This is a genomic window from Streptomyces sp. NPDC058289, assembly GCF_042880975.1.
GTDB lineage: Bacteria > Actinomycetota > Actinomycetes > Streptomycetales > Streptomycetaceae > Streptomyces > Streptomyces stoeckheimensis.
On sequence record NZ_JBHVYI010000046.1, the window covers coordinates 1 to 57,671 of the forward strand.

The 57,671-nt window shown below is 72.1% G+C and carries 41 protein-coding genes, 2 tRNA genes and 1 pseudogene (1 of these 44 running past the window's edge); 19 read left to right on the forward strand and 25 right to left on the reverse strand.

Annotation, left to right across the window (positions count from 1 at the left end):
• Positions 1 to 48: 48 nt before the first annotated feature.
• Positions 49 to 1,500 carry a catalase gene (locus ACFVX6_RS23070; RefSeq protein ID WP_389694288.1) on the reverse strand — a complete coding sequence of 484 codons (1,452 nt, stop codon included), beginning with the start codon at positions 1,498 to 1,500 and terminating at the stop codon, positions 49 to 51.
• Between the two features lie 147 nt (positions 1,501 to 1,647).
• On the opposite strand from ACFVX6_RS23070, the gene ACFVX6_RS23075 reads away from it, so the two are divergent.
• The gene (locus tag ACFVX6_RS23075) at positions 1,648 to 2,064 is read left to right on the forward strand and encodes a Fur family transcriptional regulator (RefSeq protein ID WP_243336077.1); all 417 of its coding nucleotides are present in this window, start codon (positions 1,648 to 1,650) and stop codon (positions 2,062 to 2,064) included.
• Positions 2,065 to 2,184: 120 nt separating this feature from the next.
• Here the strand turns inward: ACFVX6_RS23075 and ACFVX6_RS23080 are convergent.
• From ACFVX6_RS23080 to ACFVX6_RS23095, 4 genes are all read right to left on the reverse strand, one after another.
• Positions 2,185 to 2,258, reverse strand: a tRNA-Met gene (locus ACFVX6_RS23080).
• Between the two features lie 59 nt (positions 2,259 to 2,317).
• The gene (locus ACFVX6_RS23085) at positions 2,318 to 4,237 is read right to left on the reverse strand and encodes a tetratricopeptide repeat protein (RefSeq protein ID WP_389694291.1); all 1,920 of its coding nucleotides are present in this window, start codon (positions 4,235 to 4,237) and stop codon (positions 2,318 to 2,320) included.
• A 202-nt stretch (positions 4,238 to 4,439) separates the two neighbouring features.
• Positions 4,440 to 4,513, reverse strand: a tRNA-Met gene (locus ACFVX6_RS23090).
• Between the two features lie 44 nt (positions 4,514 to 4,557).
• Complete coding sequence (locus tag ACFVX6_RS23095) at positions 4,558 to 7,461, reverse strand: UPF0182 family protein (protein ID WP_389694293.1); 2,904 nt, start codon at positions 7,459 to 7,461, stop codon at positions 4,558 to 4,560.
• A gap of 126 nt (positions 7,462 to 7,587) precedes the next feature.
• Here ACFVX6_RS23095 and ACFVX6_RS23100 point away from each other — a divergent pair, with 126 nt between their 5' ends.
• The gene (locus tag ACFVX6_RS23100; protein ID WP_266904699.1) at positions 7,588 to 8,160 is read left to right on the forward strand and encodes a PPA1309 family protein; all 573 of its coding nucleotides are present in this window, start codon (positions 7,588 to 7,590) and stop codon (positions 8,158 to 8,160) included.
• A 52-nt stretch (positions 8,161 to 8,212) separates the two neighbouring features.
• On the opposite strand, the gene ACFVX6_RS23105 is transcribed toward ACFVX6_RS23100, so the two are convergent.
• The 4 genes from ACFVX6_RS23105 to ACFVX6_RS23120 form a co-directional block, all read right to left on the reverse strand.
• Positions 8,213 to 9,301, reverse strand: a complete 1,089-nt coding sequence (locus tag ACFVX6_RS23105; protein WP_389694295.1) for a PDZ domain-containing protein — start codon at positions 9,299 to 9,301, stop codon at positions 8,213 to 8,215.
• Positions 9,302 to 9,370: 69 nt separating this feature from the next.
• Entirely contained in the window at positions 9,371 to 9,583 is a 213-nt protein-coding gene (locus ACFVX6_RS23110) for a hypothetical protein (RefSeq protein ID WP_274549473.1), read from the reverse strand.
• Between the two features lie 128 nt (positions 9,584 to 9,711).
• Positions 9,712 to 10,173: a molybdenum cofactor biosynthesis protein MoaE gene (locus ACFVX6_RS23115; RefSeq protein ID WP_250741814.1), complete on the reverse strand. Its 462-nt coding sequence runs from the start codon at positions 10,171 to 10,173 to the stop codon at positions 9,712 to 9,714.
• 186 nt (positions 10,174 to 10,359) lie between these two features.
• A complete protein-coding gene (locus tag ACFVX6_RS23120; RefSeq protein WP_375950464.1) occupies positions 10,360 to 11,523 on the reverse strand; it encodes an SDR family oxidoreductase in 1,164 nt (387 codons plus the stop codon).
• A gap of 193 nt (positions 11,524 to 11,716) precedes the next feature.
• On the opposite strand from ACFVX6_RS23120, the gene ACFVX6_RS23125 reads away from it, so the two are divergent.
• Positions 11,717 to 13,159 carry a zinc-dependent metalloprotease gene (locus tag ACFVX6_RS23125; RefSeq protein WP_389694298.1) on the forward strand — a complete coding sequence of 481 codons (1,443 nt, stop codon included), beginning with the start codon at positions 11,717 to 11,719 and terminating at the stop codon, positions 13,157 to 13,159.
• Entirely contained in the window at positions 13,156 to 13,689 is a 534-nt protein-coding gene (locus ACFVX6_RS23130) for an NUDIX hydrolase (protein ID WP_389694300.1), read from the forward strand. The genes ACFVX6_RS23125 and ACFVX6_RS23130 overlap by 4 nt, the downstream gene beginning before the upstream one ends.
• A gap of 79 nt (positions 13,690 to 13,768) precedes the next feature.
• Here ACFVX6_RS23130 and ACFVX6_RS23135 read toward each other — a convergent pair whose 3' ends face one another.
• The 4 genes from ACFVX6_RS23135 to ACFVX6_RS23150 all read right to left on the reverse strand — a co-directional run bounded on the left by ACFVX6_RS23135 (position 13,769) and on the right by ACFVX6_RS23150 (position 17,535).
• A complete protein-coding gene (locus ACFVX6_RS23135; protein WP_250741811.1) occupies positions 13,769 to 14,524 on the reverse strand; it encodes an AIM24 family protein in 756 nt (251 codons plus the stop codon).
• A 17-nt stretch (positions 14,525 to 14,541) separates the two neighbouring features.
• Complete coding sequence (locus ACFVX6_RS23140) at positions 14,542 to 15,222, reverse strand: AIM24 family protein (protein WP_250741833.1); 681 nt, start codon at positions 15,220 to 15,222, stop codon at positions 14,542 to 14,544.
• Positions 15,223 to 15,251: 29 nt separating this feature from the next.
• Positions 15,252 to 16,856 carry a TerD family protein gene (locus tag ACFVX6_RS23145; protein ID WP_389694302.1) on the reverse strand — a complete coding sequence of 535 codons (1,605 nt, stop codon included), beginning with the start codon at positions 16,854 to 16,856 and terminating at the stop codon, positions 15,252 to 15,254.
• A gap of 139 nt (positions 16,857 to 16,995) precedes the next feature.
• The gene (locus tag ACFVX6_RS23150; RefSeq protein ID WP_389694304.1) at positions 16,996 to 17,535 is read right to left on the reverse strand and encodes a M48 family metallopeptidase; all 540 of its coding nucleotides are present in this window, start codon (positions 17,533 to 17,535) and stop codon (positions 16,996 to 16,998) included.
• Between the two features lie 265 nt (positions 17,536 to 17,800).
• On the opposite strand from ACFVX6_RS23150, the gene ACFVX6_RS23155 reads away from it, so the two are divergent.
• Entirely contained in the window at positions 17,801 to 18,907 is a 1,107-nt protein-coding gene (locus ACFVX6_RS23155) for a TOMM precursor leader peptide-binding protein (RefSeq protein WP_389694306.1), read from the forward strand.
• A 5-nt stretch (positions 18,908 to 18,912) separates the two neighbouring features.
• Here ACFVX6_RS23155 and ACFVX6_RS23160 read toward each other — a convergent pair whose 3' ends face one another.
• Positions 18,913 to 22,035 (reverse strand): tetratricopeptide repeat protein, encoded by a 3,123-nt coding sequence (locus ACFVX6_RS23160; protein ID WP_389694308.1) that lies wholly within the window; start codon positions 22,033 to 22,035, stop codon positions 18,913 to 18,915.
• 234 nt (positions 22,036 to 22,269) lie between these two features.
• Between ACFVX6_RS23160 and ACFVX6_RS23165 the strand changes: the two genes are divergently transcribed.
• Positions 22,270 to 23,601, forward strand: a complete 1,332-nt coding sequence (locus ACFVX6_RS23165) for an ABC1 kinase family protein (protein ID WP_389694310.1) — start codon at positions 22,270 to 22,272, stop codon at positions 23,599 to 23,601.
• A gap of 33 nt (positions 23,602 to 23,634) precedes the next feature.
• Here ACFVX6_RS23165 and ACFVX6_RS23170 read toward each other — a convergent pair whose 3' ends face one another.
• The 5 genes from ACFVX6_RS23170 to ACFVX6_RS23190 form a co-directional block, all read right to left on the reverse strand.
• Positions 23,635 to 23,841, reverse strand: coding sequence for a hypothetical protein (locus ACFVX6_RS23170; protein WP_389694312.1), 207 nt, complete (start codon positions 23,839 to 23,841; stop codon positions 23,635 to 23,637).
• 112 nt (positions 23,842 to 23,953) lie between these two features.
• Positions 23,954 to 24,286 (reverse strand): hypothetical protein, encoded by a 333-nt coding sequence (locus ACFVX6_RS23175; protein WP_250741804.1) that lies wholly within the window; start codon positions 24,284 to 24,286, stop codon positions 23,954 to 23,956.
• Positions 24,283 to 24,654, reverse strand: coding sequence for a WhiB family transcriptional regulator (locus ACFVX6_RS23180; protein ID WP_214949242.1), 372 nt, complete (start codon positions 24,652 to 24,654; stop codon positions 24,283 to 24,285). The genes ACFVX6_RS23175 and ACFVX6_RS23180 overlap by 4 nt, the downstream gene beginning before the upstream one ends.
• 167 nt (positions 24,655 to 24,821) lie before the next feature.
• Positions 24,822 to 25,250: a hypothetical protein gene (locus tag ACFVX6_RS23185; RefSeq protein WP_389694315.1), complete on the reverse strand. Its 429-nt coding sequence runs from the start codon at positions 25,248 to 25,250 to the stop codon at positions 24,822 to 24,824.
• Positions 25,251 to 25,364: 114 nt separating this feature from the next.
• On the reverse strand, positions 25,365 to 27,530 hold the full coding sequence (locus ACFVX6_RS23190) for an ATP-dependent DNA helicase UvrD2 (protein WP_389694317.1): 2,166 nt from the start codon (positions 27,528 to 27,530) through the stop codon (positions 25,365 to 25,367).
• Between the two features lie 215 nt (positions 27,531 to 27,745).
• Here ACFVX6_RS23190 and ACFVX6_RS23195 point away from each other — a divergent pair, with 215 nt between their 5' ends.
• Together ACFVX6_RS23195 and ACFVX6_RS23200 are read left to right on the forward strand one after the other, a co-directional pair.
• Complete coding sequence (locus ACFVX6_RS23195; protein ID WP_266904728.1) at positions 27,746 to 28,006, forward strand: mycoredoxin; 261 nt, start codon at positions 27,746 to 27,748, stop codon at positions 28,004 to 28,006.
• Between the two features lie 123 nt (positions 28,007 to 28,129).
• A pseudogene (locus ACFVX6_RS23200) lies at positions 28,130 to 28,784 on the forward strand (aldo/keto reductase).
• 127 nt (positions 28,785 to 28,911) lie between these two features.
• Here the strand turns inward: ACFVX6_RS23200 and nudC are convergent.
• The 5 genes from nudC to ACFVX6_RS23225 form a co-directional block, all read right to left on the reverse strand.
• A complete protein-coding gene (nudC, locus tag ACFVX6_RS23205; protein ID WP_389694319.1) occupies positions 28,912 to 29,865 on the reverse strand; it encodes an NAD(+) diphosphatase in 954 nt (317 codons plus the stop codon).
• 69 nt (positions 29,866 to 29,934) lie between these two features.
• Complete coding sequence (locus ACFVX6_RS23210) at positions 29,935 to 31,344, reverse strand: dipeptidase (RefSeq protein ID WP_389694321.1); 1,410 nt, start codon at positions 31,342 to 31,344, stop codon at positions 29,935 to 29,937.
• A 10-nt stretch (positions 31,345 to 31,354) separates the two neighbouring features.
• Positions 31,355 to 35,512: a UvrD-helicase domain-containing protein gene (locus ACFVX6_RS23215; protein WP_389694355.1), complete on the reverse strand. Its 4,158-nt coding sequence runs from the start codon at positions 35,510 to 35,512 to the stop codon at positions 31,355 to 31,357.
• A 176-nt stretch (positions 35,513 to 35,688) separates the two neighbouring features.
• Positions 35,689 to 39,852: a UvrD-helicase domain-containing protein gene (locus ACFVX6_RS23220; protein ID WP_389694323.1), complete on the reverse strand. Its 4,164-nt coding sequence runs from the start codon at positions 39,850 to 39,852 to the stop codon at positions 35,689 to 35,691.
• Positions 39,853 to 40,140: 288 nt separating this feature from the next.
• The gene (locus tag ACFVX6_RS23225) at positions 40,141 to 40,488 is read right to left on the reverse strand and encodes an MGMT family protein (RefSeq protein WP_250741795.1); all 348 of its coding nucleotides are present in this window, start codon (positions 40,486 to 40,488) and stop codon (positions 40,141 to 40,143) included.
• A gap of 130 nt (positions 40,489 to 40,618) precedes the next feature.
• On the opposite strand from ACFVX6_RS23225, the gene ACFVX6_RS23230 reads away from it, so the two are divergent.
• Together ACFVX6_RS23230 and ACFVX6_RS23235 are read left to right on the forward strand one after the other, a co-directional pair.
• Positions 40,619 to 43,360 (forward strand): YbhN family protein, encoded by a 2,742-nt coding sequence (locus ACFVX6_RS23230; RefSeq protein WP_389694325.1) that lies wholly within the window; start codon positions 40,619 to 40,621, stop codon positions 43,358 to 43,360.
• A gap of 41 nt (positions 43,361 to 43,401) precedes the next feature.
• The gene (locus ACFVX6_RS23235) at positions 43,402 to 44,406 is read left to right on the forward strand and encodes a GNAT family N-acetyltransferase (protein ID WP_389694327.1); all 1,005 of its coding nucleotides are present in this window, start codon (positions 43,402 to 43,404) and stop codon (positions 44,404 to 44,406) included.
• Between the two features lie 34 nt (positions 44,407 to 44,440).
• Here the strand turns inward: ACFVX6_RS23235 and ACFVX6_RS23240 are convergent, their stop codons facing one another.
• Positions 44,441 to 45,190 (reverse strand): YwiC-like family protein, encoded by a 750-nt coding sequence (locus tag ACFVX6_RS23240; protein ID WP_389694329.1) that lies wholly within the window; start codon positions 45,188 to 45,190, stop codon positions 44,441 to 44,443.
• 230 nt (positions 45,191 to 45,420) lie between these two features.
• Between ACFVX6_RS23240 and ACFVX6_RS23245 the strand changes: the two genes are divergently transcribed.
• The 9 genes from ACFVX6_RS23245 to ACFVX6_RS23285 form a co-directional block, all read left to right on the forward strand.
• Positions 45,421 to 49,143, forward strand: a complete 3,723-nt coding sequence (locus ACFVX6_RS23245; protein ID WP_389694331.1) for a nitrate reductase subunit alpha — start codon at positions 45,421 to 45,423, stop codon at positions 49,141 to 49,143.
• 3 nt (positions 49,144 to 49,146) lie between these two features.
• Positions 49,147 to 50,700 (forward strand): nitrate reductase subunit beta, encoded by a 1,554-nt coding sequence (narH, locus tag ACFVX6_RS23250; RefSeq protein WP_389694333.1) that lies wholly within the window; start codon positions 49,147 to 49,149, stop codon positions 50,698 to 50,700.
• An 11-nt stretch (positions 50,701 to 50,711) separates the two neighbouring features.
• Positions 50,712 to 51,431: a nitrate reductase molybdenum cofactor assembly chaperone gene (gene narJ / locus ACFVX6_RS23255; RefSeq protein ID WP_389694357.1), complete on the forward strand. Its 720-nt coding sequence runs from the start codon at positions 50,712 to 50,714 to the stop codon at positions 51,429 to 51,431.
• Complete coding sequence (narI, locus tag ACFVX6_RS23260; RefSeq protein WP_389694335.1) at positions 51,431 to 52,156, forward strand: respiratory nitrate reductase subunit gamma; 726 nt, start codon at positions 51,431 to 51,433, stop codon at positions 52,154 to 52,156. The genes narJ and narI overlap by 1 nt, the downstream gene beginning before the upstream one ends.
• 65 nt (positions 52,157 to 52,221) lie before the next feature.
• A complete protein-coding gene (locus ACFVX6_RS23265; RefSeq protein WP_389694337.1) occupies positions 52,222 to 53,373 on the forward strand; it encodes a TIGR04053 family radical SAM/SPASM domain-containing protein in 1,152 nt (383 codons plus the stop codon).
• Between the two features lie 67 nt (positions 53,374 to 53,440).
• Complete coding sequence (hemG, locus tag ACFVX6_RS23270) at positions 53,441 to 54,820, forward strand: protoporphyrinogen oxidase (RefSeq protein ID WP_389694339.1); 1,380 nt, start codon at positions 53,441 to 53,443, stop codon at positions 54,818 to 54,820.
• Between the two features lie 241 nt (positions 54,821 to 55,061).
• Positions 55,062 to 55,811: a two-component system response regulator CseB gene (cseB, locus tag ACFVX6_RS23275; protein WP_389694341.1), complete on the forward strand. Its 750-nt coding sequence runs from the start codon at positions 55,062 to 55,064 to the stop codon at positions 55,809 to 55,811.
• Between the two features lie 5 nt (positions 55,812 to 55,816).
• Positions 55,817 to 57,067 carry a sensor histidine kinase gene (locus ACFVX6_RS23280; protein WP_389694343.1) on the forward strand — a complete coding sequence of 417 codons (1,251 nt, stop codon included), beginning with the start codon at positions 55,817 to 55,819 and terminating at the stop codon, positions 57,065 to 57,067.
• A gap of 131 nt (positions 57,068 to 57,198) precedes the next feature.
• Positions 57,199 to 57,671, forward strand: the 5' portion of a protein-coding gene (locus tag ACFVX6_RS23285; RefSeq protein WP_389694345.1) for an ABC transporter ATP-binding protein. Its footprint extends 310 nt past the window's final position; only the first 473 of its 783 coding nucleotides appear in the window; the start codon lies at positions 57,199 to 57,201; the stop codon falls past the right edge of the window.

Consider the following 57,671-nt stretch of genomic DNA (forward strand, 5'->3'; position numbering starts at 1 on the left):
CCCTCATGGGGAGCACCGGCCCGTCGGCCTGCTACGGCAAGGCGTCGATCAGGCGCGGAGGGCCTGGACCGCGGCGTCCAGACGCTTGCCGAAGTCACCGTCCGCCTGACGGAAGTTGTTGATCGCACGCTCGACGATGTCGTCGCGGGAGACCTTGGCGATGAAGCCCGAGAGGTTCTCGATCAGACGGGTCTTCTCGTCCTCCGAGTACAGGCGGTAGAGGTTGCCCGCCTGGACGAAGTCGTTGTCCTCGCTGTGGACGGGCGCGGCGTGGTTGCCCGTGCCGCCCGTCAGCGCGACCGGCTGCCACAGCGGACGGTCCGTCTGGTGCGGGCCGCCGAAGCTGTTCGGCTCGTAGTTCTTCGCGCCCTTGTGGCGGCCGTCGTACAGGTGGCCGTCGCGGGAGTTGGTGCGCGCCTCGGTGGCGTGCGGACGGTTCACCGGCAGGTGGTCGGCGTTGATGCCGACGCGGTAGCGGTGGGCGTCGCCATAGCCGAAGAGACGGCCCTGGAGCATCTTGTCCGGGGACGGACCGATGCCGGGGACGAAATGGGCCGGACTGAATATGCTCTGCTCGACCTCGGCGAAGACGTTCTCCGGGTTGCGGTTGAGCTCCAGCTTGCCGATCTCGATCAGCGGGTAGTCCGCGTGCGGCCACACCTTGGTGAGGTCGAACGGGTTGAAGCGGTAGTCGGCCGCCTCGGCCGCCGGCATGATCTGGACCTGCACGGTCCAGGACGGGAAGTCGCCGCGCTCGATGGACTCGCGCAGGTCGCGCTGGTGCGAGTCGGGGTCCTCACCGGCGAGCTGGTTGGCCTCGGCCTGGGTGAGGTTCTTGATGCCCTGGTCGGTCTTGAAGTGGTACTTGACCCAGAAGACCTCGCCGGCCTCGTTGTTCCACTGGAACGTGTGCGAACCGAAGCCGTTCATGTGGCGGTAGGACGCCGGGATGCCGCGGTCACCGAACAGCCAGGTCACCTGGTGGGTGGACTCGGGCGACAGACCCCAGAAGTCCCAGACGTTGTCCGCCTCCTGCGAGCCCGTGTACGGGTCGCGTTTCTGGGTGTGGATGAAGTCGGGGAACTTGATGGCGTCCTTGATGAAGAACACCGGGGTGTTGTTGCCGACGAGGTCGTAGTTGCCCTCTTCGGTGTAGAACTTCAGCGCCCAGCCGCGGGGGTCGCGCACGGCGTCGGCGGAGCCGAGGTTGCCGGCGACGGTGGAGAACCGCAGGAAGGTCTCGGTCTCCTTGCCGACCTCGGACAGGAACTTCGCCCGGGTCCACTGCGAGACGTCACGAGTCAGCGTGAACGTGCCGTAGGCACCGGCGCCACGGGCGTGCACCACGCGCTCCGGGATGCGCTCGCGGTTGAAGTGCGCGAGCTTCTCCAGCAGCAGCTGGTCCTGAACCAGAACGGGGCCGCCGATGCCGGCGGTCTCGCTGTTCTGGTTGTCAGCGACCGGAGCTCCGGCCTCCGTGGTGAGCGGTCCCTGCGTCACGTGCGCCTCCTGCGTAAATTTGCTGCAAACCTGTCCTGCGCCCTAACGTAACCGATCCTACGATGGACTTTGTCTAAGTCAAGTAAGCATCCAAATCGACACACGTTCGGGAGTTACACCAAGTCCCCTCGCTGTTAGGCTGGCGGTATGAGTGACCTCCTGGAACGACTTCGCGGACGCGGATGGCGCATGACCGCACAGCGGCGCGTCGTGGCCGAGGTGCTCGACGGTGACCACGTTCACCTGACGGCCGACGAGGTACATGCGCGCGCCGTGGACAGGCTGCCGGAGATCTCCCGCGCGACCGTCTACAACACCCTGGGCGAGCTCGTCACGCTGGGCGAGGTCCTGGAGGTGTCCACGGACCGGCGCGCCAAGCGGTACGACCCGAACGCCCACCGCCCCCACCAGCACCTGGTGTGCGCCCAGTGCGGGGCGATCCGCGACGTGCACCCGGCGGGCAACCCGCTGGCCGACCTGCCGGACACCGAACGCTTCGGCTTCGTGGTGTCGGCGGTCGAGGTCACGTACCGCGGGGTGTGCCCGAACTGCGCCGGGGCCTGACGAACGAAGGCAACGAAGGAGGCCGGGAACTCGATGAGCTCCCGGCCTCCTTCGTTCCCGTTCGCCTTCAGGAACGACCGAAGGCCCGGATCCAGGGGATCCGGGCCTTCGGTTCTTCAGTAGCGGGGACAGGATTTGAACCTGCGACCTCTGGGTTATGAGCCCAGCGAGCTACCGAGCTGCTCCACCCCGCGTCGGTAAACCTGACTCTACGCGAGCGTGGCGAGCAGATGCAAATCGGTTAACCAGGGGTCTACGCGGATAGCTCCTCGGCCAGCGCTTCGCGCAGTCGGGCAGCCCGTTCGGAGACCTCCGCAGGGCCCAGTTCCATGGCGCGCACGCACCATTTCTGACCCTCCGTCAGGTCTCCCTGCCGGGCCGCGAGCAGTCCCAGCCGCAGCGCCGCCCGCCCGTGCCCGGCCACCGCCGCCCGGGTCCACCACAGCGCCGCCTCGGGCTCGTTGCCCTCGCGCGCCAGCAGCAGCCCCAGGTTGAACGCACCGTTGCGGGAGCCGGCCTCCGCCGCCTCCCGGTACCACCGCGCCGCGGCCCCCAGCTCGCCCCGCGCGGCGGCCAGCATCCCGACCCGGACCTGCGCACGCCGGTGCCCCAGCTCCGCGGCCCGCTCGTACCACTCCTCGCTCTCGGTGCGCGCGGCTCCGCCCACCGACTCGCCCAGCGCCACCGGCTCCGGCGGCGGCGCCAGCGACTCCAGCAGCGCGGCCAGCCGGAAGGCGGCCTCCGCACTGCCGCCGCCGGCCGCGCAGCGCAGGTGCCGTTCCGCCGCCCGCTCCTCGCCGTCGCGGACCAGCGCGATGCCGACCTGGAGCGCCGCGTCGGTGTGTCCCGCCGAGGCCGCCCGCTCGTACCACTTCAGGGCCGTCCGGTCCTCGTCCCGGCTGGCGAAGAGGATGCCGAGGTTGAAGGCGGCGTCCACGCTCCCCGCCTCCGCCGCCTTCGAGAACCACGGCTCCGCACCCTCCGCGTCACCGCCCTGGAGCAGCAGGATGGCCAGCGCGTTGGCCGCCTCGCGGTGTCCCGCGTACGCGGCGCGGCGGTACCACTGCTCGGCCGGTCCCGTCCGCTCCTGCGCGGCGCAGAGCAGCGCGAGGTTGTACGCCCCGTTCTGGTCGCCCGCGTCCATCGCGGCCCGGTACCACTTCTCCGCCGTCTGGGTCTCGCCGCGCGCGGCGTGCAGGGCGCCCAGCGCGTTCGCCGCGTTGCCGTCGCCGTCCTGCGCGGCCCGCAGCCACCAGGTGGCCGCGTTCTCCTCGTCACCGGCGTCGCGCAGCAGGAAGCCGAGGGCGCAGGCCGCCCGCGCCTCGCCCTGCTTGGCGGAGGTGAGGTACCAGCGCCCGGCCTCCTTCAGTTCCCCGCGCGCCTCCAGCAGCGCGCCCAGGTGCAGCCCGGCGCGCCGGTGGCCGCGCGCGGCGGCCTGCCGGTACCACTGCTCGGCCTCGGCCGGGTCGCCCTTGCGCAGGTGCCGGGCCAGCCGGTACGCGGCCTCGCGGTGCCCCTGCTCCGCGGCAGCGCGGAACCACCGCTCGACACCGTTGTCCCCGCGGTGCTCCAGCAGGTCGGCGAGGCCGTAGGCCCCCAGGGCATGGCCGGATTCCGCCGCCTGACGCATCCAGTACTCGGCGGCGGGCTCGTCGCCGCGCTCGCGGTAGTGGCGGCCCAGGGCGTGCGCGGCGGGAGCGGATCCGGCCACGGCGGCCACGCGCCACCAGCCGGCGGCCTCCTCGGGGTAGCCGCGCTGGTGCAGCAGTACGCCCAGGTTGTTCGCGGCCGCGCGGTCGCCCTCCCCGGTCGCCCCGCGCAGGTAGGGCTCGGCTCCGGCGAGGTCGCCGCGGCGCAGCAGGAGGGCACCCAGTACGCTCATCGCGCCCGGGTCCCCCTTGTCGGCGGCGACCCGGTGACGGGCCTCCAGCTCGGCGTCGCTGGCAGCGTCGGTCAGCGCGAAGACCGCGTCGTCGAACATCGCATCGACTGACACGTCCGATACGTCCGGCGTGGTCGGCGCCGCGGCCGTGGTCCGTACCGGCCGCGTGGTCATCGCGGTCCGCACGTCAACGGCCTGAGCCGCCCCATCGGCCTCCGCATCCGATTCGGAGTCCGCCCTCACAAACCGCCCTGTCTCCAGCAGAGTTGACCTGTCCCCCATAAATCCCATCGTCGCATCACCTGCTACCCGCGTACACCTGGTATGTCGCAGTGAGTGAGGTCACTACAGCGTTTTGTCGACATGCCCACAGAGAGACAAGTCAAACACGCTCACACCCCAACTCACCCATCCCAGTGACCCCGCGTCGGCGAAAAACTCGATTGGGCATGACGAAGGCCCGGATCCATCGGATCCGGGCCTTCGTCTTCAGTAGCGGGGACAGGATTTGAACCTGCGACCTCTGGGTTATGAGCCCAGCGAGCTACCGAGCTGCTCCACCCCGCGTCGGTAAACCAACAGTAGCACGACGCGGGGTGGAACCATTACCGCTATCCGCTGGGCGTCGGCGCGGGCGCCGTCACCTTCGCCTCGGCGTCGATCGCCCGCTTCAGCGCGGCCTGCAGATCGCTCTGGGCCTTGCCGTACGCCGCCCAGTCGCCGGCCTTGAGCGCCTTGTCGGCGTCCTCGACCGCCTTCTGCGCATCGGCCAGGGCCGCCTTGACCGTCGGGTCCTGGCTGGTCGGCGGCGGGGTGGTGGTCCCGTCGCCCGGCGGGGTGGTCGGCGGGGTGGTCGCCGACTCGGCCCCGAACACCACGTTCAGCGCCTTCTCCAGCGTGTCCTCGAAGGCCGTCTGGTCCCCGTAGGTCACCAGGACCTTCTTCAGGAGCGGGTACTTGAGGCCGCCGCCGCGCACGTACACCGGCTCGACGTAGAGCATTCCCTTGTCGAGCGGGACCGTGAGCAGGTTGCCGTACTCCACCTGGGAATCGCCCCGGCTCAGGATGTTGATCTCCTGGGCGATCTCCGGCTTGGAGTTGAATCTCGCCTGGACGAGCTTCGGACCGTCCACCGGGTTCTGGGTGGGCAGCTTCAGCAGCTGGATCTTGCCGTAGTCGGCGGTGGTGGGATCGGCGTTGACCGCCATGAAGGCGCTCAGGTTGTCCCTGCCGTTCGGCGTGAGCGTCGTGGTGAGCGAGAAGGCCTGGTTGGGATCCTTCTGGCCCGGCATCTTCATGGAGAGGTAGTACGGTGGGACCGCCGTCCCCGCCTTGGTGGTCGGGTCGTCCGGCACCGCCCAGACCTCGCTGCCGCTGAGGAAGGTCTGCGGGTCCGTGACGTGGTAGCGGGTCAGCAGCTCACGCTGGACCTTGAAGAGGTCCTGCGGGTAGCGCAGGTGCTCCATCAGGGCCGGCGAGATCTCCTTCTTGGCCTTCACCGTGCCGGGGAAGGCCTTCATCCACGTCTTGAGGACCGGGTCCTTGCTGTCCCACTGGTACAGCTTCACCGTGCCGTCGTAGGCGTCGACGGTGGCCTTCACCGAGTTCCGGATGTAGTTGACCTGGTTCTCCTGCGCGACCACGGCACGCTGGGAGTTGGTCAGCGAGTCCGCCGTCGTGTCCCCGAGCTGGGTGCGGGACGCGTAGGGGTAGCCGTTGGTGGTGGTGTAGGCGTCCACGATCCACTGGACCCGGCCGTCGATCACCGCCGGGTACACGGCTCCGTCGATCGTCAGCCACGGGGCGACGGCCTCGACCCGTGCCTTGGGCGTGCGGTTGTAGAGGATCTTCGACTTGTCGTCGATGGCACCGGAGTAGAGGATCTGCGGCTCGCTGAAGGCCAGGGCGTACGCGGCCCGGTTCACCGGGTTGCCCAGGCTCACCCCGCTGTCGCCCTGGTAGGTGGTCTCCTTCTCGCCCGAGTCGTTGGCGTAGTCGAGCTCCTTCTGCGGTCCGCCGACGATCGAGTACTGCTTCGTCTGCTCGCCGTAGTAGATCCGCTGCTCGTACGTCCCGAGGTCGCCCTGCGCCGGCAGGCCCGACTCGGTGAACAGGGGCTGCCCGCCCGGGGCCACCTCGGTGCCCTTGGCCGCGACCACACCGAATCCGTGGGTGTAACGGAAGTGGTCGTTGATCCAGTTGTTCTTCGGGATGCCCGCGAGGTTGATCTCACGGAGCCCGATGACCGTGTCCTGGCCCTTGTACCGGTCGACCGCCAGCGTGGCCGGGAAACCGTAGTAGCCCTTGTTCTGCTGGAGCTGCTGGAAGGCCGGGGACACGATGTTCGGGTCGAGCAGCCGGATGCTCGCCGTGGTGTTGGCGTCCTGGCGGAGCACCTTCTTGTCCGCCTTGGGGTCCGGCAGACCCGGGTAGTCCGTGACGGAGGCGTCGGCGACCCCGTAGGCGTCGCGCGTCGCCTTGATGTTCTTCTGGACGTACGGGGATTCCTTGGCCTGCTCGTTCGGCTGGACCTGGAACTTCTGCACGATCGCCGGGTACAGCCCGCCGATCAGGATCGCCGAGAGCACCATCAGGCCGAAGCCGATGACCGGGAGCTGCCAGGTGCGGCGCCACAGCGTCGCGAAGAACAGCACCGCGCAGATCGCCGCGATGGCGACGAGGATCGTCTTGGCCGGCAGGTACGCGTTGGCATCGACGTAGCGCAGGCCGGTCCAGTTGTCAGCGGCCTTGAAGTCGCTGGACTTCACGGCGAGGCCGTACCGGTCGAGCCAGTACGCGACCGCCTTGAGCGTGACGAAGAGGCCGAGCAGCACCGACAGGTGGCCGGTCGCCGCGGCGGTGGCCCGCGCACCCGGGCTGGTGACGCGCAGTCCCCCGTAGAGGTAGTGCACGACGGCGGCGGCGATCACCGAGAGCACGACGGCGGCGAAGCCGAAGCCGAGCAGGAAGCGGTACCAGGGCAGGTCGAAGGTGTAGAACGACACGTCCAGGTTGAACTGGGGGTCCTTCGTGCCGAAGGGCACCCCGTTCACGTACATCAGCCAGGTCTTCCACTGGCCCGCCGCCGAGGCGCCCGCGATCAGGCCGACCAGTGCGGCGATGCCGAGCAGCAGCCACCTGCGGTACGGCGCGACGGTCATCCGGTAGCGGTCGAGGCTCTGCTGCTCCATCGACATCGCGCTGAGCGGCGGCCGCAGCCGGTGGGCCAGCCAGATGTTCAGCCCGACGGCACCGGCCATCACGAGGCCGAAGACGGCGAAGAGGCCGACCTTGGTCCACAGGGTGGTGGTGAAGACGGTGGAGTAGTTGACGGAGCGGAACCAGAGCCAGTCCGTCCAGAAGCCGGCGAACATGATGAACGCCATGGCCAGGACGGCCAGCACGCCCAAGGTCATCAGAAGAGTCCGGGCGCGCCGGGACGGGCGGCCGACTCTCATCCGTGGCCCGGAGGGGCCTCCGCCGCGGTCCGGCATCTGGAAAGCCAAGGTGCGCACCTCGAAAGTCGCTGTGTGTAAGTGATGCTGAGATTTTTCAAAGCATGGGCCCCCGATCGTAGAGCCCACTCATGCAACTTACTGAGGCTTTAGTCAGTTCCCGGTATCCGGTGGAAAGGAGGCAGGATGTTGCCCATGTCCAACCTTTCGCCGTCCCCCGGCACCCCTATGGCGGCAAGCCCGCTGACCCGTGCCGTCCTCGAAATCGACGAGTACGCCTCCACCCTCGGCTGGGACAAGCCCGCCCGGCTCTTCGCCCTGGTCGACACGGCCAAGCTGCGCAAGGAGGCTCCGGGCGTCGCCCGCCAGCTCGGCCTCGACCAGGACGACACGGGCAAGAACCAGCTCACCCCGATCGAGCAGGACGAGGTGCCGGCCGGAACCCCGCTGGACAAGTTCCTGGGGACCATCGCCTGGCCCGCCTCGATCCTCGGCTGCGCGCTGACCGTGGAGCGGCTGATGCTGCCGCCGTCCGCCGAGTCCTCCGTACCGGAGGGGCTCACCGACAAGCAGCTCACCAAGTGGGTCGCCACCCACCCGGAGCGCCAGGAGGTGCGGCTGACCGTGGGCGTCCTGCGGGACGGATCGCGGGAGTCGGCCGTACGACTGCGGGACAAGGACTCGGCGAACGAGGTGCTGACCGGCGCGACGCTGGTGCCGGGGCTCGCCGAGGCACTGGCCGCGACCTTCCTCGACTAGCCGGCGACGGCAGGCCAGGGCGGCAAGGGCGCCATCGCCGCCGCGGACACGGTCAGGACTTGGCGCACTGCGTCAGTCCGGCCGTGTCCCCCTTGCTGATCTTCTCCAGCGCCTTCACGGCGTCGTCGATGGTGGAGACCTTCACGAGCGTCAGCCCGTCGGGCACGTCGCCCGCGGCGGAGGCGCAGTTCTCGGCGGGCGTCAGGAAGTACTGGGCACCGGCCTGGCGGGCGCCGATGGTCTTCATCTGGATGCCGCCGATCGGGCCGACCTTGCCCGCGTCGTCGATGGTGCCGGTGCCGGCGACGAACTTGCCGCCGGTCAGGTTCTCCGGGGTGAGCTTGTCGACGATGCCGAGCGCGAACATCAGCCCGGCGCTGGGGCCGCCGACGTCGGCGAGCTTGATGTCGATGGTGAACGGGAAGGTGTGGTCGGTGCCGGCCCGGATGCCGACGATGGCGTGACCGTCGCCCTCCGCCTTGCCCGCGGTGATCGCGACCTTCGTCGTGCCGGTGGGCTCGCGGTGCGCCTTCTCGGCCTCGGCGGCCTCGGCCGCGGGCACGATGGTGAACTCGACCGGCTCGCCGGGCTTGTGCTTGGTGACCAGCTTGGCCACGTCCTCGGGAGCGTTGACGGGGGTCCCGTCCACGGCCTTGATGACGTCTCCGGCATGCAGCTTGCCCTCGGAGGGGCTGTCCTTGACCACGGAGGCGACGATCACGCGGGCGGCGACCGGGATGCCGATCTGCTTGAGGGCGGCCACCTTGGCGCTCTCCTGCGACTGGCTGAACTCCTCGGCGTTCTCCTGCGTGGACTCCTGCTCCGTCTTGCCGTCCGGGTACAGGTTCTCGTGCGGTACGACGATGTTGTCACCCGCGGCCCAGCCGTACACGGCCTCCAGCAGGTTCATGTCGTAGTCCGCACCGGTGACGCGGACCGTCGTCATGTTCAGGTGCCCGGTGGTCGGGTACGTCTTGTGCCCCGAGATGTTCAGGACGGGCTCGCCGTGCGAGTCCCCGAGCGTGTTCACCGTCGGGCCCGGACTCATCTCGGAGTACGGGGCCTTCATGAACACTCCCACGCAGAGCAGCGCGAAGAGCATGAGGGTGGAGGCGAGCATCGTCGCAGTGCGGCGTGGCATGGATCGACAGTACGTGACGGCCCTGACGAGCGGCCCCCGGGGCCGGTCCGTACGGGGCCCGGCGCCGCGTCAGACGGAGTCCACGGTGTCCTTCTTGCGCTGTGCGTCCGCGTCCGCCTTCGCCGCGCCCGGCTCGCTCTGGCCCATGGCCTCACGGAACCGCGCGTAGCCCGCGAGCTCGGATATGTCACCGGTCGTGCGGTCGCGTGCCGCCCAGCTGCCCCATATCGCCGCTCCGATCGCGGCGAACAGCGGAATCAGCAACCACGCCAAAGACGCCATGGGCGTGTCTCCCTACCCCGAATTACGTGTTGTTGGTGGCTTCAACGCTGCTGCCCGGGAGGGGGTTACGCAAATCGAGGGCGTGTTGCGCGTCCGAACGGGGCAACCGGCGGCCCCCGGCCCTTGCCTCAGCAGGCGCCGACCCACTCCTCCGTACCGTCCGCGAACGTCTGGTGCTTCCAGATCGGGACCTCGTGCTTGAGATCGTCGATCAGCATCCGGGCTGCCTCGAAGGCCTCGCCGCGGTGCGGGCAGGAGACGGCGACGATCACCGCGAGGTCGCCGACGGCCAGGTCGCCGATGCGGTGGACGGCCGCGAGGGCGCGGACGGGGTACTTCTCCACGACCCGCTCGGCGACGCGGCGCATCTCCGCCTCGGCCGAGGGGTGGCAGGAGTAGCCGAGCTGGTCGACGTCCGCCCCGCTGTCGTGGTTGCGCACCGTGCCGACGAAGAGCGTCGTACCGCCCGTCGCATCGTCGCCGACGGCCTGGAAGACCTCGTCGATCGAGAGCGGGGTTTCACGGATTTCGAGCAGCCGGATCGGGTCCGGAGCGGCGTTCTCGCCGGGGTGGTCGAAGTGCGGTGCCATACCTTCCATCGTGCCCTAGCCGCCGACCCGGCGGAATAGCAGTTTCACCAGGGCCCCACCGGCCCCCTTGGGAGCCTCCTACAGATACGGCCTGGTGGCGGCGCGGGCGGAAGCACCGAGCCCGGCCGCACGGGCAGGCCGGCCCCGGGTGCCGCACCCGGGGCCGCGTCCCGGCCCCGCCCGGGGTCAGATGCCCCGGCGGCGGCGCGCAGCGCGGATCGCGGCGGCGGCGCCGAGCAGCGCGACCGTCGCGCCCGCGGCCCCCGCCGCCGTGGCGTCCTTGCGGCCCAGCCGGCGCCCCGCGACGGTGTGCCGGCCCGCGACCTCTTGGAGGAGTTCCGCGAGCACCTCCTCGTTGGTCCAGCGCGGCCGCCATCCCGCCGCGTGCAGCCTGCTGACGCTGACCACCCACGGGTGCATCGTGTACGCGAGGTCCCCGGCCGGGGACGGGGTGAGGCCGATCCGGTGCAGCCTGGCCGCCGCGCCCAGGGCCACGGCCGACGGGAGCTCCATGCGGCGGATGCCGCTCAGCTCCTCGACCTCCTCCTGTTCGAGCCAGCCCTCGCAGCCGACCGCGAGCTCGCCTTCGACCTTCTCCAGGGCCGCGTACTCCAGTGCGCTGACCAGGTCCTCGACGTGGCAGAACTGCCAGGTCGGGCGGGAGCCCGCCACCACCAGCAGGCGCGGGGACTCGAAGTACCGGGTCAGCGCGGTGTCCGTGCCGCCGACCAGTACGGCCGGGCGGACCACGGTGACGTTCAGGCCGGGGTGCGCGCGCGGAGCCCGGCGGCCCAGCCGCTCGATCTCCAGCAGGTCGCCGACCCCGGTCGCCTCGGCGGTGGCCCGCAGCTCGGCGTCCTCGGAGAGCGGGATGTCGTTGTCCGGCAGGGCCCCGTAGACCATGGCCGAGGTGCAGAGCACGACCCGGTGCACTCCGGCCGCCGCGGCGGCGGTGAGCACGGTCTGGGTCCCCCGCACGTTGTAGGCCGTACGGGCCGCCGGGTCCGTCTCGAGATCGAGGTCGAGGGCCAGGTGCACCACGACGTCCGCGCCGCGCAGTTTCTCCGCGATCGCGGGGTCCCGTACGTCCAGGAGGTGCCACTGCGCGTCCGTGCAGTCCCCGCGCCGCTCGTCGATGGCGACGACCTGCTTGACCTCCTCGGACGCGGCCAGCCTGGCCACCAGGGCCGCCCCCACCCCCGAGGCGGCGCCGGTCACGGCGATCACGGGGCCTCGGCGCGCGGAACCGCCCGGGTTTCGCGTCCGGCGAACGCCCTGGGCGTCCTCGCCGTGCTCAGGGCGGTTTTCCGGGCCCTGCTCGTCCAAAGCGTGCGGATCTGGGGAACTCACCAGGCGTCTCCAGCGGTTGTCTTCAGTAGGGACGCACCGTGACGCGCACCCACCAGTCGATGTCCATCCTGCCGCAGCGCAGGAGTCAGCGGAGCACCGAGCCCGGAAGCGGGTCTGGTGTCTACGCTGGGTGGTGTTGTCGAACCCAATGCCCGTCGGCTCCCGCCGGCGGCCCTACGAGCCGAGGAAACCCGTGAGCGACACCCCATTCGGATTCGGCCTTCCGCCCGAGGAGCCGGACAACGGCGACGAGGGCAAGAAGAAGGGCAACCAGGGCGGTCAGAGCGGCCCGAATCCGTTCGGGTTCGGCACGGGCCTGCCCGGCGGCTCCGGCGGTCCCGGCGACGCGGACAACCCCTTCGCGGCCATGTTCGGTTCCATGAACCCGAACGACCTCGGCGCCGCCTTCCAGCAGATCGGCCAGATGCTGAGCTACGAGGGCGGTCCGGTCAACTGGGACATGGCCAAGGACATCGCCCGCCAGACCGTCGCCCAGGGCACCTCGGACGGGGTCAAGGACGCCAGTGTGGGCATCGCCGAGAAGTCGGCGGTCGAGGAGGCCGTGCGCCTCGCCGACCACTGGCTCGACGGCGTCACCTCGCTGCCGTCCGGTGCCGCCACGGCCGTGGCGTGGAGCCGCGCCGAATGGGTCGAGGCGACCCTGCCGGTGTGGAAGGAGCTCGTGGACCCGGTCGCCGAGCGCGTCGGCGCGGCCATGGGCGGCGTCCTGCCCGAGGAGATGCAGGCCATGGCGGGCCCGCTGCTCGGCATGATGCGCTCCATGGGCGGGGCCATGTTCGGCCAGCAGATCGGCCAGGCCGTGGGCACCCTCGCGGGCGAGGTCGTCGGCTCGACCGACGTCGGGCTCCCGCTGGGCCCGGCCGGCAAGGCCGCCCTGCTGCCGCTGAACATCGAGAGCTTCGGCAAGGACCTGGGCGTCTCCTCCGACGAGGTCCGGCTGTACCTGGCGCTGCGCGAGGCCGCCCACGCACGGCTCTTCGCGCACGTGCCGTGGCTGCGCTCGCACCTCTTCGGCGCGGTCGAGGGGTACGCGCGGGGCATCAAGGTCGACACCTCGAAGCTGGAGGAGGTGGTCGGCCAGCTCGACCCGTCGAACCCTGAGCAGCTTCAGGAAGCCCTCCAGGGCGGCATGTTCCAGCCGCAGGACACCCCCGAGCAGAAGGCCGCGCTGGCCCGTCTGGAGACGGCGCTCGCGCTGGTCGAGGGCTGGGTGGACGCGGTCGTGCACGAGGCCGCCAAGCCCCGGCTGACCTCGGCGGACGCCATGCGCGAGACCATGCGCCGGCGGCGCGCCTCGGGCGGCCCGGCGGAGCAGACCTTCGCGACGCTGATCGGGCTGGAGCTGCGGCCGCGCCGGCTGCGCGACGCTTCGCGGCTGTGGGCCTCGCTCACCGACGCCCGCGGCGTGGACGGGCGCGACGGGCTCTGGGAGCACCCGGACATGCTGCCGACCGCTTCCGACCTGGACGACCCGGACGGGTTCGTGCACCGCGAGCAGCTGGACTTCTCCGAGATCGACAAGATGCTGGGCGAGGCCGCCCGGAAGCGCGAGCAGGACGACAGCAAGAACGACGAGACCGACAAGAACGACGAGAACGGCGACGACAAGAAGTGACCTTGCACGAAGACGCGGTCCTCGTACTCAAAGGCCTCAAAGACGACGAGGGCCAGCCCGAGCTGCGCGACGTCTACCTGGAGCACCTCGCGGCCCATCCCGACGGGGTCTACAAGCCCTGCCAGGCGGGCCACGTCACCGGCAGCGCGCTGGTGATCGACCCGGAGCGCGAGCGCGTTCTGCTGACCCTGCACAAGAAGCTGGGCATGTGGCTCCAGATGGGCGGGCACTGCGAGCCGGGTGATGCCACCCTCGCCGATGCGGCCATGCGCGAGGCCCGCGAGGAGTCCGGCATCAGCGCCGGGCTGACCCTGCTGCCCGGCGGTCCGGTGCGCCTGGACCGGCACCCGATCCCGGCTCCGTGCAACTGGCACCTGGACGTGCAGTACGCGGTGCTGGCGCCCTCGGGGGCCGTCGAAGCGATCAGCGACGAGTCGCTGGACCTGCGCTGGTTCTCGTACGCCGAGGTGGCGGAGGTGGCCGACACCTCGGTGGTGCGGCTGCTGGAGGCGACCCTGGCGCGGCTCTGAGCCGGCAGGAACAGGAGGGAGGGGCGGCCCCGCCGATGCGGGGCCGCCCCTTTCCGTCCGTCGTCCGTCCGTGTCCTGGTCAGTTCCAGGCGTTGTTCTGGTTCTGCGCGTGGGCGCCGTGCTGGCCCATGCCGAACTGCGCGGCCGCGCCCTGCCCGATCTGGGCGTTCTGCGGCGGGAGCGCCTCGCTGGGCTGGACCAGGGCAAAACCGGTGCCGAGGAAGCTCAGCTCCCAGCCCTCGCCGGTGTTGCCGCGCCGCCGCCAGACGCCGGTGGAGTGCGTCTGGGCCTGCATCTGCACGCGCAGCGAGGTGGACCAGGCGACGATGGCGTCCGCGTCGGCGTTGACGTACTTGTCGGGCGTGACCTGCATCATCAGCGGCTGCCCGGAGGTCATCAGCGCGACCTTGCCGCGGCCGGTGATGTTGAGCTGGTACTTGCCGGAGCCGGAGATCCCGTACTGGCTGTCCACCGCGATGGCCTCGGTGTGCAGGGTGGAATCCAGGGCCAGCACGTAGCTGCTGTCGACCGTGAGGCCGTCCTGGTCCACGTCCACGACGTGGACGTACTGCGCCAGGTTGGCCAGGTAGACCGTGCCCTGTCCGGAGCAGCGCATCAGGTCGAGGCCCTCACCGGTGCGGGCGCGGGCATTGCGCTGGGTGGTGCTCTGGTACTCCCCGTCGAAGTCGATGATCCCCTGGTAGGCGACCATCGCGCCCTTGCGGGCGAGCACGTCGTCGGAGCCGCTCAGCGAGACCCGCAGCAGCTGCGGGTTCTGGACGGCGTACCGCTCCTGGGTCTGCGCCTCGGCGTGGGCGAAAAGTGAGCTCTGCATGGTGTGTCTTCTCCCCCTCAGCCCCGGGCCCGGAGCCGGTCGGTGCTGTCCTCGCTGGGCTGTACGACGACGATGCCCTGGCCGGAGAAGGCCATCTGGTAGGCCTCCCCGCTGCCCCGGCCGATCATCGACGAGGCCTTGAAGCTGCGCTTGCCCTTGACCTTGAGGTTCGGGGACCAGGCGACGAGAGCGTCGGGGTCGACGTACGTCTCGTCCTCGCCGCGGCCGCAGTCGACCACGATCGGCGTGCCGCGCGAGGTGATCGCGACCCAGCCGGTGCCGGCGACCGACACGTTGAACAGGCCCTGGCCGGCGAACTTGGCCATGCCCTTGACCCGCTCGACGCCCCACTGGAGGTGGGCGTCGAAGGCGAGCAGGTTGGTGCCGTTGACGGAGAGCGAGTCGTTGTTGAGGTTGATCACGACGACGTCCGCGCCGTAGTCGGCGAGGTAGAGCAGGCCGTCGCCGGAGGCCTTCATCAGCGGGGCGCCTTCGCCGGTGAGCCACTGCGAGGCCATCTGGCGGACGGCCGGCGGGTTGGGCTCGTACTGCACGAAGCCCTCGTAGGCGACCATCGATCCGGTGCGCGCGAAGAGGTCCTGGCCGCTCTGCATGGCGACCTTGAGCATCGCGCGGCCGTGGTTCTCCATGCGGGCCGTGACGGGGGTCGGGGCGTAGCCCGCGAGCTGCTGGTTCATTGAGTTCATGGCATTCATGTGGGGCTCCCTCAGACCTCGTACGGCTGGACGACGATGAAGTTGCCGGGAGCGCCGCGGAACTGGAGGTTCACGGTCTCCCCGCTGTGGCCGGGGTAGGCGTTGCGGCGCAGCCGGACCTGGCTGGAAATGATCACCTGGGCGGCCGAGGACCACGCGACGATGGCGTTGCTGTCCGCGAAGGTGGTCGGGGTGACGGGCAGGACGACGGGCACGCCGTGCGTCTTGACGATCACCGTGCCGGTGCCCTGGAACTGCATGGTGAACAGGGCGCCGCCCGGGATGCCGTGGCCCTCGATGCGGCGGATCTCGTGCTGCAGCGACTCGTCGAAGGCGAGGACGTTCTCGGCGGAGACGCAGATGCCGTCGCCCTGGAGCTCGATGGCGTGCAGGTGGGCGCCGTTCTCCGCGAGGAAGATCTGCCCGCGGCCGGAGCAGCGCATCAGCTGCATCTCCTGGCCGGTGGCGTTGCCGACGACGCGGCCGGCGAAGCCCGCGCCCTTGTAGCTGAAGTCGACCTTGCCCTGGTAGAGGACCATGCTGCCCTGGCGGGCGAGGACGGCCTGGCCGCCCATGGCCAGGTCGACGCGCATGAGCTGCTGGTTCTGCGGGGTCCAGCGGACGCCCGTGGGGGCTTCCTTGTACGGCTGGAGGGCGGCGGCGAGTCCGGCGCCGGCGGCGGGCACCGCCTGTGGGGGCTGGCCGTAGCCCTGGGGCTGCTGGCCGTACGGGGGCTGCTGCTGGCCGGGGACCTGGCCGTACGAGGGCTGCGGCTGCTGCCCGTACGGCGCGGGGGCCGGGGCGGGCGGCGGAACCTGCCCGTAGGGCGCGGGGGCGGGCGGGGCCAAGGGGGCGCCCATCGGTGCGGCCATGGTGGGGGCCGCGTGGACGGGCTGCTGGTACGGCGCGGGGGCCGGGACCTGTGCCGGAGCCGGGGCCTGGGGCGGCGCGCCGAAGGAGGGCGCCGGGGCCGGGGGCTGCGCCTGGACGGGAGCACCGAAGGACGGCGCCGGGGCGGCGGCCTGCGGGGGCGGGGCGAAGCCGGGCGCACCGGCCGGGGCCTGCGCCTGCGGCGCGGGCTGCTCCTCCTCGGCGACCTCGCCGCCGAAGTTCTGGAGCAGCGCGGCGAGTCCGCCGTCGAAGCCCTGGCCGACGGCGGCGAAGCGCCATACGTCCTTGAGGTAGAAGTCGCCGATCATCAGTGCGCGCTCGGTGCTGAACTCCGAGCCCGAGAAGGAGTACCGGACGACCTCCTCACCGCCCGCCACGACGCGGATGTAGCCGGGGCCGATCTGCGACATCTGCCCGGCGCCGTCGATCGAGGCGGCGAAGGAGAGCTTGTGGATGTCGGCCGGAATGCGGTCCAGGGTCACCCGGAAGGATTCCGTGTCGCCGGCCTGCGCGCCGAGCTGCTGGATGGACTCCTCCGGCGACTTCGGCTGGTTGAAGAAGACGAAGTAGCGGTCGTCCGAGAGCTGTTCGTTGGCGTCGAGGCCGAAGCAGCTGATGTCGATGGCGAGCCCGGGCCCGGCGATCTGGACACCCACGTAGAGGTCCGTGCCCGCCGTCAGATCACTGATTTTGGCCTTGTGACCGCGTTGGAATTCCCTGGCCATACGTAAGACCGTCCCCCATCCCGACTGTGAATGCGTGCCGCTCAGGCTAACGCCAACCTCGGACATCCGGCCAAGTCGGTACCGACCCGGTACATATCACGAGGCGTGACATCCCGGACGCATAGCGGGCAAATGCGGATCATTCCTCGCGGGCGGCCGGGACCTTCGGAAGGCGTTCCGCGGCGACGATCCCTTCGAGGTACCCGCGCGCCCGCTCGGTGCGCGGGTACGCCTCCAGCAGCTCCCAGAAACTGGGGCCGTGCCCGGGCACGAGGAGGTGCGCCAGCTCGTGCAGCAGCACGTAGTCGACGACGTACTCCGGCATCCCCTGGATGCGGTGCGAGAGCCGGATGCTGCCTTCGGCCGGGGTGCAGGAGCCCCAGCGGGTGTTCTGATTGGTGACCCAGCGGACCGTGCGGGGGCGGGCGCGGCCGCTGAAGTACTGCGCGGACAAACGCTCGGCGCGCTCGGCGAGTTCCGCGTCCCCGAAGGTGCGCTTGCTCTCCTGCGCCGCCAGTTTGTCGAGCATGACGCCCACCCAGCGCTGCTCCTCCGCCTCGGACATCCGGGCAGGGATGAGGACGACCGTACGCTCACCCTCGCGGTAGGCGGATACGGTCCTTCGGCGGCGCGCGCTCCGGCGGACTTCGACGGCGCGCTTCGGTGGATCGGCGGACACGCCATGACGGTACCCGCTCGCCACGGCGGAAGTCCCGCCCCTCCCGGGGTCGAACACGAACCGTTGCGCAGTCGGCGGAACGGCCGGCTGAAGGCGGGCCAGAGACAAGCCAGAGAACCCTGGTCATTCATTTCATACACCTAATACCCCTCACCTGTGGACAAACTTGCGCAGGTCTTTCGCCGGCCGGGCAATCTTGCGGAAAGCGACGCGGCCTCAGGGAATGCGGCGCGTGAATCGAACCGCGAATCGAGGGAGGACCGCGATGTATCCGAAGGTGAAGCCGGCGCTGGCACGGGCCTGGCGGGATCTGCAGACGGTGCAATTCGGTGTGACGCCCGCCCACGCGGTGGTGCTCGGGCCGGTGGACACGGCGACGGGCTCGCTCCTCGACCTGATCGACGGGACGCGGGGCATGGAGCTGCTCCGGTCGGAGGGCAAGGGGATGGGGCTCCCGGACGGCCGGGTCGACGAGGTGGTGCGGAGGCTGGCGGCGGCCGGGCTGCTCGACGACGCCACGGCGGGCGGCCCCCGCGCCCAGGCGGTGCGGGACCGGCCGGAGGCCCTCGAGCGGCTCGGCCCGGACCTGGGGTCGCTGTCCTTGGTCCGCCCCCGGCCGGGCGGGGACTTACAGGGTGTCGCCGCCCGCCGGGTGATACGGGTTCAGGTGCGCGGGAGCGGCAGGGTGGGCGCGGTGATCGCCTCGGTCCTGGCGGGAGCGGGCATCGGCCGGGTCGAGGTGCTCGACGGGGGCCGCACGCAGCCCGCGGACGTGGCGCCCGGCGGTCTGGGCCCGGGCAGCGTGGGACGGCTGCGCGCCGAGGCCGCACGGACGGCGGTCCGCGACGCGGCCCCCGGACGCGGGCCGCGGACCGGGGAGAGCGAGGGGCCGGAGCCGGGGCTCGCCCTGGTGGTGGTCGCACCCCGGGACGGCCTGCAGTCCTGGGCCCCCGATCCGCAGACCGCTGCCGACTGGGTCACCACCGGCACCCCGCACCTCTACGCGGGGGTGCTGGAGGGCACCGGACTGGTGGGACCGCTGGTCCTGCCCGGAGCCACGGCCTGCGCCGGCTGTATGGAGCGCGACCGGATCGAGCGGGACCCGGCCTGGCCGCGCATGCTGGTCCAGTGGCGCTCGGCCCACCGCCGCCGCACCGCCGCCGCCTGCGACCTGGGACTCTCCACCGCAGTGGCCGGCCTGGCCGCGGCCCACGCCCTGTCCTTCCTCGACGGCGAACTTCCCGCCTCCACCGCCACCCGCTGGGAGGCCTCCCTGCCGACCCTCGACTGGCAGTCCACCCCGGTCCGCCCCCACCCCGACTGCCCGTGCGCGGCGTCGAAGGTCCCGGCAGGGCAGGGGGTGGGGACATGAGGGGGCTATGGGGAAGGCGCGGCCAGGATTCGCTCCTCAAGTACCCGGCAGAACCCCTCGATGCGGGACTCGGCGGACGGGATCACCACGGCGAGGCTGCGGAGTTCACCGATCAGCTCGCGCAACTCCCCCGGGGCCGGGGCGGTGTCCAGAAGCTCCGCGAGGTACTGCTCGGCCTGCTCCCAGCGGGGCCACAGACAGTGGATGAGCAGGAGGTTGCCCCGCTGGGAGACCGGGTGGACACGGGCCGCCGGCGAGCCCAACAGCTCCACCGCACGCTCCAGATGGAGTTCACGGCCCGGCCGGCGCAAGGCATCCATGGCCACCACCGTCTCGTAGTGGGTCCATGCGTCATCGGCGTCGAGTTCGATGGCTGGGAAGAGATCGGCGAGCGCCTCCCCGTACTGACCGAGCAGACGGTGAGTCAGACCGCGGCAGGTCAGCGTGGAGGCGCTGGTGGGGCAGAGCTCGACCGCATGACCGTAGTCGGCCAGGGCCTCTTCGTTCCTGCCCAGCATGCGGTGGCAATCACCCCTCCTCCTGATGACCCAGTGATCGTCGGGTCTGATCTCGTGGACTCGGTCGAAGTCGGCGAGAGCCCGATCGAACCGGCCGAGCTTCATCCACCCCGTCGCGCGCAGGTAGAGGACCCACGAACTGTCGGGCTCTTGTACGACGGCACTGCTGAGGTCCGTCAGGGCCTCGTCGTACCGTCCCAGCGACAGAAGGGTGTCCCCACGGCCGGTGAGGCTCCAGCCATGGCCCGGGGCGAGCTCGATGGCCCTGCTGTAGTCCACCAGCGCATCCTCGTACCGCCGTGCCCTCCGGTGGATATCGGCCCTCCAGGCAACCGGCCAGGCGTCGTGGGGCCTCAGCTCGGCGGCCCGCGTGAAATCGGCCAAGGCCTCTTCGTACCGCCCCAGCTTCTGATGGGCGAGAGCACGGTTGGTGAAGGCCCAGAAGTCATCGGGAGAGAGCTCGATGGCGCGACCGAGGTCGGCGAACGCCTCCTCATGGCGTCCCAGCGCCTCGAAAGCAGTCGCTCGGTACACCAAGGTCCAGGAATCGGGCTCGGGTTGGGCCGCGAGGGCGCGCGTGAAGTCGGCCAGGGCTTCCTCGTACCTGCCCATCGCATGATGGACGGTGCCGCGGTTGACGAGCGCTCGGCGATCGCCCGGGAAGATCTCCATCGCACGTTCGAAGTCGGCCAGAGCTTCCTCGAACCTGCCGGCCCCGCGGTACAACGTCCCGCGGTTGACCAGGCTCATGCCGTCATGGGGATCGAGTTCCACGGTCCGGGTGTAGTCCGCGATCGCCGCTTCATTGCTCCCCGTGAGCTGCTGGGTCAGGGCCCGGCCGAAGGAGGCGCGCTCGGCCCGCGGGTTCAGGGCAAGGGCTCGGGTGTAGTCGGCCAGGGCCTCGGCATACTCCTCGGCGTTGCGGTGGTCCCTGCCTCGGAGGGTCAGTGCCAGGACCCGGCCCTCGGGGGCGAGCGCGGCCCGGGCGAGGAGAGCGGTCAGGGCCACGGTGCCGGGGGCGGGTTGGTCCAGGGCCGTCCGGAGTTCGTCGGACAGCCGGGTCAGCTCCGGGGACTCCGTGTCGCGGGCCGCTGCGGTCAGGGTCGTGGTCCAACGGCGAAGGGTGGTGATGTCGTGGTCGTAGGCGTCCACGAGGTCCCGGAGCAGGGCCGGGAGCGCTCTGCGGGGGTCGGCGCAGAGGCGGTGGTAAGCCTCCTGCAGGCGGTGGCCGCGCCAGGTTTCGTCCGACCACCACCCCTCGGCCGGAGCGGTCGCCTCCTCCAGGTGCTCGCGGCGCCGCCGAAAGGCATCGGCCAGCCGGGTGTGGAGCTGCTCCCAGCGGATCGGGGACTGCCTGCGCTGCAGGCGCAGCATCGCGCCGCGGACCACCTGGTGGTAGCGGCAGTGGCCGGAGCGGTCGGTGACGAAGGGCATCGACCGGAGCCAGCCGAAGAGTTCGGCCGCCTCCTCCTCGACCGCCGCCCGGTACACGTCCTCGTCCAGTTCCTGCGGGAACGCGCAGGCCAGGGCGGCAGCCCGGTGGTCGGGGTCGGGCACCCACTTGAGGAACCGTTCGACAGCGGTGCCGCTGGGGTCTCCGATCTCCTCCACCTCCTCCACCGTGCCCGGCTGTGTCTCGGCCAGGGTGGAGACCAGGACCGGAAGGCGGCCCGACAGGCGCAGGATCACCTCGACGACCCGCTCGTCGGTGACTCCCTTTCCGGTGAGGAGGCGGCGTGCCTCGGTCTCGGTGAAGACCTCCAGCGGCCAGTCGGTGACCAGGTCGTGCCAGTCCCCCCAGGTGCGGGCGGCCAGCTTCGACTGCCCGGCGAGGGTGACCAGCACGTTCGCGGGGAACTCCCCGTAGCGTTCGCTGCCGAGCACGTCGCGGAGCCAGGTGTCCAGCATGGGTCCGGTGCGCTCGTAGGTGTCGAAGAACAGCACGACCCATGGGTGTTTGCGTGCCACCTCGGCAAGCTCTTCGAGGAACACCGGGGTGAGTGTGTCCAGCGGGGAGAGGACCAGTTCGACGTCGCCGTGGTTGCGCAGCCTGGAGCTGAGGAGGGCCTTGACCCGGTCCGCGCCGGCGGCGACCTGGTTCGGGTCGACGACGCCGGTGAGCGCGCCGACGCCCGGGATCATGCCGAGCCCGGCGAGGCCGAGTTGCGAGGCGATCATGGTGGAAGGGGACGGAGGCGGGGCGCCTGCGGTCACCGGGTCGGGTCCCGTGGCGGCCGCGAGGGCCCCCGCGTCGGCCTCGTGCCGGCGCCGGCGATAGGTGGCCAGCAGTTTGTCGAAGCCCTTCATGGCCAGGCCGCGCTGGGCGAACTGGGCGCTGACCACTTCCATCGTCTCGATGACGTCCGCGACCGACTCGTCCACGTACGCGGTGACCGCCCCGCCCTCGCGGGCAATGGTCTCCAGGTGCCGCACCAGGGTCGACTTGCCGACTCCCGCCGGGCCCCGGACGTGGAAGAGGAACTGCGCCGCCTCCTCCGGGGGCTGGCGGAGGGCGTCGCGGAAGGCGTTCACCTCGCTCTGTCTGCCGATGAAGCCGCCGGAGCGGCGTCGCCGGATCAGCTCCTGCCTCGAAGGTCCCCGCCCCACCATCCCCCAGCACCTCCACCACCCGAACGCGGCCCGCCGTCCGTCCATGCTGGCCCACCGGGGCGGCCACCGTCTGCCGACCGGTGGATTCCCGCCTCGTGCCCGGCTGGAGCGGCAGGACACTCGGAGGGGGCGAGGGCCGGGGGTCATGACAGGATGCTTTTGGCCGGGAAGGCCTTCGGGGGACTCCCCCGGACCGCCGCTTGCGGCTCAGCTGTCTGGGAATTGGAGGGGCGCATGTCTGATCTTCCCCGGAAGGCGGTCACCCGTACCGTCAAGCTGGCCGCGCTGCCGCTCGGCATAGCGGGCCGGGCCACCTGGGGGCTCGGCAAGCGGATCGGCGGCAAGTCGGCGGAGATAGTGGCGCGCGAGCTCCAGCAGCGCACCGCCGAGCAGCTGTTCCGTGTGCTGGGAGAGCTGAAGGGCGGCGCCATGAAGTTCGGCCAGGCGCTCTCGGTCTTCGAGTCGGCGCTGCCCGAGGAAGTCGCCGGGCCCTACCGGGCCGCGCTGACGAAGCTGCAGGAGGCGGCCCCGCCGCTGCCCGCGGCCACCGTGCACCAGGTGTTGTCGGAGCGGCTCGGCCCGGACTGGCGGGAGCTCTTCGAGGAGTTCGAGGACAAGCCCGCGGCGGCGGCCTCGATCGGGCAGGTGCACCGGGCGGTGTGGCACGACGGCCGCCAGGTGGCGGTCAAGGTCCAGTACCCGGGGGCCGGCGAGGCCCTGCTGTCGGACCTGAAGCAGCTGGGCCGGTTCGCGGGGCTGCTGGGGCCGCTCATCCCGGGCATGGACATCAAGCCCTTGATCAAGGAGCTGCGCGACCGGGTCTCGGAGGAGCTGGACTACGAGCTGGAGGCCGAGGCCCAGCGGACGCACGCGGACGCCTTCGACGGCGACGAGGACGTGGTCGTCCCGGACGTGGTGCACCAGAGCGACCAGGTGCTCGTGACCGACTGGATCGAAGGGACCCCGCTGTCGGAGGTGATAGCCGACGGCACCCCGGAGGAGCGCGACCGCGCAGGACAGCTGCTGGCCCGGTTCCTCTTCTCCGGCCCTGCGCGCACCGGGCTGCTGCACGCCGATCCGCACCCGGGCAACTTCCGGCTGATCTCCGGGGCGGACGGCCGGACGCGGCTGGGCGTACTGGACTTCGGAACCGTCGACCGGCTGCCGGGCGGCTGGCCCAAGCCCATCGGCCGATCGCTGCGGATGGCGCTGGACGGTGATGCCGAGGGGGTCTACGGGCACCTTCGCGCGGAGGGGTTCGTGCGCGAGTCCATCGAACTGGAAGCCGACGCGGTGCTCGACTACCTGCGGCCGATGCTCGAACCGGCGGAGGCCGAGGAGTTCACCTTCACCCGGACCTGGCTGCGCGGCCAGGCCGCGCGGATCGCCGACCCCCGCTCCCCCGCGCACCAGTTGGGCCGGCAGATCAATCTGCCGCCCTCCTACCTGCTGATCCACCGGGTGACGCTGAGCACCATAGGGGTGCTGTGCCAGTTGGGCGCGACGGTCAGGCTCCGCGAGGAACTCGACTCCTGGCTGCCGGGGTTCCTGCCCGACGAGGGCTGAGCCGGCCGGCGGCGGGCGGTCCCGGGCGGGCGCTCACCACCAGGCGGAGTCGAGGCGGCCTTCGATGGCGCGGAGGTTCGCACGCGCGCAGTCGACGCAGAAGTACTGTCTGGTCCCGTTCTCCACGGAGCAGGTCCAGGTGGGCGGGGCGCCGGCCGGGGACTGGGCGCCACAGCGCGCACAGACGACGGGCAGGGCCTCGGTTCCCGGCGGTGCCGGGTGGGGAGTCGGCTGGTCCACCTCCCGACGATATCCCCGCGGGGCCGGTGCGCGGTCCGCAACGCACCGGGGGGACCGGCCCGTTCGGGCCGGTCCCCCCGGTGGTTTCCTCCGAGCTGTCTCCAGCTCTCTCTTAGTGCATGACGGCCATGGCCAGCGCGCGCCGGGCGCGCAGCGAGACGCGCTCGGCTCGACGCTGCATGCGCCGCGCGGCGACCAGGCGCACGGCGCGACGCTCGGCGTCGACCTCACGCATGCGGTCGTCCATATGGGCACGAGCCATGGCTTCTGGGATGAGTTGCATTTCGCGGGTCCTGTTCTGACGCGAGGTGATCGCGCCGGCGGTGATGAAGTCTGCGGTGGCGGCGCCGTGCGGCTGCTCGCTCGTGGTGGCGTGGGGGGACATGAGGGCCTGCTTCAGGGGGTCGTGCGTGAGGGGGCGGTCGATGGTTCCGTTGGCGGTCATGCCGCAACAACCGGGTTCTTGCGCGGGCGGCCACGGGGACGCTTCCGGGCGACGACGACACCCTGGACGAAGAGCTCGCCTCCCCAGACACCCCAGGGCTCGCGGCGCTCCAGCGCACCGGCGAGGCAGGCCTCGACCAGCGGGCAGGTGCCGCAGAGGGACTTCGCGTACTCGACGTCGGCCGGGGACTCGGCGAAGAAGACCTCGGGGTCGTAGGTGCGACAGGCGACGGGCACGCCGAGGTTCTCGATGGCGTCGTCGAGCGCGGTCAGCGCGGTGAGGGGAGTCAAGGTGGAGTCCTCCGGGACTGCGGGCGGGGAGAGGGTCTGGGTCTTCGGTACGGACGGGGCGTGCGCTTCGAGTTGCACGGTGGTTTCTTCCTCGTCTTGTTCGTCTAGTCGTTCCGGCCGGTCGGCCGGGGGCGGCTGGGGTACCTCGCCCCTTCGGTCCGTCGTCCCCGTTCGGGGACAAACAGAAGGGCCGCGGATCCCGGGTGGGGTTCCGCGGCCCTGAAGGCGCCGGTCTGATCGTCAGATCAGACTGGATCACTCCAGGGTTCGAGCCCGCGGTAGGCCCACATCAGGTGGTGCTGCTTCTTCGTCTGCGTCTTCGGCTGCGTCTTGAATCCGGCACTGGCGGCACCGGCTGCGGCCGCAAAGGCATAGGCGCCATGCGCCTGGGCTTCTGCTGCCAGTACTGCCACCGGTGCCTTGGTCCGTCGCTCATTGCGCTCACTGACCGGCAGCGCGGAAGGCGCGGCGGGCAGGACGGGGCCGTCAGCGCAAATGGCGGACAGACCGGTACCCGGGAGACCGGTACCCGTGAGGGCAAGGAGCGTGGAGGAGCCGAGCGTGCAGGAAGCGGCGACCGAGCGATCGGTCATTTTGGTGGTGGTGATGAAGCTGGTCACTGGTCTCGCCTCCTCTCGGCGTCTCGGGGACTCGGCCCGGAGGCCTGGTCCCATGCGTATTCGGATAAGTACAGCACGGATCAGGGGCTTCGGAGAAGCCACCGTTTCCGTTGCTAAGAACCTATGGGGCTGTGCTGGACATGTGCAAACTATTTTTCCGACGAGTTTCTACGCGTCGTCAGGATCTTCCGTCCCAGGCTCCCCACCTGCGCAGATGGCCAGCACGTCGGCTCCGTACCGCTCGAGCTTGCGGGCACCCACTCCGGAGATCATCGAAAGCTCTCCCTCTTGCGAGGGTGCGGCCTCCGCGATGGCCATCAGCGTCTTGTCCGTGAAGACGCAGTAGCCGGGCATGCCCTGCTCCTTCGCCTGGACGGCGCGCCAGTCGCGCAGCCGCTCGTAGAGCCCTTCGTCCATGTCCGAAGGGCAGTCCTCGCAGCGCATCAGTTTCAGCTCGCCGGCGTCGGTCAGCGTCTTGCGGCAGACCCGGCACACGGCCGGGCCGCGGCGGCCCCGCTTGCGGGCCCCGGGCTCGACCGGACCGCCCGGCCTGCTTCCCGGCGCCAGGGAGCCCGGCCTCAGGCCGTTCAGGAAGCGGCTGGGGCGTCGGGACCCCCGGCCGCCCGGAGTCCGGGAGAGGGCCCAGGAGAGCGTCAGGTGGTGCCGGGCGCGGGTGACGCCGACGTAGAGCAGCCGGCGCTCCTCCTCGACCTGCTCGTCCGTCTTCGCATAGGTGATGGGGATCATGCCGTCGGTCAAGCCGACGAGGAACACGGCGTCCCACTCCAGGCCCTTCGCCGCGTGCAGCGAGGCGAGGGTGACGCCCTGGACGGTCGGGGCGTGCTGGGCGGCCTTGCGCTCGTCCAGCTCGACCGTCAGATCGGCCAGGGTCGCGGACGGCCGGCTGCGGGCGAAGTCCTCGGCGAGCCGGACCAGCGCGGCCAGCGATTCCCACTGGTCGCGGACGGCTCCGGAGCCGGCGGGCGGAGCGCTGGTCCAGCCGGTGGAGCTGAGCACGGCGCGGACCTGGGATCCGAGCTCCACGACGTCGTCGAGCAGCCGGTCGTTGCCGCCGGAGCGGGCGGCTCCGCGCAGGGCGAGGATCGCCTTCTGGACCTCGGCGCGCTCGAAGAAGCGCTCGGCTCCGCGCAGCTGGTACGGGACTCCGGCGTCGGCGAGGGCCTGCTCGTAGACCTCGGACTGGGCGTTGATCCGGTAGAGCACGGCGATCTCCCCCGCCGGGACGCCGGCCGCGACGAGGTCGCGGACCCGGTGGGCGATGCCCTCGGCCTCGGCGGGCTCGTCGGTGTACTCGGCGTAGACCGGGTCGGGGCCGGTCTCGCGCTGGGAGACCAGCTCGAGGCGGTGCTCGGCGGCGCGGCCCTTGGCCTGGGCGAGGAGCCCGTTGGCGAGGTGGACCACCTGGGGGGTGGAGCGGTAGTCGCGGACCAGCTTGACCAGGGTGGCCTGCGGGTACTTCGTGCGGAAGTTCAGCAGGTGGTCGGGGGTGGCGCCGGTGAAGGAGTAGATCGTCTGGCTGGCGTCGCCGACCACGCAGAGGGTGTCGCGCTCGCCGAGCCAGAGGTCCAGCAGCCGCTGCTGGAGCGGGCTGACGTCCTGGTACTCGTCGACGACGAAGTGCTGGTACTGGGTGCGGATCTGTTCGGCGATGTCGTGGCGGTCCTGCAGGATGCCGACGGTGAGGAGCAGCACGTCCTCGAAGTCGATCATGCCGCGGTCGCGCTTGAGCTGCTCGTACGTCCCGTAGATCTGGGCGATCTCGGCCAGGTCCCGGGGGGCCTCGCGGCCGGATTTGCGGGCGGCGGCCGGGTAGTCGGCGGGGACCGTCTGCGTGACCTTCGCCCACTCGATCTCGCCGGTGACATCGCGCAGCTCGCCCCGGTCGAGGCGGATGCGGCAGCGCGCGCCCGCCTCGGCGACGAACTGGATCTTGCGTTCCAGCAGCCGGGGCACGTCGCCGCCGACCGCCTTGGGCCAGAAGTACTGGAGCTGGCGCAGGGCGGCGGAGTGGAAGGTCCGCGCCTGCACCCCGCCCGCGCCCAGCTCGCGCAGGCGGCCGCGCATCTCGCCCGCGGCGCGGTTGGTGAACGTGACGGCCAGCACGCTCGCCGGCATCAGCTGGCCGGAACGGACCCCGTAGGCGATGCGGTGGGTGATCGCCCGGGTCTTGCCCGTGCCGGCGCCCGCGAGCACGCACACCGGCCCGCGCAGGGTCGTCGCGACCTCGCGCTGCTCCGGGTCCAGGCCCAGGAGCACCGCATCGGCCGAGTCGGCGCCGGGCGTGATGGATGAGGAGTGCGTTGCTGATGTCACCCTGCCATGCTGCCAGGTCTCGTGAGGGGGCCGGGAAATCCGTCCACAGACCGCCCCCGCCCGTCCGACATGAACATGGTCGTACCGGAGTGCGGTCGTACGGGAGCGGGGTGCGGGGTGCGGGCACTCGGCATTCCGGGAATGGGCGCGCGGTCACGTACGTTCAACCCTCGGGCCAAACGGACCAACGAGCACCCACGAATGGAGAGCGCAGCATGCAGGACGCGGGCACGGTCACGATGTACAGCACGACCTGGTGCGGCTACTGCCGTCGGCTGAAGAGCCAGATGGACCGGGAAGGCATCGCCTACACCGAGATCAACATCGAGCTCGACCCCGAGTCCGCGGCGTTCGTGGAGAAGGCGAACGGCGGCAACCAGACGGTTCCCACCGTCCTGGTCACCTCCGCCGCGGGCAGCGAGTCGGTCATGACGAACCCGAGCCTGGCCCAGGTCAAGCAGGCCCTCGCCGTCTGATGTGCTGAGCACCACGCACGGAAAGCCCCCGCCCCGGCGGGGGCTTCTGCGTTCCAGGGAGCGATCGACCGGCCTGTCAGCGTGATTCCTTGATCACATTGATCAAGGGGGAGGAACCGACACGTGAGTACGACCGTGTTCCGCATCGGCGGGGATCTGGAAGTGCGCAGGCTCGGTTTCGGGGCCATGCGCTTGCCCACGGACCCGGGCCCGGACCGTGAGAACTCATTCGCGGTGGTCCGGCGGGCCGTCGAGCTGGGCGTCACGCTGATCGACACCGCCTCCATGTACGGCTGGGGCGCCAACGAGGAACTGCTGGCCGAGGCCACTGCGGGACCTGCGCCCCGAGGGCAAGATCGGCCGGATCGGGCTCTCGGAGGTCACCGTCGGCGAACTCTCCGCGGCCCGGGAGATCGTCGACATCGCGAGCGTGCAGAACCGCTACAACCTGCTCGACCGGGAGCACGAGCCCGTCCTCGCGGCCTGCGAGGCGGCGGGCATCGCGTTCCTGCCCTGGGCCACCGTGGCCTGGGGACGGTCCGGGGCGACGGCCGAGATCGCCGCCGTGGCCGCCGAGGCCGGAGCCACCCCCACGCAGGTCGCGCTCGCCTGGCTCCTGGACCGCTCGCCGGTCGTCCTCCCGATCCCGGGCACGTCCCGGATCGCCCACCTGGAGGAGAACCTCGCCGCGGAGCGCCTCCGGCTGACCGAAGCCCAGCGCCTCCGCCTCGACCGGTTGTCCGACGCCGGCAGCGCAGTCCGGGGGGAGCGGGCGTGAGCCGGTACGGCCGTACCTGAACACGACTGACGGAACACGGACGGACGACGGACGAAGGCCCCCGCCGGAGCGGGGGCCTTCGTCGGTGCAGCCGACGTACGGGTGGTGGACGTACGGGTGGTGCCGGTCAGGCGGTCGTGAGCGGCTTCGGGAGGGGCTTGCCGTACCAGAGCTCGACCAGGCGGGCCGCGATGGAGATGCCCGCCGGCGGGAGGACCTCGCCGGCCTCGATCGCCGCGCGCAGGTCGTCGCGGGAGAACCAGCGGGCTTCCTGGATCTCGTCGCCGTCGACCGCGATGTCGAAGGTGACGGCGCGCGCCGTGAAGCCCAGCATCAGGCTGTACGGGAACGGCCAGGGCTGGCTGGCGACGTAGTCGACCTCGCCGACCTTGACGCCCGCCTCCTCCCAGACCTCGCGGATGACCGACTGCTCGATCGACTCGCCCGGTTCGACGAACCCCGCGAGGGTGGAGAAGCGGCCCTCCGGCCAGTGCACCTGGCGGCCCAGCAGCGCGCGGTCCTGGTCGTCCGTGACCAGCATGATCACCGCCGGGTCGGTCCGCGGGTAGTGCTCGGCCCCGCAGCCCGGGCAGCGGCGGATGTGCCCGGCCGCGGCGACCACCGTGCGCTCGCCGCAGCGGGAGCAGAAGCGGTGCATGCGCTGCCAGTTCTCCAGCGCCACCGCGTGCACCATCAGCCCGGCGTCCCGCGCGGAGAGCAGCATTCCGGCCTCGCGCAGACCGGCCGGGCGGGCCGACTGGTCCATGCGGCCGGGCAGCGAGTCCTTCTGCAGCGCGAAGTACCGTACGCCGTCCTCGTCGGTCCCCAGGAAGTACCGGTGCGTCTCGGTGACCGGGGCCTCGAAGGCCGGGGTCATCACGATCGCGGTGCCGCCGTCGGGGGTGTCGTCGATCAGGACCTGGCCGCCCGAGACGACGAAGACGCGGGTGCTGGGGTGGCTCCAGGCCGCGGCGAGCCACGCCTCGTCGAGGCGGTGGTGCGCGGCGCGGTCGATTCCGCTGGGCGCGGCCAGCGAGATCGGACGCTCGGACTCGGTATGGGTGCTCACAGGTACTTCCAACTCCCCCGGTGGTGGGACACAGGCAGGCTCAGCAGGACGGACGGGTGTGCGGTGGCGGGTGGGGCGTGCTCAAGCGGACGCCGGCTTCCAGTGGGCGGCCAGGTCGCCCCAGAGGTAGGCGGCCGTCTCGACCCCCTTGGTGAGCAGGTCGATCTCGACCTTCTCGTTCGGCGAGTGCCAGCCGTCGGAGGGTACGGAGATCCCGAGGAAGAGGACAGGGGCGTTCAGCACGTCCTGGAGGTCGGCCGCCGGACCCGAACCGCCTTCGCGGGTGAAGCGGACCTTCTGGCCGAAGGCCCTGCTCATGGCGCGGACGACGGACTGCAGCGCCGGGTGGTCCAGCGGGGTCAGGCACGGCCGGGTCGGGGCGCCGAAGGTGATGGAATGACGGATTCCGGCCGGGACGCGCTCCGCGACCCAGGCCGTGACGGCCGTCTCGACCTCGTACGGGTCCTGCCCGGAGACCAGGCGGAACGACAGCTTCAGGTGCGCCGAGGCGGGCACGATGGTCTTGCCGCCGGGTCCCTGGTAGCCGCCGCCGATGCCGTTGACCTCTGCGGTCGGGCGGGCCCAGACGCGCTCCAGCGTGGAGTAGCCGGCCTCGCCCGAAGCCGCGTACGACTTGGCCGTACGGAGCCACTCGGCCTCGTCGAAGGGGAGCTCGGCGATCAGCTCGCGCTCCGCGTCCGTGAGCTCGGCGATGTTGTCGTAGAAGCCGGGGATCGTGACCCGCTCGTCCGCATCGTGCAGGGCCGCGACGAGGCGGGCGGCGACGGTGGCCGGATTCGGCACGGCGCCGCCGAAGGCACCCGAGTGGATGTCCTGGTCGGGGCCGAACAGGTCGATCTCGCAGTCGGCGACGCCGCGCATGCCGGTGCAGACGGTGGGGGTGGTCTCGGACCACATGCCGGTGTCGGAGACGATCACGACGTCGGCGGCGAGGCGGGCCGCCTCGCGCTCCACGAGGGCGCGGAAGTGCGGGGAACCGGACTCCTCCTCGCCCTCGACGATCAGCTTGAGGTGCACGGCGGGGGCGGACGCCCCGGTCGCGGCGAGGTGGGCACGGACGCCGAGGGTGTGGAAGAAGACCTGCCCCTTGTCGTCGGCGGCGCCGCGCCCGTACATCCGGCCGTCCTTGATCACCGGCTCGAACGGGTCGGTGTGCCAGCCGTCGGCGAGGGCGGCGGGCTGCACGTCGTGGTGCCCGTAGACGAGGACGGTGGGGGCCGCGGGGTCCTCGCTCGGCCATTCCGCGAAGACGGCGGGGGCGCCGGCCGTCTGCCAGACCTCGGTGACCGGGAAACCGGTCTCCTTGAGCTTCGCGGCCAGCCAGTCGGCGCTGCGCCGTACGTCGTCCGCGTGCTCGGGCTGGGCCGAGACGGAGGGGATGCGGAGCCACTCGGCGAGGTCGTCGAGGAACGTCGCGCGGTGGCTGTCGATGTACGTGCGGACGACGCTGTCCGCCGGGGTGTCGCTCATGACCACGAGCCTAACCGTCCGTTCGATGGTCACTTTCCGTGTCCGTTTTGCCTTGGAGGATCTGCTCAAGACGAGCGCGGTCGGGGAGGTTCCGGGGGCGGATGACGCGGCCGCTGCGGACGTGCAGGAACACGGCGGTGACCTCGGCGAGGGGGGTGTTCGTGGCTTCCGCCCAGGCCAGGCGGTAGACGGCCAGCTGGAGGGGGTCGGCCTCGGTGGTGCGGCCGGTCTTCCAGTCGACGATCTCGTAGCCGCTGCCGCCGCCGTCCGCGTCCGTGGTGCGGTAGACGGCGTCGATCCGGCCGCGGATCACCCGGCCGGCGAGGGTCAGCTGGACCGGGACCTCCATGCGGTACGGGGTCCGGTCGGCGTACGGGCTGCGCTCGAAGGCCGCCTTGAGGGAGTCCAGGTCGGCCTCGTCGGCGATGTCCTGGTCGGAGCCGTCGCCTCCCGGGGGCTGGGCTCCGGGGAGGTCCGTGAGGGGGTCGAGGACGTCGAGGTGGGGCAGCGGGAGCTCGTCGAAGCGGGACTCCACCCAGGCGTGGAACCGGGTGCCCTGGCGGGCGGCGGGCTGCGGGGGCTTGGGCATGGGGCGGGCTAGGTCGCGTACGAAGCCCTGCTCGTCGGAGGCGAGGCGGAGCAGCTGGCTGGCGGAGAGCGCGGGCGGGAGCTCCACGTCGCGGACGGCCTCGCGGGCGCGGCGGAGCTCGCCCTCCAGGGCGTCGAGGTCGCGGTCCCAGGAGGCGATGGCTCGTGCGTCCTCGGGGGTGAGGGGGCCGGGGCCGGGCCCGGCCTCCGACCACGGGTCGTCGGTGCCGACCGGCTTCGCGGATCGGCGTCGGGGCTTGGCCGCGGCCCAGTCGCCGTCGCCGGCCTCGTACTCGTCCTCCGGCCACAGGTCGTGGTCGCCGCCGGGCGCGGGCGCGGCCGGGCGCGGGCGGGGCTCGTCCCCGGGCCACAGGTCTTCTTCGCCGGGTGCGGCGGGGCGCGGGCGGGGCTCGTCCCCGGGCCACAGGTCTTCTTCGCCGGGTGTGGGCGGGCGCGGGCGCCTGGCCCGGGCCGCGTCCTCGGCCTCCGGCCAGAGGTCGTCGGCGGTCGCGGGCGCGGCGGGGCGCGGGCGGGGCGTGGTCCGGTCGTCGCCCCCAGCCCCGTCCCCGGGCCACAGGTCCTCATCGCCACCGGGCGCGGTGGAGCGCGGCCGAGGCTTGGGCTCGGCCCGGTCGCCGTCCTCCGGCCACAGGTCGTCGGCGGGCACGGCCGGGCTCGGCCCGGGCGCGGCCCGGTACCCGCCGTGCGGCCACAGGTCGTCGGGGGTCGGGGGGGCTTCTTCTTCCCCCACCCCGCCCCTTCCCGAAACCGGGGCTGTGCCCCGGACCCCCTGCGGGGTTCCGCCTGCGGCGGCGGGCACGGCCGTGCCCCGGCCTGCCCCGGCCTGCGGCCGGCCGGCGTCCGCGGCGGTCGGTTCGTCGGCCGGGTGCGACCGCGGAGCCTGCGCCGCCGCGGCTCCGTCGGCCGGGTCCGGCCACGGGGCCGGAGGTTCCTCGTCGTAGGCGGGGTCTTCGCAGTGTGGGGGCCAGAGGTAGGGGTCCTCCGGGGAGGCATGGTGCTCCCCGGCCTCCGGGTACTGCGGATCCTCCAGGGTCCCCGGGTGGAGGTAGGACTCGACCAGGGTGGCTGCCTGGCGGCGGAGGGTGAGGGAGGTCGGGTCCAGGGGGAGGGGCCAGGAGTGGTCCGGGGTGGTGTCCGTGGAGAGGGCCGGGTTTTCGGCGTCCGGTGCCGGGGTGTCGGCCCAGGCTTCGATCTCGCCGTGGCCCGCGGCGCAGTGGTCGTACAGGGCGGAGAGGAAGGAGGACGGGCCGCGCGGCTTCTTCTGCGTCGGGCCCCACCAGTGGCCCGAGGCCAGGAGGAGCGAGCGCGGGCGGGTGAAGGTGACGTAGCCGAGGCGGAGTTCCTCGACGGCCTTGTGGGACTTGAGGGCCGACTTGAAGGTGCGCAGGCCCGGCGAGGTCCATTCCGGGGTGGTCGGGAGGGTCGGCGCGTCCCCGCGCAGGGCGTACGGGAGGACCTTCGCGTACGAGGTCCAGGCCTCGGGGGCCTTCTCCTTCGGGAAGGAGCCCGCGCACAGGTCGGGGACCACCACCACGTCCCACTCCAGGCCCTTGGACTTGTGGGCCGTGAGGACCTTGACCGTGTTCTCGCCGCCGGGGAGGGCGTGGTCCAGGCCTTTTTCGTACTGGGCCGCCGTGCGCAGGAAGGCGAGGAAGGCGAGGAGGGAGGCCTCGCCGTCCAGGGAGGCGAAGCCGGCCGCCACGTCCATGAAGCTCGACAGGGTCTCCCGGCGGCGGGCCGCCAGCGCGTGCGGGGACGAGGCCAGCTCCACATCGAGGCCGGTCGTCGACAGGACCCGGTGCAGGACGTCCATCAGGGGGTCCGAGAGGGAACGGCGCAGGTCTCGCAGTTCCTGGGCGAGGTGCGCGAAGCGGACCCGGGCGGCAGCGGAGAAGGGCAGCTGGTCGGGGGCGGACCGGCCCGCGCCGTCCAGGAAGGTTTCGAGGGCGTCGGCCAGCGACACGATCTCCGCCGGGTCCACGCCCTCCACGGCCGCCGCGAGGCGGTCGTCGTCGCCGCCGGACGGGGAGCGGGAGATCAGGGTGCGGGCGCGGCGGCCCAGCAGGGCCAGGTCGCGGGCGCCGATCCGCCAGCGCGGCCCGATGAGCAGCCGGACGAGCGCGGCGTTGGCCCCGGGGTCCTGGAGGACCTCGCAGACGGCGACGAGGTCCGCGACCTCGGGGAGGTGGAGCAGGCCGGACAGGCCGACCACCTCGACCGGAACGTCCCGCTCGACGAGGACCGCCTGGATCCGTGCGAAGTCCCCGCCCGAACGGCACAGGACGGCGATCTCGCGCGGCTCGGTGCCGGTACGGACCAGGTGGGAGATGGAGTCGCCGATCCAGTCGAGCTCCTGGGCATGGGTCTCCAACAGGGCGCACCGGACGGAGCCGTCGCGCTCCGCGCCCGGTGCGGGGCGCAGGGCCTCGACGCCCTCGTGCATGGCGCGCAGCGGAGCGGCGAGCTCGTTGGCCAGGTCCAGGAGGCGGCCGCCGCTGCGCCGGTTCTCGCTGAGGGAGAAGCGGGTGGCGGGGCGGCCGTCGGCGTAGGGGAAGTGCTCGGGGAAGTCGTCGAGGTTGGCCACGGAGGCGCCGCGCCAGCCGTAGATGGCCTGGCAGGGGTCTCCGACGGCGGTCACCGCGTGCCCGGTGCCCCCGCCGAACAGCCCGGACAGCAGGAGCCGCTGCGCGACCGAGGTGTCCTGGTACTCGTCGAGCAGGACGACGCGGAACTCCTCGCGCAGCAGGGCTCCGACCTCGGGGCGGGTGGTGGCGAGCTGCGCGGAGAGGGCTATCTGGTCGCCGAAGTCGAGGAGGTCGCGGGAGCGTTTGGCGGCGCGGTAGCGGGAGACCAGCTCGAGGAGTTCGAGGCGGCCTCGGACGGTTTCCGGGACCTTGCGGAGGTCCTCGTTGCTGAGCTTCACGTCCGCGAGGGCGGAGAGGAGCTCCGTGTCGTACGCGCGCAGCCGCTCCGGCGGTACGAGGTGCTCGGAGAGCTCCCCGTCGAGCGCGAGCAGGTCGCTGACCAGGTCGGGAACGGATTTTTTGAGTGCCGGGTAGGGGCCGGGGGCCTCGCGGAGCACGCGGGCGGCGAGCTGGAAGCGGGTGGCGTCGGCGAGCAGCCGGGAGCTGGGCTCCAGGCCGATGCGCAGGCCGTGGTCCTTCAGGAGCTGGCCGGCGAAGGCGTGGTACGTGGAGATGCGCGGCTCGCCGCCCGCGGAGTCGGCCTCGGCCGGGGAGGGGTCCGGATCGCTGATCCCGGCCCGCGCGAGGGCGGTCCGTACGCGCTCGGCCAGTTCGCCGGCGGCCTTGTTGGTGAAGGTCAGGCCGAGGACCTGCTCGGGCGCGACCGCGCCCGTGCCGACCAGCCAGACCACGCGGGCGGCCATGACGGTGGTCTTGCCGGAGCCGGCGCCGGCCACGATGACCTGCGGGGCGGGCGGAGCGGTGACGCAGGCCATCTGTTCGGGCGTGAAGGGGATCCCCAGGAGCTCCTTGAGCTGCTCGGGATCGGTGAGGACCGCTGCCTGCGGCGCTTTTGCGGGCGGGGCGGGAGGCAGGGCCGGAGGGACGGGCGGACGCGCGGACACGTGAAAAGGCTAGCCGCCCCCTCTGACAGTCCCGCCCGCCCGGACCGGGCGGGCAGCCGGACCGGGCGGGCGGCCAGGGGTGCCGGGCCGGGGTGCCGGGCCGGGGTGCCGCCTGCCTCGGGCCGGCCCCGCCCGGTCGGCGCGGCCTACTCCACCGTCTGGCGGCCCTCCGGGCGGGCGCTGCACGAGGCGCGGAAGGAGCAGTGGTCGCAGTGCTTGCCGAGGGCGGGTGCGAAGCGCTCGTCGAGGACCCGGCCGGCTGCGGTGGCGAGCAGGTCGCCGACCCATGCGCCGGAGGCGCCGCCCTCCAGGGCCTGCTGCGCCTGGATCTTGGGCACCGTGTCGCCGCCCTCCCGCTGGGCGGCGCCCTGGCGCAGCTGCACGAGTTCGGCGCCGCCCGGTGCGGGGCGCAGGCCGTCGAAGACCTCGTCGACGGCGCCCTCGCGCACGGCGAGCTGGTACACGGCGAGCTGCGGGTGGCGTTCGACTTCCTTGGCGGTCGGCGCGGACTTGCCGGTCTTGAAGTCGACGACGTACGCGCGCCCCTGCGGGTCCGCCTCGACCCGGTCCATGGAACCGCGCACCCGGACGGCGTACTCCCCCGCGTCGAGGGTGACGTCGAAGTCGTGCTCGGTGGCCACGGTCGCCCGGCCCCCGCGGTCGGTGGTGTGCCAGCGCAGGAAGCGCTCCAGGGCGGCGCGGGCGTTGTCCTTCTCCTGGCGGGACTTCCAGGGGGCGTCGAAGGCGAGCGAGTCCCAGACGGAGTCGAGGCGCTCCATGAGGACGGCGAGGTCGGCGGGGGTGCGGCCGGAGGCGACCTCGTCGGCGAGGACGTGGACGACGTTGCCGAAGCCCTGGGCGGCGGTGGAGGGGGCGTCGGCCTTGACCTCGCGGCCCAGGAACCACTGGAGGGAGCAGGTGTTGGCGAGCTGCTCCAGGGCGGAGCCGGACAGGGCGACGGGGTGGTCGCGGTCGCGCAGCGGGACGCTGCTGCGGGTGGGCTCGTACAGCCCCCACCAGCGCTGCGGGTGCGCGGCGGGGACGAGCGGGCGGTCCTCGTCGTCGGTGAGCACGGCGAGGCGGGCGAGGCGTCGGGCGGCGGCGTCGCGCAGGGCGGGCGAGGCGTCGGGGTCGACGGTGGTGGCGCGGAGTTCCGCGACGAGCGCGGGGACGGCAAGGGGGCGGCGGGGGCGGCCGGTGACGTCCTTGACGGGGACGCCGAGCTCGGTGAGCAGGCGGGAGGGCTGGTCGCCGTCCTCGGCGGGGGCCTTGACGGCGGTGACGACGAGGCGGTCGCGGGCGCGGGTGGCCGCGACGTAGAAGAGGCGGCGCTCCTCGGAGAGGAGCGCGCCGGGGGTGAGGGGCTCGGCGAGGCCGTCGCGGCCGATGCGGTCGGCTTCGAGGAGGGAGCCGCGGCGGCGCAGGTCGGGCCAGAGCCCTTCCTGTACGCCCGCGACGACGACGAGTCCCCACTCCAGGCCCTTGGAACGGTGCGCGGTCATGAGGCGGACGGCTTCGCGGCGGACGGCGCGGGGGGTGAGGGTGTCTCCGGCGATGTCCTCGGCTTCGAGCTGTTCGAGGAAGTTGAGGGCGCCGCGGCCGCCGGTACGTTCCTCCGCGCGGGCGGCGGTGTCGAAGAGCGCGCAGACGGCGTCGAGGTCGCGGTCGGCGTTGCGGCCGGCGGGGCCGCCGCGGCGGGCGCTGCGTTCGAGGCGCTGCGGCCAGGGGGTGCCGTCCCAGAGGGTCCACAGGACCTCCTCGGCGGTGCCGCCGCCGGCGAGGAGCTCGCGGGCCTTGCGCAGCAGCAGGCCGAGGCGCTGCGCTCCGCGGGCGTAGGCGGGGTCGTGGGCAACGAGCCGCTCGGGCTCTGCGAGGGCTCTGGCGAGGAGGACGTCGGAGGGCGCGGGTGTGCGGACCCCGGCGGCCCGTTCCTCGTCGCGCAGCGCGCGGCCGAGGCGGCGGAGGTCTGCGGCGTCCATCCCGCCGAGCGGCGAGGACAGCAGCACGAGCGCGGCCTCGACCCCGATCCACCCTTCGCCTGCGGCGGGCTCGACGGCTTCGCCGGCCCCATCGGCCTGCCGCTCGCCCGGCTGCGCACCCTCCGCTGCGGCGGGCCCGTCGGCGGAGCCGGGCAGCTCGGTGCCACCTTCGGTGGCGGGGGCGGGGGCTCCGGCGCCCACGGCGCCGGAAACACCGTCGACTGCTTCGGGCAGCGCACCCGCCGCCGTGGCCGGGGCGTCGGCGGAGCCGGGCGAGCCGGTGCCGCCTTCGGCGGCGAGGGTTTCCCGCCCGCCCACCCCGAAGTTGCGAGCAGGCTCGCTCACACCGGCGCCTGCCGCGCCGAAGGCGGCCCCGACTCCGTCGGAGAGCACACCCTCGACCCCGGCCGGTTCACCGGCGGAGCCGGGCAGCCCGGAACCGGGCACGGCCTCCCGGCCGGGCAGGGCGGGGCCGGGGACGTTCCCGGCTTCGTCGGGCAGCCCGTCCTCCGCGCGCGGGGCCTCGGCGGACCCGGACACCGCATCCGGGCCGGGCAGGTCGGCGGAACCGGACATGCCATCCGGGCCAGGCAGGTCGGCGGAGCCGGACACGCCCTGCGGACCGGCCGGGCCTGCGGGGCCGGACATGCCCTGCGGACCGGCCAGGTCGGCGGAGCCGGACACGCCCTCCGAGCCGGGCAAATCGGCGGACACCGCCTCCGGGCCGACCAGGTCTGCGGAGCCGGACAGGCCCTCCGCACCAGCCAGGTCGGCAGAACCGGACACGCCCTCCGGGCCGGGCAAATCGGCGGACACCGCCTCCACACCAGCCAGGTCGGCAGAGCCGGACACCCCCTCCACACCTGCCAGGTCTGCGGGGCCGGACATACCCTCCCGACCGGCCAGGTCTGCGGACACCGCATCCGCGCCGGGCACGTCGGCCGGGGTAGGCGGGGGTGGTCCTGGGGTGGTTGGGGGGAGGGCCGATTCCGCGAGGGTGCGGAGGGCCGTGAGGAGGGGGGCTATGGCCGGCTCGTGGCGGAGGGGGGAGTCCGTGCCGTCCGTTTCGGCCGGGACTCCCGCCGCGATCAGGGCGCGGCGCATCTGCGGCAGGGTGCGGCCGCCCGCGCGGACCAGGACGGCCATGTCCTTCCACGGCACGCCCTCCTCCAGGTGGGCCCGGCGCAGGATGTCGGCGATGTTGTCCAGTTCGGCGCCGGCCGTGGGGTAGGTGAACACCTCGACCCGGCCGCCCTCGCGGGTCGACGCGAGCGCGCGGTGGGCCCGTACCGCCGCCGAGGGGAGGCGCGGCACCGACATGCGGGTGGTCAGGTGGCGGGTGGCGGCCAGGAGGACCGAGGACGAGCGGCGGGAGACCGTCAGGGCACGGACCTCCGCTCCGGGGAAGGAGGTCTCGAAGTCCAGGATGTTGTTGATGTCCGCGCCGCGGAAGGCGTAGATCGACTGGTCGGGATCGCCGAAGGCGGTCAGCCTCCCGGAAGGGCCGGCCAGTGCGCGCAGCAGGCGCAGCTGCGAGGCGTCCGTGTCCTGGTACTCGTCCACGTAGATCACGTCGTACAGGGAAGAGAGCGACGGGGTGCGCTCCGCCAGGAGGACCGCGCGGTGGAGGAGTTCCGCGTAGTCCAAGGTGCCCTGGAGGTCCAGGACGTCCAGGTACTCGGCGAGGAAGGCCGCCGCCGCCTTCCAGTCCGGCCGGCCGAGGCGGGACGCGAAGTCGGAGAGGGCCGCCGGTCCCAGGCCCAGTTCGCGGGCGCGGGCGAGCACCGCGCGGACCTCGTCGGCGAAGCCCCGCGTGGTCAGCGCGGCCCGCAGGTCGTCCGGCCAGCGGATCGAGCGGATCCGGCGCTGGCCTTCGAGGAGGGTGCGGACCATGACGTCCTGCTCCGGGCCGGAGAGGAGTCGCAGCGGGTCCGCGAAGAGTTCGGCGTCCTGGTGGGAGCGGACCAGTCCGTAACAGAAGGAGTGGAAGGTGGTGGCCTGCGGGGCGCGCGCGCCGCCGAGCCGCAGGGCGGTCCGGTCGCGCAGCTCCACCGCGGCCTTGCGGCTGAAGGTGAGGATCAGGACCCGGGCGGGGTCGGTCCCGGACTCCACGCGGGCCGCGACCGCCTCGACCAGGGTGGTCGTCTTTCCGGTGCCCGGTCCGGCCAGGACCAGCAGCGGGCCGCCGGTGTGCTCAACCACCGCGCGCTGCGCTGCGTCCAGCACAGGGGGATCCACCCGCTCCGCACCGGTACGCACCAGGCGGTACGCGTCCGGGGTCCGCGTACGCCGCCGCTCGGAGCGGTGGCCGTCGGAGGAAGAGGTGTTCACGTGGGGTGCCGGTCCTGGTGGGTCTGCCGTTGCGGCGGTCGCTGCCGCAGCGGTTGCTGCTGCTGTGGTGACGGCCCGGGCGGTGGCCGTGGCCGAAGCCTTGGCCGAAGCGGTGTACGAAGCGGTGGCCGAAACCGAAGCCGAAGGGGCAACGCTACGGCACGGCGCGCGGCGGGCGCAGTTTCCCCGGGACTCCCGTCCTCACTGCCATCCGGTCCCACGCGTCCCTCTTACGGGGCTTCGCACGTCCCTTCGACCACCCCTCCGGGCCGCACATGGCCGAAGCTGTCACATGTGACCTTCGTCCCGCGCTGTGTCCCCGCCGTCCCCGTCCCAGCGCGCCCGCCGCATGTCGAGCCGCGGTTCGCCGTCGCCGGTGAGCCGCAGCGGGGTGGCCTCGGCCCGGTAGTTCTCCAGCGCCCTGCGCTCGCTGCCGGGCAGCGGACGGCCGTCCGCCCGCACCACCCGCCACCAGGGCACGGCTCCCCCGTACAAGGCCATGACGCGGCCCACTTGACGGGGTCCGCCCTCGCCGAGCCACTCCGCGATGTCGCCGTACGTCATCACCCGGCCGGGCGGAATCCGCTCGGCCGCCTCCAGCACCCGCTCCGCGTACGCCGGCAGCTCTTCGCTCATTCGGCCCATGGTGCCGCACCGGACCGACACGGGAGCGTCAAGAGCGTGGAAGCCCGCGTTCCGGACCGGCTCGCACCCTGCTGCCCCGCGCGGCCGCCGGTCCATGCCACCATCTTCCGGGCGGTGACGCGTGATACGTGATCAAGAAGAGACGGAAGTGACGGGAAGGGAGCAGGGTGTGAGTCCTCCGGACGGCGCGGCGACGAACGACGGCGCGCGCCCAGACGAAGGCCCGCCACCGGGTCACGAGGACGTCGAGACCCCGCACGGACACGCCCCCACGGCCGCCGACCAGGTCGAGGTCGACGAGCCGCTGCTCGCCGCCCGTGTGCACCGCCCCTCCGACCTCGTACGCCTCCTCGTCGGGATCCTCGGCATCGCCGTCGTCCTCGGCATCGCCGCCTTCGCCCACGGCACCACCGCGGGTCTGGAAGCCGACATCAGCAACGGCACCGGGCAGGCGCCCGACGTGCTGATCAAGGTCGCCGGGCTGGTGTCGAGCATCGCGGTGCTCCTCGTCCCGGTCGCCTTCGCCATCGAGCGGCTGATCAAGCGCGACGGGCTGCGCATCGCCGACGGCGTGCTCGCGGCCGTCCTCGCGCACGGGGTCACCCTCGCCACCGACCTGTGGGTCTCCCAAGGGGCCCCCGAGACCATCCAGGAAGCCCTCACCCGCCCCACCGGGGCCGGCGGGGCCCTCACGGATCCGGTGCACGGCTACCTCGCGCCCGTGATCGCGTACATGACCGCCGTGGGGATGACCCGGCGCCCGCGCTGGCGGGTCGCGCTGTGGGTGGTCCTGCTGCTGGACGCCTTCGCGATGCTGGTCGGCGGCTACACCACGCCCTTCTCGATCATCCTGACCGTGCTCATCGGCTGGAGCGTCGCGTACGGAACCCTGTACGCGGTCGGCTCGCCGAACGTCCGGCCCACCGGGCAGAACCTCCTCGCGGGCCTGCGCCGGGTCGGCTTCCAGCCGGTCAGCGCGATGCGCGCCGAGTCCCCTGAGGGTCCCGACAGCACCGAGGTCAGCGACCGCGGGCGGCGCTACCACGTCACCCTGGAAGACGGCCCGCCGCTCGACGTCACCGTCGTGGACCGGGAGCAGCAGGCCCAGGGCTTCTACTACCGGGTCTGGCGCCGCCTCACGCTGCGCGGGATCACCACCCGGCGCAGTCTGCAGTCCTTGCGCCAGGCGCTGGAGCAGGAGGCGCTGCTCGCGTACGCGGCCATCGCGGCCGGGGCCAACGCGCCCAAGCTCATCGCCACCTCCGAGCTGGGTCCGGACGCCGTGATGCTCGTCTACGAGCACCTGGGCGGCCGGAGCCTGGACTCGCTGGCCGACGAGGAGATCACCGACGAGCTGAGCCGCAACGCGTGGCAGCAGGTACGGGCCCTGCAGTCCCGGCGGATCGCACACCGGCGGCTCACCGGGGACGCCCTCGTGGTGGATCGTTCCGCCGGCGGCGCCACGGCGGACACCATCACCCTGACCGACCTGCGCGGCGGCGAGATCGCCGCCGGCGACCTCGTGCTGCGCATGGACATCGCGCAGCTGCTCACCACCCTCGGCCTGCGGGTCGGCGCCGAGCGCTCGGTCGCCTCGGCGGTGTCGGTGCTCGGCCCGGACGCGGTGGCGGACTGTCTGCCGCTGCTCCAGCCGATCGCGCTGAGCCGCTCCACGCGGGCGACGCTGCGCAAGCTGGCGCGGGAGCGGGCGGACCGGGAGCGGGAAGCCGTACTGGATTCCTCGCGGGCGGCGAAGGCCTTGCGCGAGGCGGGCTCCGCTTCGCCCGCCACCCGCTCCGCAGGCGAGAAGAAGGCCGAGAAGAAGGCCTTGGACGACGCGCTCGACGGGGCCCGCGAGGAGGATCTGCTGAGCCAGATCCGCCAGCAGGTGCTGCTGATCCGTCCGCAGGCGCCGGTGGAGCCGGCCCGGCTGGAGCGGATCCGGCCGCGCACGCTGGTGTCGTTCATCGCCGGCGCGTTCGGCGCGTACTTCCTGGTCACGCAGATCGCGCACGTCGACTTCGCCACCACCATCGGCGATGCGCAGTGGGGCTGGGTCGGGGTGGCGCTCGCCTTCTCGGCGCTCACCTATTTCGCGGCGGCGATGAGCCTGCTGGGCTTCGTACCCGAGCGGGTGCCGTTCCTGCGGACCGTACTGGCCCAGGTCGCCGGATCCTTCGTGAAGCTGGTGGCTCCAGCGGCGGTCGGCGGTGTCGCGCTGAACACCCGTTTCCTCCAGAGGGCCGGCATCCGGCCGGGGCTCGCGGTGGCCAGTGTGGGCGCCTCGCAGCTCTTCGGGCTGGCGAGCCACATCCTGCTGCTGCTGTCCTTCGGCTATCTGACGGGGACCGAGAAGACCCCCGAGATGACCCCGTCGAGGACGGTCATCGCGGGTCTGCTGACAGTGGCCGTCCTGGTGCTGGTGGTCACGGCCGTGCCCTTCCTGCGGAAGTTCGTGGCGACCCGGGTGCGGGCGCTGTTCGCGGGAGTGGTCCCGCGCATGCTGGACGTGCTCCAGCGGCCGCAGAAGCTGCTGACCGGCATCGGCGGGATGCTGCTGCTGACGGGCTGCTTCGTGATGTGCCTGGACGCCTCGATCCGCGCCTTCGGGGGCGGCGAGGCCATCAGCTACGCGAGCATCGCGGTGGTCTTCCTGGCGGGCAACGCCCTGGGCTCGGCCGCTCCGACGCCGGGCGGCATCGGAGCGGTGGAGGGTGCGCTGACGCTGGGTCTGGTCGCGGCGGGGCTGGACGGCCAGGTGGCGTTCTCGGCGGTGCTGCTGTTCCGCGTGGTGACGTTCTGGCTGCCGGTGCTGCCGGGATGGATCTCCTTCAACTTCCTGACGCGCAAGGAAGCGATCTAAACCCCTGGAGCCCGGTCGGCGGGCCTGCCTAGGCTGGCCGGATGGACGGGACTAGCGGGACGAGCGGAACGAGCGGGCTCAACGAGATCAGCGGCATGCGCGTCGTGCCCGACCAGGGCGAGTGGCGGGGCGGCTTCGAGGAGCGGGTGCTCGCCGGGTACCGGGCCGCGGGATGCTCGGAGCCCCTCTCCCGGGCCCTGCTGGAACGGGCGCTGAAGGGCGTCGACGGCTGGACGGTGGCCACGGACGGCGCCGGATGGATCGCGGTCGGGGTGTCCGAGGACAACGGGGCGACCGTGGGCCGGATCCACGACCTGACGGCGGCGGGACCGGACGCGGCGACCGCGGCTCGCACGTGGGCCGAGCGGTGGTGCGCCGAGCGGGGCGCCGGCCGGGTGGAGGTCCGGCTCACCGGCGGAGCGGGAGCCGAGGCCGGGGCCGAAGCCGGAGCCGAACCGGGACCCGCAGCCACGGCCACGGCCACGGCCACGGCCACAGGAACATCCACAGCCGGACCGTTCGCCGGCTATCCCGTACGCGGCCAGAACCGCCTGCGGGCCGCCGCCGAGCACCCCGCCCTGCCGCCGGGCCTCACCGTGCGCCCGCTCACCGCCGAGGAGTACCCCGGCTGGTACGCCGGCGAGGAGGCCGCGTACGTGGCGGACATCGTCCGGGCCGGGGCCCTGACCCCGGAGCAGGCCAAGGCCAAGTCCGACGAGGACTTCGCCCGTCACCTCCCGCAGGGCTACGCGACCCCCGGGCACGCCTTCTACGCGCTGGAGGCCGACGGGCAGGTGGTCGGCACGGGCTGGGTCAACCACGGCTACCTGCCGGGCGTCACCTTCGGCTTCTCGCTGGAGGTGTACGAGGAGCACCGCGGCAAGGGCTACGGCCGCGCCGCGATGTCCGTCGGTGAGTGGGCCGCCCGGCAGGGCGGCGACGGGGCGCTGATGTTCAACGTGTTCGGCGGCAACGAGGTGGCGATGAGCCTGTACGACCGCACGGGCTTCGCCGTCCTGGACGAGTTCCGCTCGCTGCCCCTCTGACCCCCGCTCCCCCTCCGTGGCGCCCCGCGGCCCGTCAGAAGATCAGCAGCAGTGAAGCCAGCAGGGCCGCCGACCCGGCGATTTCGACGGCGCCGACCACCGCCACCTTGAGCCCGCGGCCGGGGAGCGCCGCGGCCCGGGCCAGGTAGGCCGCGAAGGGAAGGGCCAGCCACGGGGAGAGCCAGGCAGCCAGGGCGGCGGCCACTGCGTGGTAGGTCACCGAGCCGCGGTAGTACGTACGGGAGTTGCGTTCCCTGATCATCGTCTTCACGTACGGGACCGTGCCCGCGAAGTACAGCAGGCAGGCGGCGGCGGGCGCCCACGGCAGCCCTCCCCCTCCCAGCCGTGCGGCCACCGGCAGCATCCCGCAGGCCGGGACCACCGCGGCCAGTCCGTTGACCAGGTCCCGCTCGCGGTTCTGCAGCGCGAACCAGGAGTTCACGGCCACGAAGGGCGCCGCCGCCGCGCCCGCGAGCAGCAGCCAGGGGTGGAGCACCGCGAGCGGGATCCCCGCCAGGGCGGTCACCGCGCCGAGGACGAGCGCCGGGCGGACGTGCCGCCGGGCCACCGCCGGGCGCCGGGCGGCGACCCGGCGCAGGCGCAGCCACTGCTGGGCGTGGAAGACCGCGCAGTAGCCGAGGAGCCAGGCCGCCAGGAGGAGCGCGTGCTGCCATCCCGGCCGCGGCGAGAGGAACGTGCCCGCGAGGAAGGGCACGGTGAGCATCGCCCACGCCCCGTGCTGGTCCGGGATCCAGGCCGTTTTCTTCCCCTTGTTCCGGGACACCTCGGCGCAGCCTTCCGCTAATTGGTATTCGGCCTCGTAATTTCCGTCTCCGCAACGGAGTTGGCCTCTTCCAGCGTGGCATCCACTCGGCCTGTGAAAGACCGGAATTAGGTCACGCCCGTACGGGACCTTTGTCATCGGATTCGCCTCTGCGCCGGGCGTAGCGTCGTGTCTGGGTCTTCTTGCCCGGACCCCACGCACCGCCTTTTATTCCGGCCTGGAGGGTCGCCTTGCACGAGCGCCACATACGCGACGGACACCAGGACGCCGCCGAATCGCTGATCAAGGCGGGAAGCTTCTTCAGGACCGCCGAAGTCTCCGACGACCTGCGGACCGTCCACCACACCGGCGGCCGCGCCGCGGAGGCCTTCTACCGGGACCGGTGGAGCCACGACAAGGTCGTGTACTCCACCCACGGCGTGAACTGCACCGGCTCCTGCCGGTGGAAGGTGTACGTCAAGGACGGGATCATCACCTGGGAGACCCAGTCCACCGACTACCCCTCCGTGGGTCCCGACAGCCCCGAGTACGAGCCCCGCGGCTGCCCGCGCGGCGCCTCGTTCTCCTGGTACTCCTACTCCCCCACCCGGGTGCGCTACCCGTACGTGCGCGGCGCCCTGCTGGAGATGTACCGCGAGGCCAAGGCGCGCCTCGGGGACCCGGTCGAGGCCTGGGCCGACATCCAGTCCGACCCGGTGCGCCGGCGTACGTACCAGCAGGCGCGCGGCAAGGGCGGGCTGGTGCGGGCGACGTGGGAGGAGGCGACGGAGATCGTCGCCGCCGCGCACGTGCACACGATCAAGGAGCACGGCCCGGACCGGGTCGCCGGCTTCTCGCCGATCCCGGCGATGTCGATGGCCTCGCACGCGGCCGGCGCCCGTTTCCACTCGCTCATCGGCGCGCCGATGCTGTCCTTCTACGACTGGTACGCCGACCTCCCGGTCGCCTCCCCGCAGGTGTTCGGTGACCAGACGGACGTCCCGGAGTCGGGCGACTGGTGGGACGCCGCGTACCTGATGATGTGGGGCTCGAACGTCCCCGTCACGCGCACCCCGGACGCCCACTGGATGGCCGAGGCCCGCTACCGCGGCCAGAAGGTCGTCACCGTTTCCCCGGACTACGCGGACAACACCAAATTCGCCGACGAATGGATGCACCCGCACCCCGGTACGGACGGTGCGCTGGCCCTCGCGATGGGTCATGTCATCCTCAAGGAATTCTTCGTCGACAAGCAGACCCCCTTCTTCACGGATTACGTCCGCCAGTACACGGACCTGCCCTTCCTGGTTTCCCTCACCGAGACCGAACAGGGTCTGGTTCCCGGCAAGTTCGTCACCGCAGCCGATCTCGGCCAAACGGGTCTTCCGGACGCGGGCGAGAACGCCCAGTGGAAGACCGTGCTGATCGACGACACGACCGGCGAGATCGTCGTCCCGAACGGCACGCTCGGCCACCGCTGGGGCAAGAACGAGAAGCCCGAGTGGAACCTCGAACTCGGCGACACCGTCCCGCGCCTGACCCTCCACGGCACCGCCGACGACAGCGTGGAGATCACCCTCCCCCGCTTCGAGGACGACGAACAGGGCGTGGACCAGGACGGGAAGCCGCGCGGCACGATCCGCCGCGGTGTGCCCGTACGGCGCCTCGCGACCGCGGACGGGGACCGGCTGGTCACGACCGTCTTCGACCTGATGCTGGCCCAGTACGGGGTCGGCCGCGAGGGCCTGCCCGGCGTGTGGCCCACCGGTTACGAGGACGCGAGCGCCCCGGGCACCCCCGGCTGGCAGGAGTCGCTGACCTCGGTCCCGGCGGCCCAGGCGGCGCGCGTGGCGCGGGAGTTCGCGCAGACCGCCGAGCAGTCGAACGGCCGCTGCATGATCCTGATGGGCGCGGGCACCAACCACTGGTTCCACTCCGAGACCATCTACCGCTCCTTCCTGGCCCTGCTCACCCTCACCGGCTGCCAGGGCCGCAACGGCGGCGGCTGGGGCCACTACGTCGGCCAGGAGAAGTGCCGTCCGGTCACCGGCTGGGCGACGCTGGCCGCCGCCTCCGACTGGTCGCGCCCGCCGCGCCAGATGATCGGCGCGGCCTGGTTCTACCTGCACACCGACCAGTGGCGCTACGACACCCTGCCGGCGGAGGCGCTCGCCTCCCCGCTCGGCAGCGGCGCCTTCGCCGGCATGACGGGCTCGGACTGCCTGGCGGCGAGCACCCGGATGGGCTGGATGCCCTCCTACCCGACCTTCGACCGCAACCCGCTGGAGCTCGGCGAGGCCGAGGACCCGGTCGCGGAGACGGTCCGGCAGCTCAAGAGCGGCGAGCTGGGCTTCGCCGGCGAGGACCCGGACGCCCCGGGGAACTGGCCGCGCGTGCTCAACGTGTGGCGGGCCAACCTGCTGGGCTCCAGCTCCAAGGGCAACGAGTACTTCCTCAAGCACCTGCTGGGCACCCACTCCAACCTGCCCGAGGACGGGCCGCGCTGCACGCCCAAGGACGTGACGTACCGGGAGGAGGACGTGGAGGGCAAGCTCGACCTGCTCATGTCCATGGACTTCCGGATGACCTCCACGACGCTGCTGTCCGACGTGGTGTTCCCGGCGGCCACCTGGTACGAGAAGCACGACCTGTCCTCCACGGACATGCACCCCTTCCTGCACGCCTTCACCCCGGCCGTGGACCCGCCCTGGCAGGCCCGCTCCGACTACGACGCCTTCAAGGGGCTGGCCGAGCGCTTCGGCGAGCTCGCCAAGACCCACCTGGGCGTGCGCAAGGACCTGGTCGCCACCGCCCTCCAGCACGACACCCCGGGCGGCGAGATGGCCCAGCCCGGCGGGGTCGCGCTGGACTGGTCGAAGGGCGAGTGCGAGCCCGTACCGGGCCGGACCATGTACAACCTGGCGGTCGTGGAGCGGGACTACGGGGCGGTCGGCGAGAAGTTCGCCGCGCTCGGGCCGCTCGTGGACGAGCTGGGCGTGACGACCAAGGCGATCACCTTCGACGTGGGCGAGGAGGTGGCCTACCTCGGCGCGAAGAACGGCACGGTCCGCGGCGGCGTCGCCGACGGCCGCCCGCGCCTGGAGACCGCGCAGCAGGCCTGCGAGGCGATCCTCTCGCTGTCGGGCACCAGCAACGGCCGCCTCGCCACGCAGGGGTTCGAGACGCTGGAGAAGAAGGTCGGCACCCCGATGGCCCACCTGGCCGCCGAGGCCGAGGGCAAGCGGATCACCTTCGCCGACACCCAGGCCCGCCCGGTCCCGGTGATCACCTCGCCCGAGTGGTCGGGCTCCGAGTCCGGCGGGCGCCGGTACACGGCCTTCACGGTCAACACCGAGCACCTCAAGCCCTGGCACACCCTCACCGGCCGCCAGCACTTCTTCATCGACCACGACTGGCTGCACGAGGTCGGGGAGTCCCTGCCCGTCTACAAGCCGCCGCTGAACATGCACACCCTGTACGGGGAGCCCGAGCTCGGCACGGTCGACGAGAAGGCCAAGTCGGTGGCCGTCCGGTACCTGACCCCGCACAACAAGTGGGCGATCCACAGCCAGTACCAGGACAACCTCTACATGATGACCCTGGGCCGCGGCGGCCAGACCGTGTGGATGTCCCCGCAGGACGCCGAGGCGATCGGGGTCGCGGACAACGACTGGATCGAGGCGGTCAACCGCAACGGCGTGATCACCGCCCGCGCGATCGTCTCCCACAAGATGCCGCCCGGCACGGTCTACATGAACCACGCGCAGGAGCGCACGGTCGGCGTCCCCAAGACGGAGAAGACGGGCCGCCGCGGCGGCATCCACAACTCGCTGACCCGGGTGATGCTCAAGCCCACCCACCTCATCGGCGGTTACGCCCAGCTGACCTGGGCCTTCAACTACCTCGGCCCGACCGGCAACCAGCGCGACGAGGTGACGGTCATCCGCCGCCGCGACCAGAAGGTGGAGTTCTAACAGATGCCCCCTCGCGAAGCGAAAATCGGACGAGTGATGGCACAGGTCGCGATGGTCATGAACCTCGACAAGTGCATCGGCTGCCACACCTGCTCGGTCACCTGCAAGCAGGCGTGGACCAACCGGCAGGGCACCGAGTACGTCTGGTTCAACAACGTCGAAACCCTCCCCGGCCAGGGCTACCCGCGCCGCTGGGAGGACCAGGAGAAGTGGAAGGGCGGCTGGGAGCGCACCCGCTCCGGCAAGCTCCGCCTCAAGGCGGGCGGCCGCCTCGCCAAGCTGGGCAAGATCTTCGCGAATCCGGACCTGCCGGAGATCGACGACTACTACCAGCCCTGGACCTACGAGTACAAGAACCTCACCGAGGCCCCGGCGGGCAACGACATCCCCACCGCCCGGCCGGTCTCCCAGCTCACCGGCGAGCCCATCGACAAGATCGAGTGGGGTCCGAACTGGGACGACAACCTCGGCGGCGCGCCCACGCACGCCCTGCAGGACCCGATCATCGAGAAGATCCGCGACGAGGTCGGCGAGAAGATCCGCTTCGAGTTCGAGCAGAGCTTCATGTTCTACCTGCCGCGCATCTGCGAGCACTGCCTCAACCCGGCGTGCGTCTCCTCCTGCCCCTCCGGCGCGATGTACAAGCGCGAGGAGGACGGCATCGTCCTGGTCGACCAGGACCAGTGCCGCGGCTGGCGGATGTGCGTGACCGGATGCCCGTACAAGAAGGTGTACTTCAACCACCAGACCGGCAAGGCCGAGAAGTGCACCTTCTGCTTCCCGCGCATCGAGGTCGGCATGCCGACCGTGTGCTCGGAGACCTGCGTGGGCCGGATGCGCTACCTCGGCGTGATGCTCTACGACGCCGACAAGGTGGCCGAGGCCGCCGCGGTCGAGGACGAGCACGATCTGTACCCCTCCCAGGTGGAGTGCTTCCTGGACCCCGCGGACCCGGCCGTGATCGCCGCCGCCCGCGCGGCCGGCATCACCGACGAGTGGCTCGACGCGGCCCGCAACTCCCCGGTCTACGACCTGATCGCCACCTATCAGGTCGCCCTCCCGCTCCACCCGGAGTACCGGACGATGCCGATGGTCTGGTACGTCCCGCCGCTCTCCCCCGTCGTCGAGGCGGTCGCCGCCACCGGCAGCGACGGCGAGGACGCCGGGAACCTGTTCGGTGCCATCGACGCGATGCGCATCCCCGTCGAGTACCTCGCGGAGGTCCTCACCGCCGGCGACACCGTGCCCGTGGAGGCGGTGCTGCGCCGGATGGCCGCGATGCGCGCCTACATGCGCCGCGTCAACCTGGGCGAGGAGCGGGACGAATCGATCGCGCGGGCCGTCGGACTGTCCGGGCAGGAGATGGAGGACATGTTCCGGCTCCTCGCCATCGCCAAGATCGAGGACCGCTTCGTGGTCCCCAGCGCCGCGCGGGCCGAGGCCGACGCGCTGGCCGACTCGCACCCGCTGGACGACGCGGACCGGGGCTGCCCGGTGAGCGCGCTGCCCGAGCCCCGGGTGATGCTCAACCTCGGTACCACCAGGAGGAGTTCGTGAGCCAGGACCGGATGGCCGGCGATGCACTGGTGCGGCTGGTCGCCGGCTGCGTACTGCAGTACCCCGGCGACTACTTCCACGACGAACTCCCGCGGCTCCGTGCGGCCCTCGCCGGGGCGCCCGCCGAACCGGCCCGACTCCTCGGGGCGTTCCTCGACGAGGCCGAGCGGCAGACCCCGATCGAGCTGTGCTCCCAGTACACCTCGACCTTCGACACCCGCAACCGACGCTGCCTCTACCTCACCTGGTGGGTCGACGGGGACACCCGCCGGCGCGGGCTGTCCCTGGTCCGACTGAAGCGGATCTACCGGGACTTCGGGCTGGAGTTCGCGGGCGAGGAGCTGCCCGACTTCCTGCCGGTGGCCCTGGAGTTCGCCGCCCGCGAGGAGGAGGCCGGCACCGAACTGCTCCAGGAGCACCGGGCCGGGCTGGAGCTGCTGCGCCTGGCGCTCACCGAGTCCGGGTCCCCGTACGCCCGGGTCCTGGAGGCCGTCTGCGCGACGCTGCCCGGGCCCTCCCCCGAGACCAAGGCGGAGGCGAAGGCCCTCGCATCGAGCGGGCCGCCGCAGGAGCTGGTGGGCGCGGGCTCGGCGCTCGAACCGTTCGGGCCGGGCCTCGACATGCCCGCCCCTGCGGTGAATCAGAGGGGCCCCTCGGCCGCTCCGACCGACCTCCCCTGGCCCACGACGGCTTCCGCCGCTTCCGTGGCCTCCGAAAGGATGCCCGCCTGATGGACCTCCTCCTGTGGGGCGTACTGCCGTACGTCTCGATCGCCCTGCTGATCGCGGGCACGGTCTGGCGGGCCCGGTTCGACAAGTTCGGCTGGACCACGCACTCCTCGCAGCTGCACGAGTCGCGGCTGCTGCGGATCGGCTCGCCGCTCTTCCACTTCGGCATGCTCTTCGTGATCGTGGGCCACGTGGTCGGCCTGCTCATCCCCAAGAGCTGGACCGACGCGGTGGGCCTGAGCGACCACGCCTACCACCTGATGGCGCTCTCCACGGGCACGATCGCGGGCGTCGCGGCCGCCGTGGGCATCGGGATCCTGGTCTACCGGCGCTTCAAGGTGCCGGCCGTGCGCAGGGCGACGCTGCGCAGCGACCACCTGATGTACTCGTTCCTGCTCGGCGCGATGGTCCTCGGGCTGACGGCGACCCTGCTGAACTCGGCCGGTATGACGGACGGTTACAACTACCGCGACGGCATCTCCGTCTGGCTCCGCAGCCTGTTCACCTTCACCCCGGACTCCCACCTGATGGCGGGCGCCCCGCTCGCCTTCAAGATCCACATCCTGTTCGGCTTCACGCTGTTCGCGCTGATCCCGTACTCGCGCCTGGTGCACATGTTCTCGGTGCCGCTGAAGTACCTGTTCCGGCCGTACGTGGTCTACCGCAAGCGGGACCCGAAGCAGCTCGCCAACCGCCCGAGCAAGCGCGGCTGGGAGCGGGTCTCGTGAACCGTCGCCCCGGTCCCGCGAATCCCCGCCCCGCCCACTCGGTCGTCCGGAGCCCCCGCCACGCGGTGTCCGATCGGCCCTTCATCGTCATCTGGGAGGCCACCCGGGCCTGCCCGCTGGCCTGTCTGCACTGCCGGGCCGAGGCGCAGACCCTGCGCCACCCCGAGGAGCTCGACGGGGCCGACGCCCGCCGGGTGATGGACCAGATCGCCGCCTTCGGCAAGCCCAGCCCGCTCTTCGTGATCACCGGCGGGGACCCCTTCCAGCGCGCCGACCTCACCGACCTGGTCGCGTACGGGACCTCGCTCGGCCTGCGCGTCGCGGTGTCCCCGTCGGGGACGCCGACCCTGACCCGGGAGAACCTCGTAGCGGTGCGGGAAGCGGGGGCCATCGCGCTCTCGCTCTCCCTGGACGGTTCCACGGCCGAGCGGCACGACGCCTTCCGCGGGGTGCCCGGGGTCTACGACTGGACGCTGGAGGGCTGGCGGGCCGCCCGGGAGCTCGGGCTCAAGGTCCAGATCAACACCACGGTCACCCGCGACAGCCTGGAGGACCTGGCCGACATCGCGGCGCTGGTCAAGCGCGAGGGCGCGATGCTGTGGTCGGGCTTCGTCCTGGTCCCGACCGGACGCGGGGAACAGCTGGACTCCCTGACCGCCGCCGAGATCGAGGACGTCCTGCACTTCCTGTACGACTGCGGGGCGGTGATGGCCACCAAGACCACGGAGGGCCACCACTTCCGGCGGGTCGTACTGCAGCGCACCGTCCTGGACGCGCGCGGCGAGAAGCCCGTCCTGGGCCCGCTCCACGAGCGCCTCTCGGCCCGCGCCCGCGAGCTGGGGGTCTTCGGCGGGGAGCAGCGGGCCGTGCGCCGGCCGCCCATGGACGTCTCCTCGGGCCGCGGCTTCGTCTTCATCTCGCACACGGGCGAGGTGCACCCCAGCGGCTTCCTGCCGCTCTCCGCGGGCAACGTGAAGAACCACCCGCTGACCGAGATCTACCGGGGCTCGGCGCTCTTCACCCAGCTCCGCGACCCCTCGCTGCTCCGCGGGAAGTGCGGTGCGTGCGAGTTCAAGACGGTGTGCGGGGGCTCGCGCTCTCGGGCGTACGGCTTCACGCGCGACGTGCTGGAAGCGGACCCGTACTGCGCCTACGAGCCCGGCAGCTTCCCCTACCAGGAGGAACTCAAGGCTTTGGCCGAAAGCATGAGGCGCTGACTCACCCCGTTCCCATAAGTTTCATATGGGAACATATCGACCACGGCTCCGGCCACGGGAGAACACAATGCGTTCAGTGATCGTCATCGGTGGCGGTATCAGCGGTCTGGCCGCCGCGTGGCAGTTGCGCGGCCAGGCCGATGTGACCGTCCTGGAGAGCCACGCCAAGGTCGGCGGGAAGCTCCGGACCGGCACCATCGCCGGCATCACCGTCGACGAGGGCGCCGAATCCCTCATGGCCCTGCGCCCGGAGGCCGTGGAACTGGCCGCCGCCGTCGGACTCGGCGAGGCCCTCTGCGATCCCGCGCAGGCAGCCACCACCATCTGGACCAACGGCGCCCTGCGCCCGCTGCCCGCCGGACACGTGATGGGCGTCCCCACCGACCCCTCCGCGCTGATCGGAACCGGGCTGCTCTCCCCCGAGGGCGTCCGGCGCGTCGCCGCCGAGGAGACCCTCCCGGCCACCCCGCTCACCGAGGACTGCTCGGTCACCGAGTACCTGGGCGGCCGCTTCGGCCAGGAGGCCGTGGACCGGCTCATCGAACCCATGCTGGGCGGGGTCTACGCCGGCCTCGCCGAGCGGCTCTCGCTGCGCGCGGCCATGCCCCGGATCGCGGCCCTCGCGGAACAGGGCACCCCGCTCCTCCCGGCCCTGCGCCGGATGCGCGCGGCGGGCGCCCCCCGCTCGGGGGCCGTGGCCGTCCAGGGCGTCGTCGGCGGCACCGGGCGCTTCCCGGCCGCCGTCGCGGAAGCCTGCGGAGCCCGCATCCTCACCGGGACGACGGCCCGCTCGCTCCAGCGGGTCGCCGACGACCGCTGGCGCGTCCAGGCGATGACCGGCGACGGCGCGCTGACGATGGAGGCCGACGCGGTGATCCTCGCCCTGCCCGCCTTCGCGGCGGCGGAGCTGCTGCGCCCCCACTCCCCGCTCGCCGAGGCCGAGCTCTCCTCGATCCCGCACGCGTCGACGGCCGTCATCACCATGGCCTTCTCCCGCGCCCAGGCCCACTTCCTCCCCCAGGGCAACGGCTTCCTGGTCCCGCCGGTCGACGGCCACACCCTGAAGGCCGCCTCCTTCCTCTCCAACAAATGGTCCTGGCTGCACGACTCGGCCCCCGAGACCTTCGTGCTCCGCGCCTCCATCGGCCGCATCGGCGAGGACGAGCTGCTCGGCCGCCCCGACCGCCACCTGGTCCGCTCGGCCATCGCCGAACTCCACCACGCGGTGGGCCCCATGGGAGAACCCCTGGCCACCCGCGTCACCCGCTGGGACCGGGGCCTGCCCCAGTACGGCGTCGGGCACCGCGAGCGCGTCGCCCGCATCCGCGAGGCAGCCGGCAAGCTCCCGGGCATCGCCCTGTGCGGGGCGGCGTACGAGGGCGTGGGCGTGGCCGCCTGCGTCGCGACGGGACGCGCGGCGGCGAAGCAGGTCCTGGCCCAACCGTAGGACGCAACCGTAGGACGCGGCCGTAGGACGCGGCCGTAGGACGCGGCTGTACGGCTCAGCCGAAGGGGGCGGCTGTACGGCTCAGCCGTAGGGAACGGCCTTCGTTCGTATCGGGCGGGTATCAGCGGGCGCTCGGCTTTTCATCTGATCGGTCCGCGGGGCCGTGGCGAGGGGGACGGCCACGGCCACTGCCATATCGTTCCTTTCAGGTCTTCGTCCCCCGAACAGGAGTCAGCCGCCCGTGTCCACCTCCACCCCGGCTCCCGCCTCTCCGCGACCGGTTCGCGTGCTGCTGGTGGAGGACGACGAGCTGATGCGCCGCTCGTTCACCGTCTCCCTGGAGCGCTACGGGTACACGGTGCGGGCCGCCGCCGACGGGCTCACGGGCCTCGAATCCTTCCGCGAAGAGGACTTCGACCTGCTGATCCTCGACGTGATGCTGCCCGGCCTCGACGGCATCGGCCTGTGCCGCAAGGTCCGGGAGACCAGCCTGGTCCCCGTCCTGATGATGTCGGCGCGCGGCGACGGGCTGGACATCGTGTCGGGTCTGGAAGCCGGGGCGGACGACTACGTCGTCAAGCCCGTGGACACCAACGTGCTCGTGGCCCGCATCCGCTCGCTGCTGCGCCGGGCCACCTACGCCCCCGCCCCGGCGGCCGGGCAGGCCGGACCGGCTGCGGACGACGGGCCGGGACCCTCCGAAGGCGAACTACTGACCTTCGGGGACCTGACCATCCACACCGGCGGCCTGGACGTGGCCGTCGGCGGAACCCCGGTGGCGCTCACCCCGACCGAGCTGAAGCTGCTGCTGGAGTTCGCGGCCCATCCGGGCACCGTGCTGGAGCGGCACACCCTGCTGCGCAACGTCTGGGACTACGGCTGGGACGGCGACAGCCGGGTCGTGGACCTGTGCGTGCAACGGCTGCGCGGCAAGCTCGGCCGGGACCGGATCGAAACGGTCCGCGGCTTCGGCTACAAGCTCAGGCGTTGAGGCCCGTGGACGCGTTCCACCGCCCCGGGCCGGGCCCCCGCGTTCCCCTGCGCTGGAAGATCGCCGCACTGGCCGCCGCCACCGCGTGCCTGGTCGCGGCGGCGGTGGGCGTGCTCGTGCACTTCTGGACCGCTCAGGACATCCGCGGCCGGGCCGAGATGCGGGCCTTCAACACCGTGTACACGGCCATGGACACCTACCGGCGCACCGGCACCCTCATCGAGGGCGCCGCGCTCGATCCGCCGGAGATGCCCGCGGCACTGCGGAACCCGGGCAACGGCGACCGGCACACGGCCTACGACGATCACGTGGCGGGCAACAGCGGACCGAGCTTCTGGGCCGCGCAGCGCGTGGGCGGCCCCGGCAGCCCGGTTCTGACGTACAGCGTCGGCACGAACACGGAGTTCCACGAGCTTCGCCGGCTCGACCTGACCATGGCGGTGGCCTCGCTGATCGCGCTCGCGGCGGCCACCCCCCTGGCGGTCTACGGGGCCGGCCTGCTCGGCCGTCGGCTGCGCCAGGTCTCCGAGACCGCGAGCCGGATCTCCGCCGGGGACCTGGACGCCCGTACAGGTCCCACCCGGGGCCGCGACGAGGTCGACGACATCGCCGCCACCGTCGACCGCATGGCCGACACCCTCGGGCGACGGCTGCGCGACGAACGCCGGTTCACCGCCGACGTGGCCCACGAGCTGCGCACCCCTGTCGGTGGTCTGCTGGCCGCGGCCGACCTGCTGCCGCCCGGCGAGACGGAGGACCTGCTCCGGGCCCGGGTGCGCGATCTGCGCGGCCTGGTCGAGGACCTCCTGGAGATCTCCCGGCTCGACGCGGGCGCCGAACTCCCGGTCCGCGACCGGGTCCCGCTCGGCGCGGTCGTCTCCGATGCCGTCACGCGCACCGGCCTGCCCACGGAGGTCGGGGTCGCCGAGCAGGCCGGGAGCGTGGAGACCGACCCGCGCCGCCTGGAACGGATCGTCGGCAACCTCGTCGTCAACGCCCACCGGCACGGGGAGACTCCGGTACGGGTCACCGTCGAGGGCTCCACCGTCGTCGTACGGGACCACGGCCCCGGCTTCCCCGCCGAGCTGCTGAGCCACGGCCCGCGCCGCTTCCACACGGGCCGGGCGGAGCGCGGCTCCGGCCACGGCCTGGGCCTGACCATCGCCGTGGGCCAGGCCCGGGTCCTCGGCGCCGAACTCCGCTTCACCAACGCCCCGGACGGCGGAGCCGTCGCCACGCTGCGCCTGCCCGACTGACCACCCTCAGCCCCGGCGGCTACAGGACCGATACACACCGGAGCGGCCCCCGATACCCGGCGGCCCGGGCCCCCGATACGTCCCCCGGACACCCTTCGAAGTGCAGCTTCCCGCGCCGAAGAGGAGTCCCCGTGACCGCCGCCCCCCTTGCCCCGCACCCGCACCGCGCGCCGACCGGCATCGCGGCGGCCACCGCCGACCTCTCGAAGGTCTACGGCAGCGGCGACACCCGGGTCGTCGCCCTGGACCGCGTCAGCATCTCCTTCCGCGAGGGCGAGTTCACCGCGATCATGGGCCCCTCCGGCTGCGGCAAGTCCACGCTGATGCACTGCGCCGCCGGGCTGGACTCCTTCAGCTCCGGCTCCGCCCGCATCGGCACCACCGAACTGGGCACGCTCAACGACGAGCAGCTCACCCGGCTGCGCCGGGACCGGATCGGCTTCATCTTCCAGGCGTTCAACCTGCTGCCGACGCTGACCGCGCTGGAGAACATCACCCTGCCGCTGACCATCGCCGGCCGTAAGCCCGACCGGCAGTGGCTCGACCACGTGGTCGCCCTCACCGGGCTCTCCCAGCGCCTCGGCCACCGCCCCGGACAGCTCTC

Bases quoted from the DNA above. Each gene is read 5' to 3' on its own strand.
- ACFVX6_RS23075 (WP_243336077.1), top strand. From the start codon at position 1,648: ATGAGTGACCTCCTGGAACGACTTCGCGGACGCGGATGGCGCATGACC.
- ACFVX6_RS23085 (WP_389694291.1), bottom strand. From the start codon at position 4,237: ATGGGATTTATGGGGGACAGGTCAACTCTGCTGGAGACAGGGCGGTTT.
- ACFVX6_RS23100 (WP_266904699.1), top strand. From the start codon at position 7,588: ATGTTGCCCATGTCCAACCTTTCGCCGTCCCCCGGCACCCCTATGGCG.
- ACFVX6_RS23105 (WP_389694295.1), bottom strand. From the start codon at position 9,301: ATGCCACGCCGCACTGCGACGATGCTCGCCTCCACCCTCATGCTCTTC.
- ACFVX6_RS23110 (WP_274549473.1), bottom strand. From the start codon at position 9,583: ATGGCGTCTTTGGCGTGGTTGCTGATTCCGCTGTTCGCCGCGATCGGA.
- ACFVX6_RS23115 (WP_250741814.1), bottom strand. From the start codon at position 10,173: ATGGCACCGCACTTCGACCACCCCGGCGAGAACGCCGCTCCGGACCCG.
- ACFVX6_RS23135 (WP_250741811.1), bottom strand. From the start codon at position 14,524: ATGCAGAGCTCACTTTTCGCCCACGCCGAGGCGCAGACCCAGGAGCGG.
- ACFVX6_RS23140 (WP_250741833.1), bottom strand. From the start codon at position 15,222: ATGAACCAGCAGCTCGCGGGCTACGCCCCGACCCCCGTCACGGCCCGC.
- ACFVX6_RS23145 (WP_389694302.1), bottom strand. From the start codon at position 16,856: ATGGCCAGGGAATTCCAACGCGGTCACAAGGCCAAAATCAGTGATCTG.
- ACFVX6_RS23155 (WP_389694306.1), top strand. From the start codon at position 17,801: ATGTATCCGAAGGTGAAGCCGGCGCTGGCACGGGCCTGGCGGGATCTG.
- ACFVX6_RS23160 (WP_389694308.1), bottom strand. From the start codon at position 22,035: ATGGTGGGGCGGGGACCTTCGAGGCAGGAGCTGATCCGGCGACGCCGC.
- ACFVX6_RS23165 (WP_389694310.1), top strand. From the start codon at position 22,270: ATGTCTGATCTTCCCCGGAAGGCGGTCACCCGTACCGTCAAGCTGGCC.
- ACFVX6_RS23175 (WP_250741804.1), bottom strand. From the start codon at position 24,286: ATGACCGCCAACGGAACCATCGACCGCCCCCTCACGCACGACCCCCTG.
- ACFVX6_RS23185 (WP_389694315.1), bottom strand. From the start codon at position 25,250: ATGGGACCAGGCCTCCGGGCCGAGTCCCCGAGACGCCGAGAGGAGGCG.
- ACFVX6_RS23195 (WP_266904728.1), top strand. From the start codon at position 27,746: ATGCAGGACGCGGGCACGGTCACGATGTACAGCACGACCTGGTGCGGC.
- ACFVX6_RS23210 (WP_389694321.1), bottom strand. From the start codon at position 31,344: ATGAGCGACACCCCGGCGGACAGCGTCGTCCGCACGTACATCGACAGC.
- ACFVX6_RS23225 (WP_250741795.1), bottom strand. From the start codon at position 40,488: ATGAGCGAAGAGCTGCCGGCGTACGCGGAGCGGGTGCTGGAGGCGGCC.
- ACFVX6_RS23235 (WP_389694327.1), top strand. From the start codon at position 43,402: ATGGACGGGACTAGCGGGACGAGCGGAACGAGCGGGCTCAACGAGATC.
- narH (WP_389694333.1), top strand. From the start codon at position 49,147: ATGCCCCCTCGCGAAGCGAAAATCGGACGAGTGATGGCACAGGTCGCG.
- narJ (WP_389694357.1), top strand. From the start codon at position 50,712: ATGGCCGGCGATGCACTGGTGCGGCTGGTCGCCGGCTGCGTACTGCAG.
- narI (WP_389694335.1), top strand. From the start codon at position 51,431: ATGGACCTCCTCCTGTGGGGCGTACTGCCGTACGTCTCGATCGCCCTG.
- hemG (WP_389694339.1), top strand. From the start codon at position 53,441: ATGCGTTCAGTGATCGTCATCGGTGGCGGTATCAGCGGTCTGGCCGCC.